56 protein-coding genes (2 of these 56 cut by a window edge) are annotated in these 56590 nt (G+C 59.6%); 31 read left to right on the top strand and 25 right to left on the bottom strand.

The genetic code is table 11. The annotated features are described in order from the left end of the window. Both OHL14_RS05705 and kdsB read left to right on the top strand, forming a co-directional pair. A protein-coding gene (locus OHL14_RS05705; RefSeq protein ID WP_263378361.1) for a hypothetical protein crosses the window boundary here: on the top strand, positions 1-82 show its end. The gene continues 167 nt to the left of window position 1, outside the view; the window shows 82 of its 249 coding nt (coding positions 168-249); the start codon falls outside the window, past its left edge; it ends in the stop codon at positions 80-82. Continuing rightward, positions 75-866 (top strand): 3-deoxy-manno-octulosonate cytidylyltransferase, encoded by a 792-nt coding sequence (gene kdsB, locus OHL14_RS05710; protein WP_263378362.1) that lies wholly within the window; start codon positions 75-77, stop codon positions 864-866. The genes OHL14_RS05705 and kdsB overlap by 8 nt, the downstream gene beginning before the upstream one ends. A 74-nt stretch (positions 867-940) precedes the next feature. Here kdsB and OHL14_RS05715 read toward each other — a convergent pair whose 3' ends face one another. The 7 genes from OHL14_RS05715 to rfaD all read right to left on the bottom strand — a co-directional run bounded on the left by OHL14_RS05715 (position 941) and on the right by rfaD (position 7697). Continuing rightward, positions 941-1606 carry an HAD family hydrolase gene (locus OHL14_RS05715; protein WP_263378363.1) on the bottom strand — a complete coding sequence of 222 codons (666 nt, stop codon included), beginning with the start codon at positions 1604-1606 and terminating at the stop codon, positions 941-943. Beyond that, entirely contained in the window at positions 1606-3042 is a 1437-nt protein-coding gene (locus OHL14_RS05720; RefSeq protein WP_263378364.1) for a phosphoglucomutase/phosphomannomutase family protein, read from the bottom strand. The genes OHL14_RS05715 and OHL14_RS05720 overlap by 1 nt, the downstream gene beginning before the upstream one ends. 20 nt (positions 3043-3062) lie before the next feature. Further along, entirely contained in the window at positions 3063-4196 is a 1134-nt protein-coding gene (locus OHL14_RS05725; protein ID WP_263378365.1) for a mannose-1-phosphate guanylyltransferase, read from the bottom strand. Positions 4197-4241: 45 nt separating this feature from the next. Continuing rightward, positions 4242-5438, bottom strand: a complete 1197-nt coding sequence (locus OHL14_RS05730; RefSeq protein ID WP_263378366.1) for a pyridoxal phosphate-dependent aminotransferase — start codon at positions 5436-5438, stop codon at positions 4242-4244. A 137-nt stretch (positions 5439-5575) separates the two neighbouring features. Next, the gene (locus tag OHL14_RS05735; protein ID WP_263378367.1) at positions 5576-6181 is read right to left on the bottom strand and encodes a class I SAM-dependent methyltransferase; all 606 of its coding nucleotides are present in this window, start codon (positions 6179-6181) and stop codon (positions 5576-5578) included. An 8-nt stretch (positions 6182-6189) separates the two neighbouring features. After that, the gene (coaD, locus tag OHL14_RS05740) at positions 6190-6699 is read right to left on the bottom strand and encodes a pantetheine-phosphate adenylyltransferase (protein WP_263378368.1); all 510 of its coding nucleotides are present in this window, start codon (positions 6697-6699) and stop codon (positions 6190-6192) included. 26 nt (positions 6700-6725) lie between these two features. Beyond that, the gene (gene rfaD, locus OHL14_RS05745; protein ID WP_263378369.1) at positions 6726-7697 is read right to left on the bottom strand and encodes an ADP-glyceromanno-heptose 6-epimerase; all 972 of its coding nucleotides are present in this window, start codon (positions 7695-7697) and stop codon (positions 6726-6728) included. 135 nt (positions 7698-7832) lie between these two features. Between rfaD and OHL14_RS05750 the strand changes: the two genes are divergently transcribed. Continuing rightward, complete coding sequence (locus OHL14_RS05750; protein ID WP_263378370.1) at positions 7833-10022, top strand: hypothetical protein; 2190 nt, start codon at positions 7833-7835, stop codon at positions 10020-10022. Between the two features lie 201 nt (positions 10023-10223). Here the strand turns inward: OHL14_RS05750 and OHL14_RS05755 are convergent, their stop codons facing one another. Further along, positions 10224-14846, bottom strand: coding sequence for a glutamate synthase-related protein (locus OHL14_RS05755; protein ID WP_263378371.1), 4623 nt, complete (start codon positions 14844-14846; stop codon positions 10224-10226). A 273-nt stretch (positions 14847-15119) separates the two neighbouring features. On the opposite strand from OHL14_RS05755, the gene OHL14_RS05760 reads away from it, so the two are divergent. The 10 genes from OHL14_RS05760 to OHL14_RS05805 all read left to right on the top strand — a co-directional run bounded on the left by OHL14_RS05760 (position 15120) and on the right by OHL14_RS05805 (position 24794). Then, positions 15120-15557, top strand: coding sequence for an arginine repressor (locus OHL14_RS05760; RefSeq protein WP_263378372.1), 438 nt, complete (start codon positions 15120-15122; stop codon positions 15555-15557). A 1-nt stretch (position 15558) separates the two neighbouring features. Next, complete coding sequence (gene argC / locus OHL14_RS05765; protein ID WP_263378373.1) at positions 15559-16617, top strand: N-acetyl-gamma-glutamyl-phosphate reductase; 1059 nt, start codon at positions 15559-15561, stop codon at positions 16615-16617. Between the two features lie 121 nt (positions 16618-16738). After that, the gene (argB, locus tag OHL14_RS05770; protein ID WP_263378374.1) at positions 16739-17521 is read left to right on the top strand and encodes an acetylglutamate kinase; all 783 of its coding nucleotides are present in this window, start codon (positions 16739-16741) and stop codon (positions 17519-17521) included. A gap of 138 nt (positions 17522-17659) precedes the next feature. Beyond that, positions 17660-18925 (top strand): aspartate aminotransferase family protein, encoded by a 1266-nt coding sequence (locus OHL14_RS05775; RefSeq protein WP_263378375.1) that lies wholly within the window; start codon positions 17660-17662, stop codon positions 18923-18925. 67 nt (positions 18926-18992) lie between these two features. Beyond that, positions 18993-20048 (top strand): ornithine carbamoyltransferase, encoded by a 1056-nt coding sequence (gene argF, locus OHL14_RS05780; RefSeq protein WP_263378376.1) that lies wholly within the window; start codon positions 18993-18995, stop codon positions 20046-20048. Between the two features lie 74 nt (positions 20049-20122). Continuing rightward, a complete protein-coding gene (locus tag OHL14_RS05785; RefSeq protein WP_263378377.1) occupies positions 20123-20614 on the top strand; it encodes a hypothetical protein in 492 nt (163 codons plus the stop codon). Between the two features lie 36 nt (positions 20615-20650). Further along, positions 20651-21994, top strand: coding sequence for an argininosuccinate synthase (argG, locus tag OHL14_RS05790; RefSeq protein WP_263378378.1), 1344 nt, complete (start codon positions 20651-20653; stop codon positions 21992-21994). 57 nt (positions 21995-22051) lie between these two features. Beyond that, positions 22052-22516: a hypothetical protein gene (locus OHL14_RS05795; protein ID WP_263378379.1), complete on the top strand. Its 465-nt coding sequence runs from the start codon at positions 22052-22054 to the stop codon at positions 22514-22516. 39 nt (positions 22517-22555) lie between these two features. Next, complete coding sequence (gene argH / locus OHL14_RS05800; protein ID WP_263378380.1) at positions 22556-24028, top strand: argininosuccinate lyase; 1473 nt, start codon at positions 22556-22558, stop codon at positions 24026-24028. Positions 24029-24221: 193 nt separating this feature from the next. After that, the gene (locus tag OHL14_RS05805; protein ID WP_263378444.1) at positions 24222-24794 is read left to right on the top strand and encodes a GNAT family N-acetyltransferase; all 573 of its coding nucleotides are present in this window, start codon (positions 24222-24224) and stop codon (positions 24792-24794) included. A 94-nt stretch (positions 24795-24888) separates the two neighbouring features. Here the strand turns inward: OHL14_RS05805 and OHL14_RS05810 are convergent, their stop codons facing one another. The 3 genes from OHL14_RS05810 to OHL14_RS05820 all read right to left on the bottom strand — a co-directional run bounded on the left by OHL14_RS05810 (position 24889) and on the right by OHL14_RS05820 (position 27616). Continuing rightward, entirely contained in the window at positions 24889-25878 is a 990-nt protein-coding gene (locus tag OHL14_RS05810; RefSeq protein ID WP_263378381.1) for an OmpA family protein, read from the bottom strand. Positions 25879-26113: 235 nt separating this feature from the next. Beyond that, on the bottom strand, positions 26114-26917 hold the full coding sequence (locus OHL14_RS05815; protein WP_317890396.1) for an ABC transporter ATP-binding protein: 804 nt from the start codon (positions 26915-26917) through the stop codon (positions 26114-26116). Positions 26918-27022: 105 nt separating this feature from the next. Then, positions 27023-27616: a histidine phosphatase family protein gene (locus OHL14_RS05820; RefSeq protein WP_263378382.1), complete on the bottom strand. Its 594-nt coding sequence runs from the start codon at positions 27614-27616 to the stop codon at positions 27023-27025. A gap of 118 nt (positions 27617-27734) precedes the next feature. Between OHL14_RS05820 and OHL14_RS05825 the strand changes: the two genes are divergently transcribed. From OHL14_RS05825 to creD, 3 genes are all read left to right on the top strand, one after another. Further along, a complete protein-coding gene (locus OHL14_RS05825; protein WP_263378383.1) occupies positions 27735-28352 on the top strand; it encodes a hypothetical protein in 618 nt (205 codons plus the stop codon). Beyond that, a complete protein-coding gene (locus OHL14_RS05830) occupies positions 28342-28731 on the top strand; it encodes a transcriptional regulator (RefSeq protein ID WP_263378384.1) in 390 nt (129 codons plus the stop codon). Before OHL14_RS05825 ends, OHL14_RS05830 begins: the two co-directional genes overlap by 11 nt. Positions 28732-28794: 63 nt before the next feature. Then, a complete protein-coding gene (gene creD, locus OHL14_RS05835; RefSeq protein WP_263378385.1) occupies positions 28795-30159 on the top strand; it encodes a cell envelope integrity protein CreD in 1365 nt (454 codons plus the stop codon). A gap of 72 nt (positions 30160-30231) precedes the next feature. Here the strand turns inward: creD and OHL14_RS05840 are convergent, their stop codons facing one another. Then, positions 30232-31116, bottom strand: a complete 885-nt coding sequence (locus OHL14_RS05840; RefSeq protein ID WP_263378386.1) for a LysR family transcriptional regulator — start codon at positions 31114-31116, stop codon at positions 30232-30234. 127 nt (positions 31117-31243) lie between these two features. Here OHL14_RS05840 and OHL14_RS05845 point away from each other — a divergent pair, with 127 nt between their 5' ends. The 7 genes from OHL14_RS05845 (at position 31244) to OHL14_RS05875 (ending at position 40573) form a co-directional block, all read left to right on the top strand. Continuing rightward, positions 31244-32239, top strand: a complete 996-nt coding sequence (locus OHL14_RS05845) for an aldo/keto reductase (RefSeq protein WP_263378387.1) — start codon at positions 31244-31246, stop codon at positions 32237-32239. 229 nt (positions 32240-32468) lie between these two features. After that, on the top strand, positions 32469-32864 hold the full coding sequence (locus OHL14_RS05850) for a (R)-mandelonitrile lyase (protein ID WP_263378388.1): 396 nt from the start codon (positions 32469-32471) through the stop codon (positions 32862-32864). A 178-nt stretch (positions 32865-33042) separates the two neighbouring features. Further along, on the top strand, positions 33043-33765 hold the full coding sequence (locus OHL14_RS05855; RefSeq protein WP_263378389.1) for a (2Fe-2S)-binding protein: 723 nt from the start codon (positions 33043-33045) through the stop codon (positions 33763-33765). Continuing rightward, positions 33762-34784 carry an FAD binding domain-containing protein gene (locus OHL14_RS05860; RefSeq protein WP_263378390.1) on the top strand — a complete coding sequence of 341 codons (1023 nt, stop codon included), beginning with the start codon at positions 33762-33764 and terminating at the stop codon, positions 34782-34784. Before OHL14_RS05855 ends, OHL14_RS05860 begins: the two co-directional genes overlap by 4 nt. Next, complete coding sequence (locus OHL14_RS05865; protein WP_263378391.1) at positions 34781-37021, top strand: xanthine dehydrogenase family protein molybdopterin-binding subunit; 2241 nt, start codon at positions 34781-34783, stop codon at positions 37019-37021. The genes OHL14_RS05860 and OHL14_RS05865 overlap by 4 nt, the downstream gene beginning before the upstream one ends. An 86-nt stretch (positions 37022-37107) precedes the next feature. Then, on the top strand, positions 37108-39102 hold the full coding sequence (gene uvrB, locus OHL14_RS05870) for an excinuclease ABC subunit UvrB (protein ID WP_263378392.1): 1995 nt from the start codon (positions 37108-37110) through the stop codon (positions 39100-39102). 25 nt (positions 39103-39127) lie between these two features. After that, positions 39128-40573 carry a toll/interleukin-1 receptor domain-containing protein gene (locus OHL14_RS05875; protein WP_263378393.1) on the top strand — a complete coding sequence of 482 codons (1446 nt, stop codon included), beginning with the start codon at positions 39128-39130 and terminating at the stop codon, positions 40571-40573. A 142-nt stretch (positions 40574-40715) separates the two neighbouring features. Here OHL14_RS05875 and OHL14_RS05880 read toward each other — a convergent pair whose 3' ends face one another. Together OHL14_RS05880 and OHL14_RS05885 are read right to left on the bottom strand one after the other, a co-directional pair. Continuing rightward, entirely contained in the window at positions 40716-41051 is a 336-nt protein-coding gene (locus OHL14_RS05880) for a DUF5615 family PIN-like protein (protein WP_263378394.1), read from the bottom strand. After that, a complete protein-coding gene (locus OHL14_RS05885) occupies positions 41048-41272 on the bottom strand; it encodes a DUF433 domain-containing protein (protein WP_263378395.1) in 225 nt (74 codons plus the stop codon). Before OHL14_RS05885 ends, OHL14_RS05880 begins: the two co-directional genes overlap by 4 nt. Positions 41273-41381: 109 nt before the next feature. On the opposite strand from OHL14_RS05885, the gene OHL14_RS05890 reads away from it, so the two are divergent. Then, positions 41382-42020, top strand: coding sequence for a rhomboid family intramembrane serine protease (locus tag OHL14_RS05890; RefSeq protein ID WP_263378396.1), 639 nt, complete (start codon positions 41382-41384; stop codon positions 42018-42020). A gap of 42 nt (positions 42021-42062) precedes the next feature. Here OHL14_RS05890 and OHL14_RS05895 read toward each other — a convergent pair whose 3' ends face one another. Both OHL14_RS05895 and OHL14_RS05900 read right to left on the bottom strand, forming a co-directional pair. Beyond that, the gene (locus tag OHL14_RS05895; protein WP_263378397.1) at positions 42063-42464 is read right to left on the bottom strand and encodes a DNA-binding transcriptional response regulator; all 402 of its coding nucleotides are present in this window, start codon (positions 42462-42464) and stop codon (positions 42063-42065) included. 81 nt (positions 42465-42545) lie between these two features. Further along, the gene (locus tag OHL14_RS05900; RefSeq protein ID WP_263378398.1) at positions 42546-43268 is read right to left on the bottom strand and encodes a TIGR03435 family protein; all 723 of its coding nucleotides are present in this window, start codon (positions 43266-43268) and stop codon (positions 42546-42548) included. Positions 43269-43452: 184 nt separating this feature from the next. Between OHL14_RS05900 and OHL14_RS05905 the strand changes: the two genes are divergently transcribed. Both OHL14_RS05905 and OHL14_RS05910 read left to right on the top strand, forming a co-directional pair. Beyond that, positions 43453-43806 (top strand): hypothetical protein, encoded by a 354-nt coding sequence (locus OHL14_RS05905; protein WP_263378399.1) that lies wholly within the window; start codon positions 43453-43455, stop codon positions 43804-43806. A gap of 477 nt (positions 43807-44283) precedes the next feature. Further along, positions 44284-45006 carry a hypothetical protein gene (locus tag OHL14_RS05910; protein WP_263378400.1) on the top strand — a complete coding sequence of 241 codons (723 nt, stop codon included), beginning with the start codon at positions 44284-44286 and terminating at the stop codon, positions 45004-45006. Here the strand turns inward: OHL14_RS05910 and OHL14_RS05915 are convergent. The 3 genes from OHL14_RS05915 to OHL14_RS05925 all read right to left on the bottom strand — a co-directional run bounded on the left by OHL14_RS05915 (position 45003) and on the right by OHL14_RS05925 (position 45738). Continuing rightward, a complete protein-coding gene (locus tag OHL14_RS05915; protein ID WP_263378401.1) occupies positions 45003-45248 on the bottom strand; it encodes a hypothetical protein in 246 nt (81 codons plus the stop codon). The genes OHL14_RS05910 and OHL14_RS05915 overlap by 4 nt on opposite strands. A 161-nt stretch (positions 45249-45409) precedes the next feature. Next, the gene (locus tag OHL14_RS05920; RefSeq protein WP_263378402.1) at positions 45410-45553 is read right to left on the bottom strand and encodes a hypothetical protein; all 144 of its coding nucleotides are present in this window, start codon (positions 45551-45553) and stop codon (positions 45410-45412) included. Positions 45554-45564: 11 nt separating this feature from the next. Beyond that, the gene (locus OHL14_RS05925; protein ID WP_263378403.1) at positions 45565-45738 is read right to left on the bottom strand and encodes a hypothetical protein; all 174 of its coding nucleotides are present in this window, start codon (positions 45736-45738) and stop codon (positions 45565-45567) included. A gap of 36 nt (positions 45739-45774) precedes the next feature. Between OHL14_RS05925 and OHL14_RS05930 the strand changes: the two genes are divergently transcribed. Next, a complete protein-coding gene (locus OHL14_RS05930) occupies positions 45775-46821 on the top strand; it encodes an alpha/beta hydrolase family protein (RefSeq protein WP_263378404.1) in 1047 nt (348 codons plus the stop codon). Between the two features lie 3 nt (positions 46822-46824). Here the strand turns inward: OHL14_RS05930 and OHL14_RS05935 are convergent, their stop codons facing one another. Then, positions 46825-47445 carry an NAD(P)-dependent oxidoreductase gene (locus tag OHL14_RS05935; RefSeq protein ID WP_263378405.1) on the bottom strand — a complete coding sequence of 207 codons (621 nt, stop codon included), beginning with the start codon at positions 47443-47445 and terminating at the stop codon, positions 46825-46827. Between the two features lie 24 nt (positions 47446-47469). Further along, positions 47470-47991, bottom strand: a complete 522-nt coding sequence (locus tag OHL14_RS05940; protein ID WP_263378406.1) for a cupin domain-containing protein — start codon at positions 47989-47991, stop codon at positions 47470-47472. A gap of 116 nt (positions 47992-48107) precedes the next feature. On the opposite strand from OHL14_RS05940, the gene OHL14_RS05945 reads away from it, so the two are divergent. Further along, the gene (locus OHL14_RS05945) at positions 48108-48311 is read left to right on the top strand and encodes a hypothetical protein (RefSeq protein ID WP_263378407.1); all 204 of its coding nucleotides are present in this window, start codon (positions 48108-48110) and stop codon (positions 48309-48311) included. 109 nt (positions 48312-48420) lie between these two features. Further along, complete coding sequence (locus OHL14_RS05950; protein ID WP_263378408.1) at positions 48421-49026, top strand: DinB family protein; 606 nt, start codon at positions 48421-48423, stop codon at positions 49024-49026. A 50-nt stretch (positions 49027-49076) separates the two neighbouring features. Here the strand turns inward: OHL14_RS05950 and OHL14_RS05955 are convergent, their stop codons facing one another. The 4 genes from OHL14_RS05955 to OHL14_RS05970 all read right to left on the bottom strand — a co-directional run bounded on the left by OHL14_RS05955 (position 49077) and on the right by OHL14_RS05970 (position 52037). Beyond that, positions 49077-49250, bottom strand: coding sequence for a hypothetical protein (locus OHL14_RS05955; RefSeq protein ID WP_263378409.1), 174 nt, complete (start codon positions 49248-49250; stop codon positions 49077-49079). Positions 49251-49290: 40 nt separating this feature from the next. Beyond that, a complete protein-coding gene (locus tag OHL14_RS05960; protein ID WP_263378410.1) occupies positions 49291-49650 on the bottom strand; it encodes a hypothetical protein in 360 nt (119 codons plus the stop codon). A 12-nt stretch (positions 49651-49662) separates the two neighbouring features. Next, positions 49663-50229, bottom strand: a complete 567-nt coding sequence (locus tag OHL14_RS05965) for an RNA polymerase sigma factor (RefSeq protein WP_263378411.1) — start codon at positions 50227-50229, stop codon at positions 49663-49665. Positions 50230-50387: 158 nt separating this feature from the next. Beyond that, a complete protein-coding gene (locus tag OHL14_RS05970; protein ID WP_263378412.1) occupies positions 50388-52037 on the bottom strand; it encodes an FAD-dependent oxidoreductase in 1650 nt (549 codons plus the stop codon). A 179-nt stretch (positions 52038-52216) separates the two neighbouring features. Between OHL14_RS05970 and treS the strand changes: the two genes are divergently transcribed. Beyond that, positions 52217-55507, top strand: a complete 3291-nt coding sequence (gene treS / locus OHL14_RS05975; protein ID WP_263378413.1) for a maltose alpha-D-glucosyltransferase — start codon at positions 52217-52219, stop codon at positions 55505-55507. A 20-nt stretch (positions 55508-55527) separates the two neighbouring features. After that, a protein-coding gene (locus OHL14_RS05980) for a hypothetical protein (protein ID WP_263378414.1) crosses the window boundary here: on the top strand, positions 55528-56590 show its 5' portion. Its footprint extends 161 nt past the window's final position; the window shows 1063 of its 1224 coding nt (coding positions 1-1063); its start codon is at positions 55528-55530; the stop codon falls past the right edge of the window.

The following is a 56590-nucleotide window of genomic DNA, read 5'->3' on the forward strand; positions in this document are numbered from 1 at the left end:
CGCGTTCGCCATCCGTGCCTGGCAGGCAGGTCGCGACAACGAGGACATCCCGCCGGCCAAGTCAGAGCGTCGCCATGATTGATCCTCACCACCAGAGCACTGCCAACCCTGCGCTCGGCAGAGTCCTCGGCGTCATCCCCGCTCGTCTCGCCTCCACACGCCTTCCGCGCAAGGTCTTACGCCCACTCAACGGAGAGCCGCTGCTTGGCTGGGTCTACAAAGCTGCCCTCGCCTGCCCCGCGCTCGACGAACTCATCATCGCCACCGATTCCGACGAAGTGCAACAGCTTTGCCTCGAACGCAGCTGGCCGTCCATCCTCACCTCTCCCGAACTCCCCAGCGGCACCGACCGTCTCTACGAGGTCTCACGCTCCGTCCGCGCTGATATCTACGTCAACATCCAGGGAGACGAGCCGCTGCTGCATCCCGGACACATCACGGCGATCCTTGAACCCTTCTCCAAGCCCCACGTAGACGTCAGCACCCTCAAGGTTCGCTGTACCCCGGCAAACATCTCCAATCCGAACGCGGTCAAAGTTGTCACCGCCGTCGACGGTCGAGCGCTCTATTTCTCACGCGCCACCATCCCTTACGACCGCGACGCCAGCTTCTCCACCAAGCCAGGCGCAGCGAATTATTGGAAGCATCTGGGCCTCTACGCCTATCGCCATACCGCGCTGCAACGCTTCGCGGCCTTCCCGCCCAGCGAACTCGAACAGACCGAACGACTGGAACAGCTCCGCCTGCTCGAAAACGGCCTGAGCCTCTACGTCGCCGAAACGCCCTACGACACCATCGGCGTCGACACAGAAGAAGATCTACTCCGTGTCGAACAGATTCTCAAAGAAGAAACGCGCTACAAGTAAGCGCGCTGCGTTCTCTTTAAATTGTCATCCTGAGCGTAGCGAAGGACCTGCTTCCCGCTGGATTCACCCTCACCCTAAATCGCGTCGATCGAAACCTTCAGCCCATCCTCGACCGCAACCGCAGTCACAGCCGCAAGCGAAGGCACAATCCAGCCCGCGCCCAGCGCGCGAAGCTCTTCTTCGGGCGTGGTCCCCAGCACGCCCACAACACGAGCTCCAGCCGCTACTCCAGCCTTCACACCACTCGGAGCATCCTCGAACACCAGACAGTCTTTTGGCGAAATCCCCAGCCGCGCAGCGCCCATCAGGTATGGCAACGGATCAGGCTTCCCGCGCTCCACCTTGTCGGCACTGATCAGGCGTTCTGGCTTCGGAAGCCCCGCAGCCCGCAGCCTCGCCTCCAGCAGCACATGCGTCGCCGAAGTCACGATCGCCCACCGCTCCAGCGGCAGCGACTCCAGCAGCGCCTTCGCGCCGGGCAGCGTCACAATGTCATGGACATCGTTGATCTCCATCTCTTCGATCAACCGAAGTCCCTCGACCGGGTCCACCTGCGGCGCAAGCGAGCGCATCACATCGACAGCTCGGACGCCATGCGGAATCTCGTAATCATCCGGGACATCCACACCATAGTGCTTCGCCCACAGACGCCAGCAGCGGTTCACGCTGGCAATCGAGCTCACCAACACCCCGTCCATGTCGAACAACATTCCCGAAGCGATCATAGTCGTGACAGCCACTACTTCGCACCCGCCATCACAAAGGCCTGCGCGGCCTTCAACACCATCTCTACGCTCTCCTGCGAACAGCTCTCGCAGTACACGCGCAACAGAGGTTCGGTACCGCTCGCACGCAGCAACAGCCACGTCTCCGCCGCATTCGGCTTGCCCGCACACGCAGGGTTTTCAAGATAGAACTTGATCCCGTCAAGCGTCTCGATGCGCAGCACCTTCAGCCCGGCAATATCGCTTACACCCGCCCGCGCCCGCTCAATCGCCGAGTTTTTCAACTCGTCATTGATATGCATATCCACGCGACCATACTGGTGCTCGCCATACTCCGCCTGCAACGCCGCGACCAGCTCGCCGAGCGTCTTCTTCTCGTCGGCCATCACATTCGCCAGCAGCAGACTGTTAAGCAGACCATCGCGCTCCGGCAGATGCTTGCTGATACCCACACCACCCGATTCCTCGCCGCCGATCAGGATCTCATGCTCCAGCATCAGGTCGCAGACGTACTTGAAGCCGATGCCATGCTCATGCAGCTTGCGGCCGTACTTCGCCGCAATGCGGTCCAGCATCTTTGTCGTGTTGAACGCGCGCGTCACATCGCCGGGCCAGTCCTTGCGCGTCAGCAGCCACTGCAGCAGCACCGCAAAGATCTTGTGCGCGTCCACCACATTGCCATGCTCATCGACCGAGCCGATGCGGTCAGCATCGCCATCGGTAATCAAACCAGCAGCGCACTTCTCCTTCACCACCGCCTCGCGCGTTGCCGCGATGTGCGGCATGATCGGCTCAGGATTGATCCCCGGAAACGCCGGGTTCAGCTCGCTGCGAAACTCGACATATGGAATCCCCGCACGCTCGAAGATACCAGCCACATAGCCTTTGCCCGCGCCATACATCGTATCGATCAGAAAGCGGTAGCCCGAGGCCTTGATCGCCTTCAGATCAACAAACGCCTCGAGAGCTGCAATATACGGCGCCGAGAAATCGACCTCTTCAATCTCCGCAGGCGTAGCCGCTTTCGGCAGTTCCTTGCCGAGATACGTTTCTATCGACGCGATGATCGAAGGCTTGCCCGACCCACCATAGCTCGCCTTGTACTTCACGCCATTCCACTCGGCAGGGTTATGACTCGATGTGATCATCACGCCGCCCGCAGCCTTGCGCCCGCGCACCGCGAAGCTTAACTCTGGAGTCGGAGTAATCTTGCTCGCCAGCGCAACCGGAATCCCCGCCTCCGCCATTACTTCTGCCACCACGCGCGCAAACGACTTCGAGCCGAATCGCGTGTCGTACCCGATGCACACGCCCGCTTTCGCGTCCTCATGCGCCAGCACATAATGCGCAATCGCCCGCGCTGCTACCCGCACATTCGCATACGTAAAGTCGTCAGCGATAATACCGCGCCAACCGTCCGTTCCAAACTTTACCGCCGTCACTTCGTTCATAAATCTATCCCGTACCCAACCTAAATAAGATCTTCGCGTCCACTCTCATGGATCGCACGCACCAGTTTGGAGACATCCTGCGAACGTGCGCTCGTCGTAATTAGCAGCGCATCCGGCGTCTCTACTACAACCAACCCATCGACGCCGAGCAGCGCCACTGTCTTGCCAGGCGCGTAGACGTAGTTGCCCTTCGACTGAATCGCAAACAGCCCTGTCGTCTCGCCATCCATCACATTGTCCTGCGGCGTCTGCCCCAGGTGCTCATGCAGCGACGACCAAGAACCTAGATCGTTCCAGCCAAAATCAGCTGGCAGACAGAAGATGTTCGAACGTTTCTCGCCCTTCGCCGAGCGCCGCTCCAGAATCGCGTAGTCCACCGATATGTTCTCGCATTCCGCATACTCCTTCGCAAAGACCGCCTCGAACTCTGATGTTCCGTACGCGGCAGCAATCGCTTCGAGCGGCCCTGCCATCTCGGGGATGTGCTCGCGCACCGCATTCGCTAACGTGCGAGCGCTCCATACAAAGATGCCGCCATTCCAGACGAAGTTCCCCGCTGCCAGAAAGCGCTCCGCCGTATGCGCATCCGGCTTCTCGCGGAACCGCTTCACACGGTGAGCAACGATCGGCTCGTCAGCAGCAAGCATGCTGCCCTGCTCGATGTAGCCATAGCCCGTCTCAGGCCGAGTCGGCTGCACACCCAGCACCACGATGTTCTCGCCGGCAGCAGCCAACTTGATCGCCGCCTGCATCACCTCGGCAAAACGCGCGGGATTCGCCACCACATGGTCCGACGGGAAAACTCCAAGCACAGTGTCCGGTTCTGTACGTTCCAGCAGAAACGCAGCCAAAGCACAGGCCGGTGCCGTATTGCGCGCACAAGGCTCAGCCAGAACCTTCTCTACCGAAATCTCCGGCAGTTGCGCCTGGATGACATCGCGAAGCAAGGCATTCGTGATCACCCAGACATCGCTCATCTCGGCCACCGGCTGCAGACGCTCCAGCGTCTGCTGAATCATCGTTCGCTCACCCTGCAAAGCGAGCACCTGTTTGGCGCGCGCTCTGCGACTACGTGGCCAGAACCGCGTGCCGCTTCCTCCGGCCAAAATGACCGGAGAAAAGCGCACACGTGCACCCAGCGTCTCGTTTGACATAAAACCCCATGGATAAGGCAACGCGACCTCTGCCGCGCGCCTGAATTAGCTCAGCTTTGCCAGATACTCACGAATCCGCGCAACGCCCTTATCGATAACGTCAGCCGACACAGCATAGCTCAGACGAATGTGCTCCGTCGTTCCAAATGGCTCCGCCGGAACCACCACCACATGCGCCTCCGTCAAAAGCTTCGATGCCAGATCGCTTGCCGAGGTGATGCCACCCTTGCCGATGAAGGCGCTGATGTTCGGGTACACGTAGAAAGCTCCCTCGGGCACTGTGCAGGTCAGGCCGGGGATCGATTTAAATCCTTCCAGGATGCGGTCACGCAATTTCACGTAATCCTTGCGCATCTCGACCACGCAATCCTGGCTCTCAACCAACGCTGCAATCGACGCGCGCTGCACCATGCTTGCGGTGTTTGACGTGCTCTGCGACTGCAGCTTGCTCATCGCCGCAATGATCGGCTTCGGTCCCAACGCAAAACCAGCACGCCAGCCAGTCATCGCATAGGTCTTCGACAGCGAACCAAGCACGATAATGTGCTCCTTGCATTCGGTGCAGCTTGCACCGGAGACGATCTCGCCGCTGAAGCTCAGATACACGTAGCACTCGTCCAGCAGCACATAGACGCCATGCTTGTGCGCCATGCGGACGATCTCATACAGATCAGCCGTCGGCAATACGGCGCCTGAAGGATTCGACGGCGTGTTCAGAATGATCGCCTTCGTCTTCGGCGTGATCGCGGCTTCAATCATCGCGGCAGTCACGCGGAAATTCTCCGCTTCGCTCGTCTGCACAAATACCGGGGTACCTCCGGCAAACTCGATGATGTCCTTGTACGAAACCCAGTAGGGCACCGGCACGATGACTTCATCGCCGTGGTTGATCAGCACCTCAACCGCATTGAAAATCGCCAGCTTGCCGCCGGCCGAAAACACGCACTCATCCACTGCGTAGTTCGTGCCAAAGTCAGCAGCATGGCGGTCGACGATCGCCTTCCGCACCTCGGGAATACCAGCCACAGCCGTATAGCGCGTAAAGTTCTTCTCAATGGCCTCAATCGCTGCGGCCTTGATGTGCTGCGGGGTGGAGAAGTGCGGCTCGCCTGCGCCGAAGTCGGCCAGATCGATGCCAGCGGCCTTCATCTTCAGCGCCTCGGCGGTAATGGCCATCGTGGCCGAAACTTCGATACGATTAATGCGGTCCGTCAGGACCTGGGTAGCTGTCGCGGAACTCATAGCTTCTAGTTTACAGATTTGCCCCGTGCCAGGCATCGTCTTTCGCCCGAAGCTTTCCACCGGCCGCGTAGGCCTTCCCCTTGCCCTCAGTCACCCCCCCAGCCGCCGGCAACTCCGGGCAAAACCTCCCCGCCAGGTCAGTCCTTGCGCTTCCGCAGCACCCACGTCGTCATACACCGATGATTTTGCACAATTGTCGTTTTCAGTGGATCCACTAGCAGGGCATCCATCTGCGCCGTCATATCCATCAGCGCATCTTCGTCCACCAGGAACCACTCACTGCCGTCACCGATCCGATACACATTCGGTCGCACCTGCTCAAAATCCATCCCGATCCGCGACCCGAGTCGACAAAGCAGCAATCCGCCCGGCCGGAGCACACGCCAGAGCTCTTCGACCATCGCCAAAAAGTGCTTCTCGTCCCGAGCAAAATGCAGCACCGAGTTGCAAATCACCACATCGGCAAGCTCATCGGCCCACGGCATCGCCTCGACAGCCGCCACACGAAAATTCTCCATAGGCAGCTTCGGCGCAAGCTCGGCCGCCAGCGCTCGCACATGAGCAACGCCTTCAGCATTCCCATCGACGGCAAAGATCTCGCAGCCCATCCGCATCAGGTACACAAGGTTGCGCCCATAGCCGCAACCTGCATCGACCACTTTTGCGCCCGGCTCGATGTTCCCCCGCAGAATCTGATCGAACACATAAATGTCGATCTGTCCGAACTCCTCCTGCACGCTCATCGCATAACTCAAGCGTTCTTACCCGGAACCTTCGCCTTCAACCTCGCCTCTACGTTCGATGGCACCAGGCTCGACACATCTCCACCCAGTTCGAACACACCTTTGATTAGCCGAGAGCTCACATAGGTGTACTTCTCCGCCGGCATCATGAACAGCGTCTCCAGTTCAGGAGCCAGCTTGCGGTTCATCATCGCCATCTGAAACTCATACTCATAGTCCGAGATCGCGCGAATCCCGCGCAATACTGCCCTCGCGCCCTGCGTCCGCGCAAAATCGACCAGCAGGCCGTCAAAGGTTGCGATCGACACATGAGCCATGCCCTGGGTCGCTTCCTGGAGCATCTCCACACGCTCCGGCACGGTGAACAGCGGCGTGCCCTTCTGTGTGTTCCGCAACACCGCTACCACCAACTCATCCACGATCTTCGCGCCACGCGCAATCAGATCGAGATGCCCGTTCGTCAGCGGATCGAACGTGCCCGGATAAATCGCCTTCGTACCTCTGTTCTCAGTCGTCATCGCAACCAGCATACCCGTCTTTCTACTTAGTCGTTGCTCTTCAGAAACTGCACATACGCAGCAACGCCGTCTTCAAGACTCGTAAACGGCTTGCGATACCCCGCCGCGCGCAGTCGCTCCACCGCAGCCTGCGTGCGGTACTGATACTTCCCTTTCAGCACCTCCGGCATCTCGATGAACCCTATCCTCTTCTCCACGCCCATCGCGCTAAAAACTGCGGAGACCAGGTCGATCCACGTCCTCGCCTCACCCGTACCACAGTTCAGCAGACCGCCAGGAGCGCCATACTCCTGCTCTGCAAAATGCAGCACCACATCAACAGCATCACCCACCCACACAAAGTCTCGAAGCTGCTCGCCATCGTTGTACTCAGGCTTGTCGCTCTTGAACAGCTTCACTTCATCTGTCGCCTTGATTTGCTCATAGCTCTTCGCCACCATGGATCGCATGTCGCCCTTATGCGCTTCATGCGGCCCATACACATTGAAGAACTTCAGTCCCACAATCGACGACAACAACCCCTGCTTCATTGCCCACAGATCAAAGATCTGCTTCGAGTAGCCATACATATTCAGCGGCTTCAGTGCCCCCAAAAGCTCTTCATCATCGTCATACCCCTCAGCGCCGTCACCATAGGTTGCTGCGCTAGACGCATACACAAGCCGCACCTCATGCGACTCGCACCAGTTCGCCAGCACCCGCGTGTACTGGTAGTTGTTGCGCAACAGAAAGTCCGCGTCCTTCTCCGTCGTCGAGCTGCAAGCGCCCATGTGGATCACCGAGCGGGCATCGGCGAATGCACCCTCTTCCAGCAGTCCCAGGAACTCCTCTGGCGAGACGATGTCCTCAAACCGCAGCCCGACAAGGTTTTTCCATTTGTCGTCTTTGCCCAGCTCATCGACAAGGATGAGCTCTTCCTCACCTCGCCGGTTCAACTCCGCCACCACATTGCGACCGATGAACCCCGCCGCCCCCGTCACCACAATCGGTCTCGCCATCGAAGAGCCTCCAGACACTCTCACCATCTTAGCCGCCCCCTCCGCAAAGAAAAATCCGGCCCCGCCTGAACTATTTTTCAACCTGCGGTGTCTAACGCCTCAGCCGTACCCCGAAGCCGCACCCGAGGACCCATCATGCGCCGCACGCCTCTCGCAGCCCTCCTGCTCTCTGCCTCTCTCGCTTCCGCTCAGCAAGCAAAACACACGCCCACGCCAGCCGAAACCCCACACAACACCTCGCTCCCCGTCACCCACGTCTCTCTCTACAAGAACGGCGTCGGCTTCTTCGAGCACACGGGCCACATCACCGGCAACACCGCCGTCACCATCGACTTCACCAGCGGCCAGCTCAACGATGTGTTGCAGTCCCTCACCGCCATCGACCTCAACGGCGGCCGCATCTCCGGCGCAGGCTACAACTCCACCACACCCCTCGACCAGCAGCTAAAAAATCTTCCACTCCCGCTCGGCGAAACCCCCACCAGCCTCGACTTCTACAACGCCATCCGTGGCTCCCGGGTTGAAGTCACCGGCAACGGCCCCGCCATCACTGGCCGCCTGCTCTCCATCGAAGAGCGCACCGTCCCCACGCGCGCCAATGATGAAAACCAGCCGACCAAGATGTTCCTCACCGTCGTCTCCGAACTCGGCGAAACACGCACCGTTGAACTCACCGGCTCCACCAGCGTCCACCTGCTCGACACCGCCCTGCACACCGACGTCACCCGCTACCTCCAACTCCTCGACGCCAATCGAAGCCAGGGCCTCCGCCACCTCACTCTGCAGGACAACGGCACGGGAACGCGCGAACTCCGCCTTAGCTACATTTCCGAGGTCCCCGTCTGGAAGTCCACCTACCGCATCCTCTTCACTGATCCCAAGTCCTCCGCCGACTCACAGTCCGCCACCCTGCAAGGCTGGTCCGTCGTCGACAACACCACCGGCGCCGACTGGATCAACGTGCAGCTCTCGCTCATCGCCGGAGCACCGCAAAGCTTCATCCAACCGCTCTCGCAACCCATCTACTCCCGCCGCCCCGAAGTCCCCATCGCCCAGGAAGCTCAGCTCACCCCGCAAACCTTCGACAGCAGCATTGAGGCCGATAAGATCGACAGACTCGGCGGAGGAGGACTATCCCCCTCCCCAAAGATGATGGCTAACGGAGGGCCTATGGCAGCCGCAGGCATAGGTTTCGGATCAGGTTCCGGCATCGGCCCCGGCTCCGGCGGAAATATGGGCGGCGGAGTCTATCGAGTTGGCGCTAAGCCCGCCGGTCCAGCCGTGTCCTATGAAGAAGCCGTGTCTGATTCGACACTCGCTAAAGCTTCAGCCGCAGGCTTCGATGATTTCTTCGCCTACAACCTCACCGAACCCGTCACCATCCGCAAAAACGAATCCGCCCTCGTCCCCATCCTCCAGACCAAGGTCACTGCCGATCGCGTCACCCTCGTCAACTACAACGGCTCATTCCTCTCTCAACCTCTCCGTGCTCTCTGGGTCACCAACACCTCGAACCTCACGCTCGACCGCGGCAGCTTCTCCATCGTCGAGAACGGCAACTTCGGCGGCGAGGGCCTGCTCGACCCCATCCACCCCAACGAGAAGCGCCTGCTCAGCTACGCCGCCGACCAAGCCGTCCACGTCACCACCGAGAGCAACAAGACCACCCAGCGCACCGGCAGCATCACCGCCGCGAAAGGCGTCCTCAAGGTCCATCACGACGAGATCCACGAGATCACTTTTGTCATCCACAACGCCGCCACCGAGACCCGCACCGTCGTCCTCGAAGAGCCCGTCGTCAACGGCTTCGTGCTCGACAGCGAGAAGAACCTCAACGACGATCCGAAACCCACCGAGACCACACCCACCGTCTACCGCTTCCGCGTTACCGTCGCCCCCGGCGCAACCGAACGCCTCCACTCCGGCGCCACCCGCAAAGGCACCACCACCTACGCCCTCGCCAACACGAACGACAGCCAGATCGCCTTTATCCTGCACGAATCGAACGACAATCCTACCCTCACCGCTGCGCTGCAACCCATTCTCGATGCCCGCCGCAAAGTCGCCGACGCTCAGACCGCCGTCGACCAGACCAACAAGCACCTCACCGACCTCCGCGCCGACGAAGACCGCCAGCGCGCCAACATCACCGCCCTCGCCAATGCCGACAAAGGCTCCCGCGACCGCTTTGTCCGCGACCTCAACACCACCGAAGACAACATCACCGCCGCACAGAAGGAGCTCACCACCCGCACCGCAGCGCTCGACACCGCCAAAGCCGACTTGTCCGCCCGCATCGAAGCGTTCCAGATCGACACCCACTAGTCCCAACCTGAAATGTGGTCTATCGACGACACGCTTTTCTCACGCTGCCAGCTGCAAGCGGCGTTACTCTTAAGCCACTACAGCGATACAAGAAACCCTCCCCAAGCTGTACCCCGCTCCTCCCAGGGAGTAGACAAAAGCGGCAGCCCTCTTCAGGCTGCCGCTTTTGTATTCCGTATTCATGCTTCTTCCTCGCTGCCCTTACGCCTGCGGCTTCGGAGTAAACAGCACAAACTTCGCCGACTCCGACTCCCAGTTCGCCAGCAACTGCTTGCCCAGCGAGCTGTGCGCCAGCTCGACATGCTCCGCGATCAGCGCCTTCAACGACGCCTGCTTCTCCGCCGCAACCTCGGCAAACGGCTGAGCCTCAAGGAACTCCGTGTGATACAGCGTCTCTGAGATCATCGTCTGCTTCGTGTCATAGATCCACGCCAGACCACCGGTCATACCCGCGCCGAAGTTGATGCCCACTTCGCCGAGGATCGTCACCACGCCGCCGGTCATGTACTCGCAGGCATGGTCCCCCACACCTTCAATTACTGCCGTCACGCCCGAGTTCCGCACCGCGAACCGCTCGCCCGCGCGTCCCGCCGCGAACAACCGCCCCGCCGTCGCACCATACAGCGCCACGTTGCCCAGCAGCACATGCTCCCAGCTGTTATGAGCCGCACGGCCTTCCGCACGCAGGATCAAATCAGCGCCCGACAGTCCCTTACCGACGAAGTCGTTCGCCTGCCCGGTCAGGATCAGCTTCATCCCCGTGCCGGCGAATGCGCCGAAGCTCTGTCCGGCGATGCCATGCAGATCGAACGTCACATCCGCATCGCCGATCTCGCCCTTCATCCTCAGCACCGAAAGCTCACCGCTCAGCCGCGCACCAACCGCACGATGCTCGTTCGTGATCTCGCTCTTCACCACGTAGGGCTCTTGCTTCTTTGCAGCCTCAATTGCAGGTGCCGTCCACGGCTCATCCAGCGGGCTATCGACACCCGGTCGAACGTTCTTCACGCCCGTCCAGTGCAGCGGGCCTTCGCCAATCTGCGACAGCACCGGAGTCAGGTCGAGGTTCCCATCGAAGCGTACCTGCTCCAGCAGATCGACGCGGCCAATCGCCGCCTCGAGGCTCGGCAGACCGAACTTCGCCAGCAGCTTCTGCAGATCAGCAGCCAGCTCATGGAAGAACGTCACCACGTGCTCCGGCTTGCCGCGGAACTTCGCGCGCAGATCTTCGCGCTGCGTCGCAATCCCCGTCGGGCAGGTATTCAGATGGCACTGACGCGCCATATCGCAGCCCAGCGCCACCAGCACAGCCGTTCCGAACGCATACTCGTCGGCACCCAGCAACGCAGCCACCAGCACATCCCGCGCCGTCGAGATGCCGCCATCCGTCCGCAGACGCACACGGTCGCGCATCCCATTCGCACGCAGACATTGCTGCGCCTCGCTCAATCCAAGCTCCCACGGGTTGCCCGCGTACTTGATGCTCGAAAGCGCCGCCGCACCCGTGCCGCCATTATTGCCCGCGACCACGATAAAATCCGCATACGCCTTCGCGACACCTGCAGCGACCGTGCCCACACCGCACCCCGAAACCAGCTTCACACCGACAGACGCCTTCGGATTCACGCGCTTCAGGTCATAGATCAGCTGCGCGAGATCTTCAATCGAGTAGATGTCATGATGCGGCGGCGGCGAGATCAAACTCACTCCCGGCTGCGCATGACGCAACCGCGCAATCAGCCCCGAAACCTTGTGCCCCGGCAGCTGTCCACCTTCACCAGGCTTGGCTCCCTGCGCCACCTTGATCTCGATCTCCTCCGCGTGCGCCAGATACTCCGCCGTCACACCGAAGCGACCTGAAGCAATCTGCTTGATCTTGTTATTCAGGTTGTAGTGGATCGCAGGCGCACTCACGAGTTCCGCGACGGCAGCACCGCCGCCAGTCTCCAGGTGCCCCATCTTCGCGACGGCCTTATCGTCGCTAAGGTGGGAAGGCATACCGCCCGGCCCAGAACCTTGCGGCTTGTAAACGTCACGATCCTCGCCACCCTCACCCGTATTCGACCGAGCGCCGAGCTGATTCATCGCAGCCGTAATCGTCTGGTGCGCCTCCGGGCTTAGCGAACCAAGGCTCATCGCACTCGCAATGAACTTCGTGCACAGGCTCTCCGGCTTCTCCACCTCATCCAGCGACAACTCCTCACCCGCCGGTCGAATCTCCAGCAGATCACGCAGCGTCACCGTCTCGCGTGCATCCATGTTGCGACTGAAGATCTGGAACGCGCTTGCCGGATCTGTCGAGGCAGCCACGCCACGCGCGCTGCCTACCACCGTCTGCAACGCCTTCACCGTCGGCGGCTGCCACGAATGCGGCTCAGCGCCTTCGGTCTTTCGGAAGCGGACCCAGCCAAAGTCCGGCAGCGCGGCGACCTCTTCCGCAGACAACCAGCTCAAGCGCAGGCGCCGATCCAGCTCTGAAAATCCAATGCCCGAAAGCGGCGCAGGCGTATTCGGGAAGCACCGCTCCACCACACTCTTATGCAGACCCAGAATGTCGAACTGGTGCGCGCCACGGTAGCTGTCCAGCACCGAGATACCCATCTTCGACATCACCTTCGCCAGCCCGGCATCAAGTGCCTTCAGCATCAGCGTTTCGCCGTCGACACCCTCAGGCTGCAGCGACTTCGCCGTCTCCAGCGCCAGCCACGGACAAACCGCTCCGACGCCATAGCCAACGAGTACCGCGGCATGATGAATATCGCGACAGTCTCCAGCCTCCACGGCAATGCCCGTCAGCGTGCGCAGACCGGCATCCACCAGCGCCTGATGCACCGCACCGGCCGCCATCGCCATCGGTATCGGCAGCAGCGTCGCACTCGCAGAACGGTCCGTCATCAGCAGCAGTCGAGCACCATTGCGCACCAACTCGACCGACTGACGGCAGAGATTATCGAGCGCCTGCACCAGCGTAAAGTTCGGAGCGAACACACACGGCAGCTCTTCCAGTCGCAGCGAATCCGCATGCGGATACGTCTTCGCACGCAGCGCAGCCATCTGCCCCAATGAAAGAAACACAGACTTCAGCGCGATACCCGGCAGCGGAGCGTTCTTATCCAGCAGATGCGCCCACGGACCAAAGCGCGTGCTCATCTTCACCACCACAGCTTCGCGCAGCGGATCGATCGCAGGGTTCGTCACCTGCGCAAATCGCTGCCGGAAGTACGCATACAGCGGTCGCGGGCTCTTCGCCAGGAACGCCAGCGGTGTGTCATCCCCCATGGACCACACCGCGTCCTTACCCGTTGCAGCCATCGGCTGCAGAATCATCTTCAGATCTTCCTGCGAGTAGCCAAAACCCTTATGCAGGTGGCTCAGATCGCCTGCAGGCTCGACTTCGAGCGGCAGCAGCGGAGTGTCCTCCACCAGCTTCGCGTACGTTGCCTTCGCGTCGAACGCATGCAGCATCTCTTCATTGTGATAGATCGCGTGCTCGTCCATATCGAGCGCAATCATCTGTCCCGGACCAAGCCGTCCGCTCTCCAGCACGGTGCCCGGATCGAGATCGACCAGGCCAGCCTCGCTGCCTGCCACCACAATGCCATCGGTCGTGATTGCATATCGACAAGGCCGCAGACCATTGCGATCCAACGCAGCTCCCACAGCCACACCATCCGAGTACGCAATCGCCGCAGGTCCATCCCACGGCTCCGTGCAACCGGAGTGATATTGCAGGAACGGGCTCTCGTAATGCACCGTCGCACGAGCAGGCGGCAGCAGCATACGTACACTCTCGGAGATCGTGCGGCCATTCTGACTGATCATCTCGATCGTCTCGTCAAGGCTCGTCGAATCCGTTCCGTCCTTCGTCAACACCGGCTTGCACTCCACCGGAAGCGTGAAGTCGCGCGCCGCCATGCGGCTGCGGTTTCCCCACACGGTGTTGATCTCGCCGTTATGCCCCAGCTTGCGGCCCGGCTGCGCTCGATGCCACGCGGGCGTCGTGTTCGTCGCATAGCGCTGATGGAACAGCGCGAACCGCGTCACATAGCTCGGATCAGCCAGATCCGGATAGAACTGCGGCAGCAGCGTGCCCATGCACATCGACTTATAGACCAGCGTCGTCGTCGACATCGAACAGACGTAGCCCGTCACCTCGCCCAGCTCTACCGCACGCTCGAACTGCTTGCGTGCCATGTACAGCCGACGTTCCATGCACTCTTCGTACTCCGGCGACTGCGGATCAGGCATCGTCACCTTCGGATACTGATTGCCAGCCTTCGGCTCCCGCGCATCCGCCACCAGCACCTGCCGAATCTTCGGCATGGTGCTCAACGCAATCTCACCCAGCACCTCGGGCCGCACCGGCACATCGCGCCAGGCTAGCACCGTCAACCCCTGCGATCGCAGCGAGCTCTCGATCACCGCCTCGGCCCGCATCTCTTCCTTGGGCAGAAAGATCATGCCCACGCCCAGCGGCGCATCGTCGGCGAGCGTTACACCGGTAGACTTCAACAGCAGTGCCCTCGGCACGCTCGTCATCACACCGATGCCGTCCGAGCTGGCTCCGTCCGCAGCCACAGCTCCGCGATGCGCCAGGCGCACCAGCGCCGTCAGCGCGTCTTCCAGAATTTTATGGCTGTATTTGCCAAGCACCGACGCCACAAACCCTACGCCGCACGAGTCATGGTCAAACCGGGCGTCCACCAGCGTCGGTTCGTCCGAATGAAGCAGGTCAACGGGAAGCCCCGTCGAGTCGGTCCTGTACTGCTTCTCCACAACACGCTTGGTCGCAGCGTGTCCGTTCTTGGCAAAATTATGGGACATAGCTAACTATACTTCCGTTTCTCGGGAGATTCAGGGCGTCGCGGCCCCTCTCCCCGTGAAATATTGCTAATCCGCGGACCCATAAGACCGGTCCGCCCAACATAGGCTGCTGATCCAGCCTTGACAAGGTGCTTTTGCATATTTATACATGAGAAGTGGATTTTTATGCAGCCTAGCCAACTCGGCAGGTTGAGGAAATCCACCCGTGGCGCTCTTTCGAGGCGTCACGTTTTTGTTTTCTTAATGCTTCCCGTGTCTCACTAAGAGTAATGCATGAAAAGCCAACGACACAACGCGATCAAAGACCTGCTGGTGAAGACGACCATCACCAACCAGGACGAGCTGCGTAAGCACCTCGTGACCCGCGGCATTCAGGCCACGCAGGCCACGCTCTCGCGCGACATCCGCGAGCTCAAACTCGTCAAAGGCCCCAGCGGCTACGCTCTCCCCTCCAACGCCGACGGCGAAGACGACATGCCCGAAACCGCCTCCGTCCTGCGCGACTTCGGCATTGAAATCCGCCAGGCCCAGAATCTACTTGTCCTGCATACCACCATGGGCGGAGCTCAGCCCGTCGCTGCCTCGCTCGACTCCGAAGAGTGGGAGGAGATCGTCGGCACCATCGCCGGCGATAACGATGTCCTCATTATCTGCCCGGATAACCCGACCGCCGCCATCCTCAAGGCCAGAATCGAGTCCTACCTTGTCTAGTGTGAACAAAAATTCGATAAAAGTTGCCGTCCTCGGAGTCAGTGGCTACTCCGGTGGCGAACTCGTACGCCTGCTCCTCGATCATCCCAAATTCGCAGACAATCCCCCGCTGCTGCTGGGCCGTTCCGGATCTGAAGCCGTCGCCCTCACCAGCCTGCAGCCGCAGCTCTCCGGCCTGCCCCACGCCGATGAACTCTCCGTCGTTCCCTTCGACTGGAAGCTCCTGAAAGAAGAAGGCGTCGATATACTCTTCCTCGCGACACCGCACGAGCAGTCGCGTGAAGACGTCCCCGCTGCCATCGCCGCAGGCATCCGCGTCATCGACCTCAGCGGAGCCTGGCGCCTGCAGCATGAGTCCAACCGCGCCGTCTATAAGCTCACCGACGCCGATCCAGCAGCCGCCGCCCAGCTCCAAACGGAAGCGGTCTACGGCTCACCCGAGCTGCACGCAGAGCAGATCAAGACCGCTCGCCTCGTCGCCAACCCCGGCTGCTATGCGACCTCCATCATCCTCGCGCTCGCGCCGCTCCTTCGCGCCAATCTCGTCGACCTCGACCACGGCATCATCTGCGACGCCAAGTCCGGCGTCTCCGGCGCTGGCAAGGCACCCACACCCGGCACGCACTTCATGTACGCGGCCGATAATCTCTCCGCCTATGCGGTCTTCGGCCATCGCCACACCGGCGAGCTGCTCGAACAACTCCATCTCAATGGCTCGCAGATCCAGTTCACGCCCCACCTGCTCCCCATTCCGCGCGGTATTTTATCGACGATTTACGTGCGTCTCGCCTCCCCCGGGAGCATCATAAGTATGCAGTCGTGTTTCGAAGACTTCTACGCCGATGCCCCCATGGTTCGCGTTCGTCGCTCCCCCGCCCTCCCGCAGATCCAGCACGTCGTCCGCACCAGCTTCTGTGATCTCGGCTTCCAGCTCGCGCCGAACGGCCACAGGCTCGTCATCATCTCCTGCCTCGACAACCTCCTGAAAGGCGCAGCCTCCCAGGCCATCCAGAACATGAACCTCATGGCAGGCTTCCCCCAATCCGAAGGCCTCCGATGACCTCCACAAATCTCCGTCATTCTGAGCGAAGGGCATAGCCCGCAGTCGAAGAACCCCGATCGCGCTCGCCTCAACCAAACCGCTCGAACCTTTTCACCCCGCTTTTGCTTTTGGAGTACCCATGAAATACGTAGTCAAACTCGGCGGCGCCACCCTCCAGGATGCAGAGCTCCTGCACACCTGCGCCAAGGCCATCACCCAGCTCGCCCAGGACGGCCACAAGGTCGCCATCGTTCACGGCGGCGGCGTCCAGCTCACCAAGCTCCTCGACCAGATGGGCAAGAAGTCCGAGTTCGTCGCCGGTCTCCGCATCACCGACGCCGAAACCCGCGACGCCGCCCTCATGGTGCTCGGCGGTCGAGTCAACAAGACGCTCGTAGCTGCTCTCACGCAATGCGGTCAGGAAGCCATGGGCCTTACCGGCGGCGATGGCCACGTCTTCCGCGCACGCAAGAAGAAGACCAACCCGGACCTCGGCTTCGTCGGCGAGATCGCCGCGACCGACCCCAAGTGGCTCGACGCCATCTGGACCATGGGCGCAGTTCCCGTCATCAGCTCCATCGCCCTCGGTTTCGACGGCGAGTACTACAACATCAACGCCGATGAGATGGCCTCCGCCACTGCCGTCGCCACCAACGCCGACGCCCTCGTCTTCCTCACCGACGTACCCGGTGTCAAAGGCGCGGACGGCAACGTCATGCGCTGGCTCTCCCTCAAAGAAATCCCCGCACTCGAAGCTTCAGCCGTCGTCACCGGCGGCATGCTGCCCAAGCTCAAGGCCTGCAAAGACGCTCTCACTGCAGGCGTCCGCAGAGTCCGCATTCTGCCCGCACAGTCCGCGGCACTTTTACCCGACCTGATCAGCTCCCGCGTTAATGATGGAACGGAGGTAATCGCAGCATGACCCGACGATATCTTTCACAACTCTGTCATTCTGAGCGGACCCTGAGAGCATCGAAGGGGTAGCCGAAGAACCCCGACGCTCCCCATCCCATCTCAGCTGTTCGAACCATTTTCACCGCGACTCACGAGGACCACGAACATGTCCGTCACGAACGAAACCACCCTCGCCGAACTCCAGGCGGCCGAATCCCGTCTTCTCCTCCAGACCTACGAGCGCTATCCGCTGCTCTTCGTCTCCGGCAACGGCGTCCATCTGCGCGACGAGCACGGCACCGACTACCTCGACCTGCTCTCCGGCATCGGCGTCTGCGCCCTCGGCTACAACCATCCGGCGATCAACTCCGCGATCACCACGCAGGCGCACCAGCTTATCCACACCAGCAACCTCTTCTACCATCGCGGGACTACAGAGCTTGCTTTGCGTTTGACTGAGCTGACAGGCCTCGACCGCGTCTTCTTCTGCAACTCCGGCACCGAAGCCTGGGAGGCCGCACTGAAGCTCGCCCGCGCCAACGCAGAGATGCTTCGCTCCGAAGGCAAACACATCGGCACCCGCTTCATCGCGCTCGAAAACAGCTTCCACGGCCGCACCATCGGCTCCGTCGCCACCACACACAAGGCCAAGTACCGCGAGCCCTTTATGCCCGTGATGCCCGACGTCGTCTTCGTCCCCGCCAACGACGTCGCCGCCCTGCGCGCTGCCTTCTCCAACGAAGTCTGCGGCATCGCCCTTGAAGTCCTTCAGGGCGAAGGCGGCATCAACCCCGTCACCGACGAGTTCCTCACCGTCGCCCGCGAACTCTGTGACTCCACCGGCGCGCTCCTCCTCTGCGACGAGATCCAGTCCGGCATGGGCCGCACCGGCAAGTGGTGCGCCTACCAGCACTACAGCGTCCTGCCCGACGTCACCACCCTCGCTAAGCCCATGGCTGGCGGCGTTCCCATCGGCGCGATGCTCTGCACCGACGCCGCTGCTCGCTCGATCACCCCCGGCATGCACGGGACCACTTTCGGTGGAAACCCCTTGGCAGTGGGAGTCGCCATCGCCGTCATCGACGAGATCAAGCGCGCGCATCTGCTCGACCACGTCAACTCCGTCGGCAACTACTTCCTCGCGCAGCTTCGCTCTCTACAGTCGAAGCACGACGCCATCAAGGAAGTGCGCGGCAAGGGCCTCATGATCGGCCTCGAACTGCACTCCGCCGACCTCGCAAAGTCCGTCCTCGGCGAGATGCTCAAGCGCCACATCATCCTCAACCGCACGCACGAAACCGTTCTGCGCTTCCTGCCGCCCTACCTCATCACCACACATCACGTCGACCAGACGATCGCCGCACTCGACGAACTTCTCACGCAACACATCGGTTCTCAGTTCTCCGTCGTAAGTTCACAAGAACGAAAATAGAGACCGGCCCCAAGAAGTGTCATCGACATACAACTGAGAACAAACAACTGAGAACTGAGAACCCCCTATGGATAACAAGACCATCGTCATGAACGCACCCAAATCCGAAAAGTCCAAAGCCACCCTCGGCATCCAGTCCGACACCGCCTTCACCGAGACCGCCAAAGGCATCTCAGGCCGTGACCTCGTCTCCATCGCCGATCTCTCCGTGCAGGAGATGGCCGCCATCATGGAACTCGCTCACGCCGTCAAGGCCGCGCCCGAAGACTTCCGCCACGCCCTCGATGCCAAGCAGATGGTGCTCATCTTCGAGAAGGCATCGCTCCGCACCCGCCTCACCTTCGAAACGGCTATGAACACCTCCGGCGGCAACGCCATGTTCTACGACCAGACCAAGGAGCCCCTCGGCGAACGCGAGTCCATCCCCGACGTCGCCCGCAACCTTGAGCGCTGGATGCACGTCATCGTCCTCCGCACCTACTCGCACGAGACCATCCTCGAACTCGCCGCGAACTCCCGCGTGCCCGTCATCAATGCACTCTCCGACCTCGAGCACCCCTGCCAGGCCATCGCCGACTTCCTCACCCTCGAAGAGCGCTTCGGCTCCGTCGAAGGCCTCAAGTTCACCTACGTCGGCGACGGCAATAACGTCTGCCACTCCCTCATGCTCGCTGGCGCGCTCCTCGGCGTCCACGTGACGGTTGCTACCCCTAAGAATTTCGCTCCGAAGCTGGAGATCGTCCACAAGGCCATCGAGATCGCCGAACAGACCGGCGCGACCCTCACCCTCACCAACGACCCCGTCAAGGCCGCCACCGGCGCCGACGCCATCTACACCGACGTCTGCACAAGCATGGGTCAGGAGCACGAAGCCGCCCGCCGCGCCCCCATCTTCAAGCCCTTCCAGGTCAACGAACAGTTAATGGCGCTCGCACAGGAGTCAGCAGTCTTTATGCACTGCCTCCCCGCCCACCGCGGAGCCGAGGTCACCGACGCAGTCCTCGACGGCCCCCAGTCCGTAGTCTTCGACCAGGCCGAAAACCGTATGCACGCCCAGAAGGCCATCACCCTCATGCTCCTCGGCGGCGCAAAGCGTCTCCCAAAACCCACTCGCCGCAAGTAGCATTTTGTTTGTCATTTCCGAAGGGAATCTGCGTTTCGCTCGGATTAGCAACGATGCATAAAGGTCTCTCAACTATGGCGAAAGAACAAATTAGGAAGCAGATCTACGATCTTTCCGCCCAAGACTTCTTGGAGCATCTGATCTGGGAGTTCTGCTCTGACGAAGAGGACGTCGAAGACCAAGACGAAGCAACTGTAAAGCCGTCTGAAGATCTCGAAGTTCCGGGTTACTCTCCGGGAGTTTACGTTGTCGCTGCAGACGTCACCTTTGGCAATGGAGCTCGCGGCGAAGGCTATCTCTACTCTGGCCCACCTGATGACATCAGTTGTGTGCAGCCGAACATCTTGCTGCCAACCGGCCAGGTGAACTTATGGCTTGGTCGCATGCAATACACAATCGAGTGGGATGCTCGGGTGAGCAGCAGCATGAATCTTTTAGGACGCGATGAGGAATTGTTCCCCATGACGTTCGATACCAAAACTAACGTGAACGGCGCTCCACTCAAGGTGAAGGCTGAAGGCTTCCTAGCGTTGACCCCCGAGGGTCTCATAATCCGGATCTATTGATTCGGCCCAAAGCATAATTCAAAAGGTCTATAGATCATGTCCGTCATTCTCGAATCCCTCCCCACCGGCCAAAAGGTCGGTATCGCCTTCTCCGGCGGCCTCGACACCTCCGCCGCCCTCCACTGGATGAAGCAGAAGGGCGCGCTGCCCTACGCCTACACCGCCAACCTCGGCCAGCCCGACGAGACCGACTACGAGGCCATCCCGCGCAAGGCGCTCGAATACGGCGCCGAGAAGGCCCGCCTCATCGACGCACGCGGTCCGCTCGTCCGCGAAGGCATCGCCGCTCTGCAGGCTGGAGCCTTCCACATCTCCACCGCGGGCATCACCTACTTCAACACCACGCCCATTGGCCGCGCCGTCACCGGCACCATGCTCGTCACCGCCATGAAGGAAGACGGCGTCAACATCTGGGGTGACGGCTCCACCTTCAAGGGCAACGACATCGAACGCTTCTACCGCTACGGCTTGCTCGTCAACCCCGACCTTAAGGTCTACAAGCCCTGGCTCGACACGCAGTTCATCGACGAGCTCGGCGGCCGCAAGGAGATGTCCGAGTTCCTCATCGCCTCCGGCTTCGACTACAAAATGTCGACCGAGAAGGCCTACTCCACCGACTCCAACCTCCTCGGCGCAACGCACGAAGCCAAGGACCTTGAACACCTCACCACCAGCATGAAGATCGTCGCTCCCATCATGGGCGGCGTCTCGTTCTGGAAGGGCGACGTCGACGTCAAGCCCGAAGAGGTAACCATCACCTTCGAAGAAGGCACCCCCGTCGCTCTCAACGGCAAGCACTTCGACGACCTCGTCGCACTCATGTACGAGGCCAACACCGTCGGCGGTCGCCACGGCCTCGGCATGTCCGACCAGATCGAGAACCGCATCATCGAAGCCAAGTCGCGCGGCATCTACGAAGCCCCCGGCCTCGCTCTGCTCTTCATCGCCTACGAGCGCCTCATCACCGGCATCCACAATGAGGACACCATCGAGCAGTACCGCGAGAACGGCCGCAAACTCGGTCGGCTTCTTTACCAGGGTCGGTGGTTCGACCCCCAAGCCCTCATGCTGCGCGAAGCCGCCCAGCGCTGGATCGCAAAGCCGATCACCGGCAGCGTCACCCTCGAACTGCGCCGCGGCAACGACTACACCATCCTCAGCACCGACAGCCCGAACCTCACCTTTGCCCCCGAACGCCTCAGCATGGAGAAGACCGAATCGAGCTTCAGCCCCAAGGACCGCATCGGCCAACTCACCATGCGCAACCTCGACATCACCGACACCCGCGCCAAGCTCCAGACCTACGCCAAGTCAGGCCTCATCAACCTGAGCCAAGGCACCGAGATGCCACAGCTCACCACCACCATCGACAAGGATTAGCATTCGCCTTAAAGTGCCAACGGCGCAATATAGATTCGACATTAGCGAAAGGAGCCCATGGAGATCACGACCGAACAGCAAATGGAAACGGACTTTGATTGGTTCTGCGTTGATGATGAGGCCCAAATCGCACATTTCACAACTGCTGGATTCAAGCGCCTGCCCAATTCAGTTGTCGAAAGCATAGGAAATCAAGCAACGCTCCTCAACTACTTTGAACAAGAGCTTGTTCTTAGCTCTGAATACAAGGTTGACCCCGAACTCACAAGAGAGGTCAGCGATCCGACTGAGTGCTACTTAAAATCATTCGCCAGGATGGCGTGTCGCGGCTTGTACTCATTCGATATCGAGACCTATGCCAGCGAAAGGACAAATTACTTTCGCGTTGCGATACCGATAGCTCCCCTAAGTGCGGATGAATTGCCAAAGCCGATTCGTCAGATTCTCGAAAAAACGCGCTGGCGCGGAATACCATTCAATTTGCTCTCTCGTATTCCATACAAGAGCACTTTGGCTTTATAAACTGCCGCATCACAATCGATTAGAGATCGAGAACCAAATATGTCATCGCAACCAACCAAAATGTGGTCCGGCCGCTTCCGCGAGCCCCTCGACCGAACCTTCGAGCAGTGGCAGCGCAGTTTCCCCTTTGACTGGCGCCTGATCCCGCAGGAGGTCGCCGCCAGCAAGGCACACGCGCAGACCATCGCCGCCGCCGGCATCCTCACCCCCGACGAACTCGAGAAGATGCTCACCGGCCTAGACGCCGTAGCGCAGCGCCCCCTCAACTGGGCGCACCGCATCAGCGCCACCAGCGGCCAGGTAGACTACGAGACCTCCAACTCACAGGTCGCCTCCGCCATCGTCGCCTCCGCGCCGCAGGCCGAAGACATCCACCACTACGTCGAGCTCGAACTCACACGCGAGGTCGGCACCCTCGCCCTCAAGCTCCACACCGGCCGCAGCCGCAACGAGCAGATCGCCACCGACATGCGCCTCTTCGTGCGCGATGCCATCGACGCCACCCTCTCCGGCCTCCGCGAATGGATGCTCGCCCTCATCGCGTTGGCAGAAGCAAACAGCGACGCCGTTATGCCAGGCTACACGCACCTCCAGCGCGCCGAGCCGGTGCTCATCCCGCACTGGCTCCTCGCCTACGTCTCCATGCTCGAACGCGATTTCTCCCGCTTCGTCGACGCGCGCAACCGCATGAACTTCTGCCCCCTTGGCAGCGGAGCCATCGCAGGCGCCACGCTCGCACTCGATCGCTCGATCGCCGCGAAGGCCCTAGGCTTCACCGCGCCTACACCCAACTCCATGGACGCTACCTCCGACCGCGACTTTATGCTCGACTTCGCGCAGGCAGCCTCCACCCTCGGCATCCACATCTCGCGCTTCAGCGAAGAACTCACCCTCTACGCCACCGCCGAGTTCGGCTTCGTCGATCTTCCTGAGGCCTTCTCCACTGGCTCCTCCGCGATGCCGCAGAAGAAGAACCCCGATCTCACCGAGCTCACCCGAGGCAAGTCCGCTCGCCTGCTCGGGTCCGCCACCGCCCTCGCAACCCTCGTCAAAGGCCTGCCTCTCGCCTACAACAAGGACCTGCAGGAAGGCCAGGAGCAGATCTTCGACATCGCCGACACCCTCGCGGGCCTCTTCAGCGTGCTGCCCAACTTCACGCACAAGCTCACCTTCCGCACCGCCCGCATGCAGCAGGCAGCCGAGTCCGGCTACCTCAACGCGATGGCCGCCGCCACCTACCTCAGCAACAAGGGCCTACCCTTCCGCAAGGCGCATGAGGTCATCGGCAACGCCGTCCGCCTCGGCCTAGACAAGGGGTTGGAACTCAATGCTCTCCCCATCGCCGACCTTCGCGAACTCAGCGATTACTTCGCCGCAGACTTCTTCGACGCCATCACGCTCAAGGCCACACTCGATTGCCACGACGTCACCGGCGGCACCGCAACCCACCGCGTCGCCGAAGCCCTCACCACAGCAAAGACCCGCGTTCAATCTTTACAACCGTCATCCTGAGCTAAATCGCTGCCCTCACATTTAACATTGTCATCCTGAGCGCAGCGAAGGATCTGCTTTTGAACCACCACCAACCCCGAGGAACCCGTAGTTGCCTGACACCACCACCCAGTCCGACGCCACCAACGATCTGCAGAACGCAGACCTGGGCACGCCCACGCGAAGCCTCTCGCCCTCCACGCCAGAGTTCCGCATGATCACGGTCCACAAAGCCCACCTGCAGGACGCGCGCAACGTCTTCGACCTCGTGAACTCCCTCTCGCACGACGGCACACTCCTGCGCCGCTCGTATGCCGAGATCTGCGAGAACATCCGCGACTTCACCGTAGCCTGCATCGCGAAAGAAGATGGTGAGCATGAATTCATCGGCTGTGGCGCGCTCCACCTCTACGGCCCACATCTCGCCGAGGTCCGCTCCATCGTCGTCAAGCCCGAAGCCCGCGGGCTCGGCGCAGGCGACGCCATCCTCGAAGCTCTCATGGCAGAAGCCGAAGAGCATCAGATCATGTCCGTCTGCCTCTTCACCCGTATCCCCGCCTACTTCGAGCATCTTGGTTTTCGCGTCGCTGAACGCGATGCCATGCCCGACAAGATCTACAAGGACTGCCAGACCTGCCCGCGCCTCTACGCCTGCGATGAAGTCGCCATGGTCAAAGGTCCGCTACCCAAGGTCACGGTCCTCGGCCCCAGCGACATCCAAAAGCCCGAGATGGCCGAAACCCATCTGGTGCAGTTGCAGCTCACCCCCACTGGCACGAGCCGCTAAAGCTCCCTCATTCCTATCCTCAAAAAACAGTGGCCGCGCGATCTCTCGCGGCCACTGCACTTTCATTCAAAGCCAACATAGTTGGCTCTTCGTTTTACTGCTCGCTACCAGTCGGAGCCGGAGCCGCCGAAGCACTCTGGTCCGCGCCACCGGTGATGCCTTGGTTTACAAGGATCGTCACAACTACGCGACGATTCTCCTTCTGTCCCGAACGCGAGTGGTTATCGGCCACCTGGTTTGTGGTGCCCATCGCAGCGGGCGCCAGAATGCGCGTAAGCGGGATCGCGCCGCTCTGCTGGATGATCGTAAGAACCGCATCAGCACGCTCTGCACTCAGACGCTGATTCACTGAGGGCGAACCTACCTTCGAAGCGAAGCCCTGCACCTGCACCATGAAGCCCTGCGTATTGGCAGCCGTCTTCAGGAAGTCCTCGAGCTGGTCCTTATCGGCCTTGCTCACCGCTGCACTTCCATTGCGGAAGTTTACGGTCATCGAGCCTTTCTCTACATACTGATCAAGCTGACCAATGCGACCATTCGTCTTGCCAATACCCGATTGAGCCGCCTGCGCGTCTTGAGCCTCCTGCGCCTGATTAGCAGCAATCGTCTGCTTGCTTGTCTCGATGTCCGCCTGTGCCGACTCGATATCGCGACGTGCGCTGCGGATAGCATCCTCGTGTGCAGCAACCTTCGCGTTCACCGGCGTCAGACCTGCGTCGATCTGCTTAGCCGTCTTCATCGATCCGCTCGTATACTCAACCTTCTTCGCGACGAGCTTGTGGTCCGCATCGAATGCACCATCGACCTTCACCTGCAGGCCGGGTACCAGCGCCGCAACGCCTAGATCCTTGTGGCTCCATCCGAACATGCCACCCTTCTGCGTAGCGGGGGTGTTGTCACTCAGCACGACAATCTGTCTCTGGCTGTCGCCTGTCTTCACATACATGGTTGAGCCATCGCGACCAACGATCATGCCCTGTACAGTCGCCTCTTGAGCTGCTGCTACCGATACACCTGCAAATGCGAGTACAGCGAGTGCCGTTCCGAACCCATGAACCTTTTTGAAACCAATCTTGTTATTCATGCAATCTTCCCTTCTTTCTGTCGGGTCCGCAGCGATGACTTGCTGCAACTACTGACCGTATGAATTCGCCGTGGAACCTCCGGGGAAGTTCCACAATGGAGATGACAGTAAGACGGTCTACCCCTAATGGGGGATGCCCGATTTTGGAAGAAACATTAAAACAAAAATCCAGATTCCCATAGAAGCTTGCAAGTCCCATTGATTCAACACAGCGCCGAGACGCGAAGAATTCTGATTACCAGGCATTCCAGTATCCATCTCGTTCGCTCATCGCGATCTTCCGCCCAAACAACTCGCTTAGTTGCTCCGCAGTCAGCAGTTCACTCTTCGATCCATCCGCAATCACGCGCCCCTCACGCATCATCACGATCCGCTGCATCTCCGGCAGGATGTCCGCGATGTGATGGGTAATCAGCATGATTGCCGTCCCCTTCCCTGCAAGCCCGCGTAGCAGCTCGCGTAGGTCATGCTGAGCTCCGAGGTCCAGCGCGTTGCTAGGCTCATCCAGCAGCAGCATCTGCACCTCGCCCTGCTTTGCATCGAGCGAAGTCCCTGCCAGCGCACGCCCAATCATCGTCCTTCGCTGCTGTCCTGCCGACATCTGACCCACCAGCTTGTCGCGCATCTTCTCCGCTCCCACCAGCACCAGAATCTCCTCGGCACGCTCACGCATCTCCGCCGTCACCGTAAGGTTCGGCCACAGAGTCGAGCTCGAAAAAAATCCCGTCACGATCGCATCGAAGCATGTAGTCGTCAGCGTCTGCCGCCCCGGCAACTCCGCACTCACCACACCCATGCGCCGCTTCAACTCCGTAAGGTCCCACCTCTCTCGCCCCATGATCCGCACCTGCGTCTCTGGCTTCGCTAACGGGTAACACTCACACGTCATCGTCTTCAGCAGCGTCGACTTCCCACACCCATTCGGTCCCAGGATTGCGAGATGCTCCCCAGCTTCAATCTTCAGGCTCAAATCCTGCAACACCACGTTCTCACCGCGAGCCACATACACATGCTGCAAATCCACCAAGGCATCGATCAAAACTCTTCCTCCACCCTTTGAGTCTACGAGTTCAAAATGAAAAAGCGGCCTTCGCGGCCGCCTTATGCATTGTTCTAATCTCGCGATGCTCAATCCTTATCGCAGCTACTCGCCTTCTTCAAAGCCGCGATTCCACTTCGAAATCACACGCGTCTCACGCTCGAAGCCAAGCACGCTCACACTTCCGGTGCCCAGCCCAAACAACTTCCCGCCAGTAGCTGGTAGCCCAATCCAACGTGCCGCAAGAATGCGCAGAATATGAGCATGAGCAAACAGCGCCACCTGACCCGCATCCCCCGCAGCCGCTAACGCCCGAGCAATCACCTTGTCCGCACGCTCGCCCACATGCTCCACGGCCTCACCATCAACGATCGGGTCCGTCCACACGCTCCATGTCGGCCCATACTTCTCGCGCATCTGCTTGGTCGTCTTGCCTTCACTCTCGCCGTAGTTCCACTCCATCAGGTTCTCGTCCACCTGCGCCACATCGCCATACCCCGCAATCGCGCACGTCTCCTTCGCCCGAGACATCGGGCTCGTCAATACCGCAGCAAACATCCTGCCGTTCAGATATTCCTTCAACTCCACCGCCCGCTGACGCCCATGTTCGGTCAGCGCAATATCGCTCGTACTCGTATGTTGCCCACTCAGACTCCACTCCGTCTCACCATGCCGAATTAACCAAAGCTCCACACCCATGCCACTATCTCCTTCCGCGATCCCGCGTTCTCTCTGAACCTATCACTTTGAACCTGCAAGATTCATTTGACATGAATCCAGCGCTCTGATCTACTTTGCAATGTAAAGTGAAACTCCCATGAGCGACCTTCACAAAGCGTTAGGCGACATCAGCACCATCCGCAGAGAGCTTGCCCGCTCCACGCAGTTCCGCGGCTACGGCCCAGCAACCCTCGCGACCACCGGCGTTCTCGCAGTGGTCGCCGCTTTCATCCAGGCGCACTTTGTCCCGGAACCCGCACAGCATCCACTCGCCTACCTTCGCGTCTGGGCGTCGCTGGCGCTCCTCTGCGCCTCACTCACCGCAGCGCAGATGATCACCCGCTCGCGCCGCATGCACTCTGGCCTCTCGAACGAGATGCTGCGGCAGGCGGCCGAGCAGTTCCTGCCCGCCCTCGCAGCTGGCGTGCTCCTTACCCTCGTCATGCTCCGCCACTACAACCCTGCCAGTTTCTGGTTGCTCCCGGGCCTCTGGCAGATCGTCTTCAGCCTCGGCGTCTTCGCCTCCTGCCGATTCCTGCCGCGCCCCATGCTCGCCGCCGGCGTTTGGTATCTCGCCAGCGGTCTTATCTGCCTTGGCTTCGGCAACGCCCGCACGCTCAGTCCCTGGACCATGGGCCTCGCCTTCGGCTGCGGGCAGCTGCTCGTCGCCACTATCCTCTACCTCTGCGCACCGGAGCTCGACCATGACGCCTGAAATTCCAGCCAGCAAGGGCCGCTTCGCCTACGAAGGTCTGGACCGCGTCATCCATGAGCGCGCCCGCCTCAGCGTCCTCACCTCCCTCATCACCAATCCAAAAGGTCTTCTCTTCAACGAACTCAAGCAGCTCTGTTCACTCACCGACGGCAATCTCAGTCGCCACCTCAGCGTCCTCGAAGCAGAAAAGATGGTTGAGCTCCTCAAGGAAGACGATCGCTCCCGCCCCCAAACCATCTGCCGCATTACCTCCACCGGCCGCAAACGGTATCTCGAATACCTCACCACGCTTGAGCAGGTCGTCAAAGACGCAGCAAAGATCGCCAGCGAATCCCCTGCTCCCAAGTCGCTGCGCAACCTCAAGCCGACCCGCGCCTGACCCTTTTTTGCCCAATCACTTTGCAATACAAAGTGAAACCACAAGCTTCACCAGGAGAGAACCATGAAACGGACCATCACCCTCAAGCTGTTCATCATCGGCATCCTCACACTCGTCATCTGCCTCGCTCTCTTCATGGTCAACGGCACCATCAGCGAGCGCCAGGCCTACAGAGACGAGGCCATCAAGAGCATCGAATCCAGCTACGCCGGTCCGCAGACCCTTATCGGTCCCATCCTCGTCCGTCCTTACACCGAAGCCACCACCACCGTCGAGCGCGACGACAAAGGTACCCTGCGTTCCGTTCCGCACGTCGCCAGCCTCAACGCCATCTCGTTCCCGCAGACCTTTGACCTGCGCGGCAAACTCATCCCCAGCGAACGCCACCATGGCCTCTACAACGTCACCGTCTACGAGTTCAACGGTCATCTGCGCAGCGGAATCACCATCGTCGATCCGCACACTACAGGCACCATCACCTGGGGCGAACCCTACCTTGCTCTCTCCGTACAGGATGTCCGAGGCATCGTCGGCACGCCCGCTGTCACCATCAATGGAGCCCCTGCCGCCATACTGCAAGGCGGAGAAAACCTCAGCGGCTGGCAGCCGAATCTGCACATCCCTCTGTCCGACCTCAACGCTGCGAACGGGCACCTCGATATCGCCATCGACATGGCACTAGCGGGCACTCAGCAACTCAGCATCGCTCCCATCGGCAACTCCAACCACGTCGAACTCGCCTCCACGTGGCGCTCACCCCTCTTCGACGGCCAGTTCCTTCCCCGCTCTCGCGACGTCGGCCCGCAAGGCTTCAACGCATCCTGGGATCTCTCGTCACTCGCAGCCGGAACGCAACTCCAGCTACAGGCCTCCAAACCCATCGACCTCCTCAGCGTAAGCCTGCTTACCCCCATCGACCCCTACAAACTCTCCGACCGCGCCACCAAGTACGGCATCCTCTTCGTCCTCCTCACCTTTGGCGGCTTCTTCCTCTTCGAGATGATCAAGCAGCTTCCCATCCACCCCATCCAGTACCTTCTCGTCGGCTTCGGCCTCGCCATCTTCTTCCTTCTGCTCATCAGCTTCTCGGAACACATGCCCTTTGCCCTGGCCTATCTTGCCTCCAGCACCGCCTGCATCGGTCTCCTCACCTTCTACCTCGTCTACGTCCTGCAAAGCTTCCTCAGAGGCCTCGGGTTCGGCGCCATGCTCACCACGCTCTACGCTGCTGTGTACGGTCTGCTCATCAGCGAAGACAACTCCCTCATCCTTGGCTCTCTGCTACTCTTCGCCGTGCTCGCCATCGTCATGGTTGTCACGCGCAGAATCGACTGGTACAAGACCGCAGTCACAGCCGACACCTCCTCCACGCCTCCACCGCCGCCTCCACCCGACCTCGATTACCGCGGAATTCGCCTATCGCATTAAACAAGTGAGAGGCGGCTAACCAAGCCGCCTCCTCACTGCCCTTCTTTGAAACGAGCGACGTTCGCACGAGCGTTATTCCTTAAGCCGCAGACTCTCGATCAAAGCCGCCAGCGCGGCAGGCTGATTCCGCCGACTTGGATAGTAAAGAAAGTACCCGGGAAACGTTGGACACCAGTCCTGCAGCACCTGCACCAGCTTTTTCTTGGCAATCAATTCCGCTAGCATCGCCTCCATCGCTGTCCCGATCCCCACTCCATCCAGAACCGCCTGAGTTACCAGCTCTGGATCATCGAACGACACCGGTCCCAGAGGATTCACCGTCAATACTTTCCTGCCTTTTTCAAACTCCCAGCGGTACACACTATTGCTGAAACGGAACCCAATGCACGCATGGTCCTTCAGGTCCTGCGGGTGGCGCGGAATCGCATTCGATTCGAAGTACTTCGGTGACCCCACCACCGCCAGACGCATCTCCTTCGTTACCCGCACCGCGATCATGTCCCGCTGAATGAACTCCCCCAGCTGTACACCCGCGTCATACTCCCCCGCCACCAGGTCCACCGGATCATTCGAAGACGTCACCTCCAGCACAATCTCCGGATACATCCGTGCAAACCTCGCCAGCTTCGGCAGCAGCACCATCTTCGTTGCCGTTCGCGGAATGATTAGCCGAATCCGTCCCGCCGGACGCTCTCGCTGCTTCATCGTCTCCGCCACCGCCGTCCCAATCCGCTCCAGCGCCGGCGCAAGCTCCTGCAACAACGCCGCACCAGCCGCCGTGGGAGACACACTCCGCGTCGTTCGCGCCAGCAACTGCACCCCCAGCCGCTTCTCCAAACCGCGCATTGAATGGCTCAACGCAGACTGCGATATCCCTAGCCTCACTGCCGCCCTCGTAAAGCTTCTCTCCTCCGCCACCGCAGCAAACACCGAAAGATCACTCAAATCGTTTCTCATGATTCATGAATGCTACTCATAACTCTTTGCCGTCGCAATCGTCTTGTATCATGAGCAACCGCATCCTAACCTATATCAGTACGCGTGGCTCTTCAGGCATCTCAGCCCTGGCCACAGAGGAGAAACAATGCAAAAGCGCACACTCGGGAAAAGCGGCCTCGAAGTCTCAGCACTCGGCCTCGGCTGCATGGGCCTGAGCTTCGGTCTCGGCCCCGCCACAGAAAAGTCGGAAGCCATCAAGCTCATCCGCGCCGCCGTCGAACGCGGCGTCACCTTCTTCGATACCGCAGAGGTCTACGGCCCGTTCGTCAACGAAGAAGTCGTCGGCGAAGCCCTCGCCCCGTTCCGCAAAGATGTCGTCATCGCCACCAAATTCGGTTTCCAGGCCGACCCCAACAACGATGGCAAGTGGACCTCCACCAACAGCAAGCCCGAACACATCAAGCAGGTCGTCGATGCCTCTCTCAAGCGCCTGCAGACAGACACCATCGATCTCCTTTACCAGCATCGCGTCGATCCCAACACGCCCATCGAAGAGACCGCAGGAGCCGTCAAGGACCTCATCGCCGCCGGCAAAGTCAGACACTTCGGCCTCTCGGAAGCCGGCGCAAAAACCATCCGCCGCGCCCACGCCGTTCAGCCCGTTACAGCCCTCCAAAGTGAGTACTCGCTCTTCTGGCGAGAGCCCGAGGAGTCGGTCATGCCGACACTCGAAGAGCTCGGCATCGGCTTCGTTCCCTTCAGCCCCCTAGGAAAGGGCTTCCTCACCGGCAAGATCGACGCCTCCACCAAGTTCGACAGCTCGGACTTCCGCGCCATCGTTCCTCGCTTCACCGAAGAGAATCGCAAAGCCAATCAGTCCATCGTCGACCTCGTAACCAGGTTCGCCGAGCAAAAGAACGCCACCCCCGCACAGGTCGCCCTCGCCTGGCTCCTCGCACAGAAGCCCTGGATCGCTCCCATCCCTGGCACAACCAAAATCTCGCGCCTCGAAGAAAACCTCGGCAGTGCCACGCTCGAGCTCACCCCGGACGACCTCCGCTCGCTCGACGAAGCCTCGTCTGCCATCAAGATCGCAGGCGAACGCTATCCCGAAACCCATCGCAAGCTGATCGACCGCTAGGGATACTCCGATTAGGTCCGATTCACCTTACCAGCTATTTTCATTGTCCTTCCCTCAGGGAATCTGCGTTTTGTCGGGGCAGGCGCGGCAACTTCAGGACCGAATCAGACCTTCCCAAGCCCATCCATCAACGGAAGCACCATCTACCTGCACACCTCCCATTCAGGATGTGTGCAGGTAAGCTTGCTTGGTAGGCAGACGTATTCCCACCAGTTCCTGAAAGGACACTATGAAAATCACCCGAGTAGGTACCATCCCCTCCATGGTCGGCCCCGCCGACTGGTTCACCGGCAGTGTCCGCGTCGACTCCCTCTTTCCACCCGACGGCGGTCGCCACTCCAACGGTGGCCTCGTCACCTTCGAACCCGGTGCCCGCACTCGCTGGCACACCCATCCCGCCGGCCAGACCATCCTCATCACCCAGGGCCTCGGCTGGGTTCAGCGCGAAGGCAGCCCCGTTGAAGAAGTCACACCCGGCGACATCGTCTTCTTCGAGGTCGGCGAACGCCATTGGCATGGTGCCTCGCCGCTCATGGGCATGTCGCACATCGCCATCACCGAAGTCCTCGACGGCAAAGCCGTCGACTGGCTCGAACCCGTCACCGACGAACAATACAAGAAGTAGTCGCCTCGCAAACCGCAGACCTCACCGCCTCCGTAAGAGAATCTTCGCCACAGCACCGCTGCATCCCGTAACTCGCGCCACATCAAAACACACCCTCCAACTCAGGACATCTCCCTCATCCTCATCCGCGTCTACACCTTTATCTGCTGTAAGTCAGGCTTAGGAGCGCGGAAAGCGTATGTCACATCCATTCGACCTCGGGCCTGAACCCGATGAATTTGCTGAAGAAGAGCACCAGCTCGCAAAGTCTGGCCTCAACCTCGAACTCAGCCGCCGCCGCTTCGTTCAGGCAGCTGGAGTTCTCTCAGCCGTCGCCACCGTCGGCCTGCCCGGGCCTCTCTTCGGCGAAAAACCAGCCACCTCCGGCCAGGCTGTCACCCTCAAGGTAAACGGTCAGACGCAGGCGCTCAACGTCGATCCGCGCACGTCCCTTCTTGACGCTTTGCGCGAAAAGTTGGACATGACCGGCACCAAGAAAGGTTGCGACCACGGCCAGTGCGGTGCCTGCACTGTGCTCATCGACGGCCGCCGCGTCAACTCCTGCCTCACTCTCGCTGTAGCTGCGGAAGGTGCAGAGATCACCACCATCGAAGGGCTCGCGAAGTCGGCCGATCCCAAAGACATCAGCGAACTCCATCCCGTGCAGGCGGCCTTCCTTCAGCATGACGGCTACCAGTGCGGCTACTGTACTCCCGGCCAGATCTGCTCAGCCGTCGCCGCCATCGAAGAGCAGAAGCAGGGCGCGCTCTCCATCGTCAGCTTCCACACCGGCAACACCGATCATCCCGACCTCTCCGACGACGAGATCCGCGAGCGCATGAGCGGCAACATCTGTCGCTGCGGTGCCTACCCCAACATCGTTGCTGCGGTTCGCGCGGCTTCCAAAGGAGCGACCGTATGAAAGACTTCGCCTATCAACGAGCCGCCTCCTCAGAAGCTGCCATCCACGCAGGCAATGCCCGTGGCGCCAAGTTCCTCGCAGGTGGCACCAACCTCGTCGATCTCATGAAGTATCGCGTCGAGTCTCCCGCGGCGCTTGTAGACATCAACCATCTCGATCTCACCCAGATCACACCTGATCAGGACGGCGTGCGCATCGGAGCAATGGTCCGCAACTCCGACCTCGCCAATCATGCACTCATTCGCCAGTCGTACCCTCTGCTCTCGCAGGCCCTTCTTAGCGGTGCCTCGCCTCAACTCCGCAACATGGCCTCCACCGGCGGCAATCTTCTCCAGCGCACGCGTTGCTATTACTTCACGGACGTCAGCTTCCCTGCCTGCAACAAGCGCGAGCCCGGCTCCGGTTGTGCTGCGGTCAAAGGTTATAACCGCATCCATGCCATCCTCGGTCAAACGGACAAAGGCTCCACCAGCGGCGAAACCTGCATCGCGACCCACCCCTCCGATATGTGCGTCGCCATGGCCGCGCTTGACGCCAAGGTGGAAGTCGAAGGGGCAAAGGGAAAACGCACGATCTCCTTTGCCGACTTCCACAAACTTCCTGGCTCAACGCCTTGGATCGAAACCGCCCTTCATCCGGGAGAGCTCATCGTAGGCGTCACTCTTCCCGCCGCGAAGTACGCAAAGAACTCCTACTACCTCAAGGCGCGTGACCGCAATAGCTATGCCTTCGCGTTGATCTCTGTCGCAGCAGGCCTTGAACTTGAAGGCGGCAATATCAAGTCTGCGGGGCTCGCTCTCGGTGGCGTCGCTCTCAAGCCCTGGCGCATGCCTGAAGCCGAGCACGTACTCGTCGGCAAGCCCGCCACTCCCGAGAACTTCGCTCGCGCCGCCGACATTCTGCTCAAGGATGCGAAGACATATGAGCACAACGCCTTCAAAGTCGAGATGGCCAGGCGCGGCGTAGTCCGCGCCCTCACCCTTGCCACGCAGGGCGCACCCGAAGGAGCAAACGCATGATGCAGGCTGCAGAGAAAGCACCCAAGCCCGTGAAGCAGTTAGACCATCGTTACGAAGGCATCTCCAAGGTCACCGGAAAGATCAAGTACGCTGGCGAATTCTCCGAGCCCTTCGCGAAAAGCGATCTGCTTTATGCCTACCTCGTGCAGTCCACCATCCCCAGCGGCGATATCGTCTCCATTGATCGCGCGGCTGCCGATAACTCAGCTGGCGTCGTCACCATCCTTACTCCCTTCAACGCTCCAAAGCTCAGCCAGGCACCACCGCAGCCCCCCGCGCGACGCAACCTCAGCCTCTTGCAGGACACCAGCGTCTCGTACAACGGCCAGCCCATCGCGGTTGTTGTCGCTCGCTCGCTTGATGAAGCCAAGTCAGCCGCTGCTTTGCTCAAGGTAAAGTACGCGCCAAAGCCCGCAAAGATCGGCCTCAAGAACCGCCTCGCCGAAGCCCGCTGGCCCAAAGACCCCGGCAAGGAGCCCGCAGGAAACCACCGCGGCGATGCGCAGGCCGGCTTCTCCAAAGCGACAGTCATCATTGAGAACACCTACATCACTCCCATCCAGCACCACAATCCGATGGAACCGCACGGCACCATCGCCTGGTGGGATGGCCCTAAACTCAACGTCTACGACTCCACGCAGTACATCACTGGCGTTCGCCAGTCGCTCGCCAAGACCCTCAACATTCCCGTCGACTTCGTCCATGTCGTCGATCCCGTCGTCGGTGGGGGCTTTGGCTCGAAAGGCTCCATGTGGTCGCACGTCCCGCTCTGCGCCATGGCCGCGCGCATTACCGGCAAGCCCGTCAAGCTCATACTCGAGCGCGAGCAGATGTTCGGCCCCGTAGGCGGTCGCCCCTCCACCGTCAACAAGATCAAACTCGGTGCCAGCGCAGACGGCAAACTCCTGGCCATGCAGCAGGACGTCGTCATGAACGCCTCCGTCATGGAGGATTTCGTCGAGCACGCAGAAGGTCCCACCAAAAACCTCTACATGAGTTCGGCAAACTCGGTCTCCGCAAAAATTGTTGAGGCAAACCTCGGCGTCTCCACCTTTATGCGCGCGCCGGGTGAAGCTCCCGGAACCGCCGTCCTCGAAATCGCGATGGACGAACTCGCCGAAAAGCTCAACATGGATCCTGTCCAACTGCGCCTCGTGAACTACGCAGAGACAGACCCAAGCCACGATCGCCCTTGGACCAGCAAGAATCTGAAGGACTGTTACCAGCAGGCTGCCGACCGCTTTGGCTGGTCCAAACGCAATGCGACTCCCAGGTCCATGAGCGACGGCAATGCCTGGATTGGTTACGGCATGGCAACCGCTACCTACCCCGCCAACCGCAGCGCGGCGATGGCCATCGTCCGTCTTCTTCCCGGTGGTCGTATGTTCGTCGGCTCCGGCACGCAGGACCTCGGTACCGGCACCTACACCATCATGGCGCAGCAGGCCGCCGCTGGCCTCGGCATCGACCCCACTCTTGTCGAGGTCAAACTCGGCGATTCCACGCTGCCAAAGGCCCCCGTCTCAGGCGGATCGCAGTCCTCCGCCTCGGTGCTTCCTGCCATTCAGGATGCAACCAGCCAGCTCAAGCTCAAGCTCGCCGATCTCGCCATCGCAGACGCCGCCTCTCCACTCCACGGTCTCAAGACCCTCGACATCGACGCGAAGGATGGCAAGCTCTTCAATCGCAATAACCCGACTCAGTCCGACACCCTGACCGACCTCATCGCCCGCAACGGCAACAAGCCCGTCGAAGCCACCGGTTCCGCTGAGCCCGCTGAATCCAAAGACGCCATGTCCTCGCAATCCTGGGGTGCCGTCTTCGCAGAAGTCGCTGTCGACAAGGACACGCACATGGTCAAGGTCCGCCGCATCGTCGCCACCTACGACATCGGCACCCTGCTCAATCAGAAGACCGGCCACAACCAGCTTATGGGCGGCATCGTCTGGGGCATCTCCTTCGCTCTCCATGAGGAAGCCCACATCGATTCCGTCTACGGCCGCGTCGTCAACGAGTCGCTCGCCGAATACCACGTCCCGGTCAACGCCGACATCGGCACCATCGACGTCAGCACCCTCAACATCCCCGACCTCAAGTTCAATCCCATCGGCTCACGCGGCATCGGCGAAATCGGCATCACCGGCACCGCCGCCGCCGTCGCCAACGCCATCTACAACGCCACCGGCAAGCGTATCCGCGAGTACCCCATCACTCCCGACAAAATCATGCTCGCCTAAATCCTCCTTCCCTCCAAAAGGCTACTGACACACTCCTGTCAGTAGCCTCTCTATTCCCGACTCCCTCTTCCCTATACCCTGTACATATGGACTTTCAGCTCGTCTCCGACTACACCCCCCAGGGCGATCAACCCCGCGCCATCTCCGAGCTCGTCAGCGGCCTCGCCGCGTCTGAAAAAGATCAGGTCCTCCTCGGCGTCACCGGCTCCGGCAAGACCTTCACCATGGCCAAGATCATCGAGCAGGTTCAGCGCCCCGCTCTGATCCTCGCGCACAATAAAACCCTCGCCGCCCAGCTCTATCACGAGTTCAAACAGTTCTTCCCCAACAACGCCGTCGAATACTTCGTCTCCTACTACGACTACTACCAGCCCGAAGCCTACATCCCCGCCGGCGACCTCTACATCGAAAAAGAGTCCACCATCAACGATGAGCTGGACAAGTTGCGCCTCTCCGCCACGCGCTCCCTCTTCGAACGCCGCGACTGCATCATCGTCTCCTCCGTCAGCTGCATCTACGGCCTCGGCTCGCCCGAAGCCTACTACGGCATGTTGCTGCTCCTCGAAAAAGGTCAGAAGATCAAGCGCGAAGACATCACCCGCCGCCTCGTCGAAATTCTCTACGAGCGCAACGACGTCGACTTCCGCCGCGGTACGTTTCGCGTAAGAGGAGATATCATCGAGGTCTACCCCACCTACGACGAGAACGCCTTCCGCATCGAGCTCTTCGGCGACGAAATAGACTCGCTAAGCCAGATAGATCCGCTCTTCGGCTCCGTCAAGCAGAAGTACTCACGACTCCCCATCTACCCCAAGTCCCACTACGTCGTGCAGCCCGAACGCAAGATGACTGCCGTCAACTCCATCGTCTCCGAACTAACCGAGTGGGAGGCCCAGCTCGAAAAAGAAGGCCGCTTAGTCGAGTCCCAGCGCATCCACCAGCGCACCCGTTACGACCTCGAGATGATCAAGTCCGTCGGCTTCTGCCACGGCATCGAAAACTACTCGCGCCACTTCTCCGGCCGTCTCCCCGGCGAACCCCCACCCACGCTTCTCGATTACTTCCCCCGCGACTTCCTCTGCTTTTTAGATGAGTCCCACGTCACCGTCCCGCAGCTCCACGGCATGTGGCACGGCGATCGCTCCCGCAAGCAGAACCTCGTCGACTACGGCTTCCGCCTTCCGTCAGCGATGGACAACCGCCCCCTCCGCTTCGAAGAATGGGAAGGCCGCATCGGCCAGACCATCTACGTCTCCGCCACCCCCGGCCCTTACGAGCTCACCAAGTCTGCGGGTGTGGTTGTAGAACAGATCATCCGCCCCACCGGCCTCATCGACCCCGAGGTCGAAATCCGCCCCGTCAAGGGCCAGATCGACGACCTCCTCGCCGAGATCCGCGACCGCGCCGCCAACAACCAGCGCGTCCTCGTCACCACCCTCACCAAGCGCATGGCCGAAGACCTCGCCAACTACTACACCGAGGTCGGCGTCCGCTGCCGCTACATGCACTCCGAAATCGACACCCTCGAACGCATCCGCTTGCTCCGCTCCCTCCGCAAAGGCGAATACGACGTCCTCATCGGCATCAACCTCCTCCGCGAAGGCCTCGACCTCCCCGAGGTCTCACTAGTCGCCATCCTCGACGCCGACAAGGAAGGCTTCCTCCGGTCCCAGGGCTCCTTGATCCAGACCATCGGCCGCGCCGCCCGCCACCTCGAAGGCCGCGCCATTCTCTACGCCGACAAGATGACCGACTCCATGCGCCGCGCCATCGACGAGACCGACCGCCGCCGCGAAAAGCAGGTCGCCTACAACACCGAACACGGCATCACCCCCCGCACCGTCATCCGCAGCATCGACGACTCCCTCGCCACCATCACCGCCGCCGACTACGCCGACCTCACCAGCGACGACATAGCCCTCGAAGCCCTCGAATTCCCCACCCAGGCCGCCCTCGACACCTACATCAACAACCTGGAATCCGACATGCGCGAAGCCGCCAAAAAATTCGAATTCGAAAAAGCCGCCAAACTCCGAGACACCATCAAAGACCTCCGCACAAAAGAGTTCTTGTTCAGCTAATATCTACGACTGCATAGAAACCAAGATGACACTAGATAAAGACTTTCACACTCACCTACACGAACTGATAGTCGAAGCCAGCTTAAACCTGAGGGAGGAATCAGCTGCCTATGAACGGAAACTAGTCTGGGAAGCCCAACAGACAAGAAATCAAGCAGCCATACCACTCGCTTACAGTCGAGCAGCAATCCATAAGTTCAGAACTAGAGTGGAATTAGTGACGGAGAAATACATAGCGGCCCTTACCGAATGCGGGATAGAAATCAGCGACAGTGTAGAGAGGGAGATACTTTCGCTGATTGGTGCACTGACAAGCGCATGCCATCCCCTCCACTTTCCGCCAGCTCTCAAAAGTTTAGAAACCTCTGCCATCCAGCGGTCATACGCCATGGAGCATGCACGAACCGGGAGTCTCCTTTACAAACAAGCTGCCAATCGCCTGCGTGGGCTAAAGTTACGGGACAGACAAAAGAGTATTGTTGAGACTTCGGAGAAGACCACGATGAGCGTACAAGACTCAAGCAGCACCACACGCTGCCCCAAAGCATTTCTCTCTTACTCATGGGAAAGCGATGCTCACAACGAATGGGTCAAATCGTTAGCAACTCGGTTACGTGCCGATGGGATAGATGTTTCCATTGACCGATGGAGCGCGATCCCTGGAGACCAGCTACCAGCCTTTATGGAACGAGCGATACGAGAAAACGAGTTCGTGGTAATTGTCTGCACCCCACGGTACAAGAGCAAATCCGAAGCCAGGCAAGGGGGAGTTGGTTATGAGGGCGACATCATGACAGCAGAGGTCATGGCATCTGGGAACCACCGGAAGTTCATACCCATATTGCGTAGCGGAACATGGGCGCAAGCCGCGCCATCTTGGCTGGCTGGCAAGTACCACATCAATCTGTCGAGTGACCCGTACTTGGAAACGGCCTATGGAGATCTTGCGCGAACTCTATTGGGAGTGAGAGAACAGGCTCCTCCGATAGGAACACCTTTATCAACTGTAGGGAATACAGAAACACCGATTAGAACCCCTCAGCCCACAGCTAATTACGACTTTGATGATATTAAGATCACAAGAGTCATCATTGAAGAAGTGACAGAGCCAAGAAACGATGGAACCCCCGGCTGCGCCCTATACGCGATACCGTTTGCTCTCTCCCGTAGACCCCCGGCCGAGTGGGGAGCAGCCTTCATCGAGAATTGGAATCATCCCCCACGATTCACATCAATGCATCGGCCCGGGATTGCAAGCCTTCGTGGTGCCGTGGTGACACTAAATGGAACCACCATTGAAGAAGTCGAAAAATATCATCGCGAGACCCTCCAGTTAGCGGTTTCAGAATCGAACAAACAATATCGAGACTGGAAGACAGCCCGAGACAAGAAACTTGCACGCGAGAATGCCGAGCGCGCGGAACACCTCGCAAAAATTGCCGATGCTGGCTCTCGAATCAAATTTGATTGATCGGGCGCGAGCGCCCATCCGTAACGGCGGGTGGCCCGATCACCATCTCGGGTGGGGCGGGTGACCCACCCATCTTGGGTGCCCCATCCGTGACGCGCACTTGGTCACGGGTGGGTTCGCCCATACTGCCCATACTTCAGCCTCAACGTCGCCCAAGTATTAGACAAGCCGCTTGCCCATCACCAAACCGACGGACGGCCTCCACACCATTGCGCAACACCATCTCAATCGCAGCGGTCCTGCAGTTCCCAAGCCGTATCCAGATCACCTTCGGCGGCCAGCCCTTCAGCGCGCTCCTGTCCGCAAAATCGGAATCCCTTGAGACGATCGCAAACCCATGGGTTTCGGCATACGCCCAAACCTCGGCATCATCCGTCGAACCCAGCCCAACATCCGCAACATGCTGGGAACCGGGATACACATCGGACAACAATTCAACTAATCTAGGCGAAAGATTTTCGTCCAGAAGCAGCTTCACGCAAGGACCAGTTCCACTTTGCGCTCACGGTCAGCCGCGAAGGAAAGGCATGCCAGAATGTCCTGCTCCGTCAAATTCGGAAAGTCGTGCAGGACTTCTGCGTGCGTCATACCGGAAGCAAGATATTCCAGCACATCTCCAACAGTCATCCGAGTGCCACGAATGCACGGCTTCCCGCTCCGCTTCCCCGGCTCCATCGTGATGATCTGCGAGTAATCCATACCTGCAAGATAAGCCAAACCCAAAACCCTGTAAATAGTGACGTAAGCAACAGCGCCTAACGCGTGACTAATGCCTCCACCACTGCGCCAATGCTAGAACTATAACCACATGCCAACGACGTTCGATTCCAACCCCACCCGCCCCACCTCTCCCGCAAGCCCCTACCTCATCACCTACGCCCTCATCTCGGCCAACGTCCTCGTCTTCCTCGCCATGGTCGCCACCGGCATCTCCTTCACCCAACCCTCACCCGAGCAGGTCTTCCACTGGGGCGGAGACTTCGCCCCGGCCACCCTCGGAGCCCACCAGTACTGGCGGCTGCTCACCTCCATCTTCCTGCACTTCGGCATCCTCCACATCGGCTTCAACATGTACGTCCTCTACCAGATCGGGCCGTTCATCGAAACCACCTTCGGCCGCCTGCGCTATCTGCTCATCTACTTCCTCGCAGGCCTCTTCGGCAGCATCGTCAGCGTCTTCGTCCACCCGCACGCCGTCGGCGCAGGCGCATCCGGCGCCATCTTCGGCCTCTACGGAGCCGTCTTCGGCTTCCTGCTCATCCACCGCCGCACGCTCAACCCAGCCGTCACCAAAAGCATCGGCAAATCCGCCGGCATCTTCGTCCTCTACAACGTCGTCTTCGGAGCCATGCAGGGCACCACAGACCTCTCCGCCCACTTCGGAGGTCTCCTCATGGGCTTCCTCGTCGGAATGGCCTTAGTCCGCCCGCGAAGCACGATCCAGTAAACAAGGTGGCGCCCACCTCAAACGCTTTGGGCGCCAACCCCTTCAGCCCTTCCCGCTCGCCAGGTCCTCTTCCCGCTTCTCAATCGCCTTCGTCGCCTGCGGCACAAACTTCTGCAGCACACCCAGCAGCTTCTTCGGGTCGAACGACTCCAGCTCCTCGTCCGCACCATCGCAGTTCGGCGAACCCACCGGACAGATCGAGACGATCTTCAACTCCGGCGTAATCTTCCGCAGCTCCGCAACCAGCTCAGCACACGGCATGTCCTTCAGCCCGGCATCGATCACCACACCATCCACCCGCGGATACCGCGCCAGTGTCTCAATCGCTTCGGCAGAAGAATAAGCAGTGAGCACATTGAACTTCGCCGTCTCAATCACCAGCTTGCGCGTAGAAATGGAGCCGGAGTACTCACGATCAACAACAAGAAAACAGGGTCTAATCATCTCCAAAGTATCGCCTCTCCACCCGCAGCCTGTCACACGACCCCACGCAAACCCCTACCGCATCATCAAAACAATCTTCCACTAGTTCGCACTCGCCCTCGACACCTTATCCACCACCATCACCTCCACCACATCCTTCTCCGGCACCAGCCTCAATCCCACCTCACCCTGCAGCGTCTCGTTCAACACCAGCAGATAATCATCCAGCCCCTTCGGCTGGTCCACCAGGTACTTCGTAAAGTCGAACGCAAAATCCCACCGCCCCGGCAGCCCTGTTTTATCGATCACCGGCTTCTCCACCGGCCCTCCCAGAAAGTCCGCGAACTCCTGCATCGTCGTCGCCCGCGCCACCGTCCCCATCGCCGAGTTCCTTCGGTCCGGCACCTCCTCCGGCATCGCCTCCCGCATCTTCGGCCCCGTCTTCGCCACCATCAGCGCATACGACTTCAGCTCCCGCTCCTCCCGATGGAACGCCAGCCCGAACCGCTCCGTCAGCAGCCCCTGCATCATCACCTTCATCTGCGCCTCGGTCGCAGGTTCATCGGTCTTCGCCGTGATGTCGTATTTCTCTGACGTCAGCAATCCAGGTCCAATCACCTGCGCCCGCTGCACCCCATACGCCCACTTGATGCACGTCTGAATCGACACATCCCGCATCCGCAGCGTCCCCGGCAACACCTTCGTCTCGCCATCGCTCTCGAACTGCACCTGCGCCGCACTCGGCCGAATCGTCGCCACCGCAAACGTCGCCTGCCCTACCGACACACCACTCCACAACATCGCCACCAGCATCGCAAACTTCATCGCACTCACCTCAGGATGGAACGCCACACCCTAGACCTTGCGATGCTCTGAAAGTTTCATCTCAACAACCTTCTTCACAAACATCCGCGCAACCTCTTCTCTGCACCTGTGTTCGAACCCACTGTACGAGGATGAAGCCTCACCACTGAGCTTCGATCCAACCGGTTTCGAAGAAAGGAACATCATGAATCTCAGAACTCTTCTACTGGTAGCCTCCGTCGCGGCGCTCACCGCTACCGCAGCCTCCGCGCAGACCACCTACAATCAGCGCCACTCCATCAACGCTCGCGAAAGCAATCAGCAGGCCCGCATCGCCCACGGCGTCAAAGACGGCCAGATCACACCCAAAGGCGCAGCCGCAGCCGAACACAACCAGGCCCGCATCTCGGCTGAAGACCACAGCATGCGTCAGGCCGATAACGGCCATCTCACCGCCGCCGACCGCCATACCCTCGCCCGCCAGCAGAACCGCGCGTCGAAGGGCATCTACGACCGCAACCACAACCAGTACACCGACCCCGGTGTTGCACCCAAGTAGTTTGCATGGGTGCCCCGTTCATGACAGTCTCATCGTCATGAGCGGGAGAGGGGCTCCACACCGCCTACACCCTCGCCCCTCCAAACCCGCTCACGGACAAACAACGTCCGTGTACGGGGCGCTCAGGATTTATCCCTCTCCACACCGAGCCAGCTGAAGCGTCACCGCTTCGTTTGTCTGGCTCCATAGTGATGATCTGTGACTAATCCATACCCATGCGCTCACGAAAGCGGCACGCCCCACCCACGCAAACCCCGCATGGATGGCCCACATTCGCCGCCCAAAAATAAATAATCGCGAATTTCCCAGCAAAAGAGCCTTGTCAAGCCCCAAATCCTGTAACCTGCACATTCGAAATGAAATAGAAATGCCTATTCACTAGTTCCAACTAGCTATAATTAAAACAGAGGGAAAGAAAAGGCCACCCGGCACCGGGTGGCCTTTTCTATTTCGGCCTCAAAAGGAGGAAACGGAACCATGAAAAACACTGAGCTGGCCCTTCCGGAAGGCCTCATCGAGATCAACCCGCCTCAGCCGAACCAGGTGGCCATCACCAAAACCCAACCCGCGCTTGAGCGGCGCAAACCCTTTCTTTGCCGTCATATCTTCGCCGATGGCCGGCGCTGCGGCTCCCCCGCGCTTCGCGCCCAGAACTTCTGCTATTACCACTACGCTCACCGCACCCCGACCCTGGCTCACACCCGCAACCGAAGTTCGCGCAACGGAGGCTTCGATCTCAGGCGTCTCGACGGTCTGGATAACCCGACCTCCATCCAGTTAGCTCTGTCCGAGGTCTTGGGGCAGATAGCAACCAACGAAATCGACACCAAGCGCGCAGGCCTGCTCCTCTACGGCCTGCAGATCGCCGGCAACAACATTCGCCGCTCCCGGCCTGAGCAGAACCCCATCGCAGAAGCCATCGTCGAAGAGGCCAACCTTGGGGCCTTGGCCGAAGCAGAAACCGGACGCCCTCTGCCTCTGGGTGAACAGGAACGTATGATCTACCTGCTTACGCACCCCGACGCCGAAGTCCCCGAAGACCTGGAAGATCAGTTCCCCGAGCGCGCAGCCGAGCAGAAGGCCGCTAGACTTAGCAACCAGAAACTCCAGGGAGAAGAGCTTCTCCGTCAATACTTTGCAGACCCAGGTATGGGGGGGAGGGGGGCTCCGATAGACACTAACGACCCACCAGAGACCTAGTGCATGCGGACAGCGACAGCCGATGGCTCCGGTGCTCCAAGCTCCCGAATCCGTGCCTGGTCTTCGATCTCCAGCGCCATCGCAAGCTGCCCCACAAGGTCACGCACGTCTTCCATCGCCCGCGTGTACGCGCTCGAATCTGTATAGAAGACATCGCCAGCCTTCGATGAACTGTGCTTGAGCTGCTCTTCCAGGGCCTTCACGGTGAATGCCTGAGGAAGCTGAACCAGAGAATCGGACATCGTGCTATTTCTCCTGCGCATGGGATCTAACCTAAAGCTACCGGCAGCAATACTTGGTGCATATGCCTCGATGGGGTCAGATTAGCAGACACAAGACTCCAGCTAACCCTCGTCCTTCGTACTCTTTTCAAATCTCCCGTTTCGGGAAGCAACGCCATCACTCATCGCCGCGCCTGCAAACCCGCAGCTCCCAGCAGACACACCGCACCTACAGGAAGCATCACCAGCTTCGCAGCCATCAACCCTGTCTCCAGCGGTTCGCCAACATGCACAAACGCCAGAATCGGAAACACGGATACGAACAACAGAGCGCTTCCTAGAACGACCAGCACCATCCGAAAACAGCGGCAGCACATCGCAGCACCTCCACATCGCCAAGCATGGCCCCATCGAGACCGCGCAAAAGCGACGGCAGCAAAGCTACGCCTTCGTATCGACATCCGGCAAGCGTAGGTTTCGCCCGCAGCCCGCGCTTGCGATACAGTGACATCACCGCCTCTATCAGCCGCACCCAGGAGTTTCGCCCTTGCGTTCCTTAGCCGCACTCGCCCTCGTAGCTCTGTCTCTCACCACCGCCCGTGCCTTCGAGCAGGCCGCTCCTGCCCGCGCCGCCGCTCCTCCAGCAGCCGCACCTGTCGGCGGTGGAAGCTCCGGCAACGACGACGTCCTGCTCAAGCGCATGGACGATCTGCTTTGGTATCAGAAGCTCGGCGACATCGCCGAGATCGACAATTCCGAGTTCGGCGGCGCGCCCAACGCTCACGTCAAGAACAAGAAGGCCCCAGGCGCGACGAACCCGCTCATCATCCACGTCTACACCTTTATCCCGAAAAACCTGGACCGCAACAAGAAGCAGCCGCTTATCGTATACGTCCATCAGGGCGTTCATCAGTCGCTCGATACCACCATCGACGCGCACCAGATCCGCGAACTCCTGCAGCAGGGTTACACCATCGTCGCCACCGACTACCGTGGTTCCACCGGCTACGGTCGCAGTTACTACGAAGAGATCGACTACGGCGGCCTGGAGGTCGACGACGTCTACCGCGGCATGCAGTGGATGCTTCAGCGCTACAGCTTCCTCGACCCCAAGCGCGTCGGCATCGTCGGCTGGAGCCACGGCGGACTCATCACATTGATGAACATCTTTGCCCACCCGCATGACTACGCTGTCGCCTACGCTGGCGTTCCCGTCTCCGACCTCGTCGCCCGCATGGGTTACGAAACCGAGGGTTACCGCGAGATCTACTCTGCGCCCTATCACCTCGGCGAATCAGTCCACGACGACATCGAGGAGTACCGCAAACGCTCACCCGTCAATCACGCCAAGGAGCTTGACACTCCGCTCCTCATCCACACCAACACCAACGACGAAGACGTGAACTTCCTCGAGGTCGAGCACCTCATTCAGGCGCTCACCTTCGAGAAGAAGAAGTTCGAGTACAAGATCTACGACAACGCTCCCGGCGGCCACTACTTCAACCGCATCGACACCCCGCTCGCGCTGCAGTCACGCCACGACATCTACGTCTTCCTTGCCGGCTATCTGCATCCCGACAATCCGGTGAAGTAGCTCTTAGCTGTTGGCCACGACGACTGCCTGATGAAGATAGGCATCGCTTCCCAACTGATCCACCAGCCAGCTCGCGAGGTCAGCCCGAGTGATCGCGTGTCCGACATCTTTTGTTCCCAGAACACGCACCGCGCCGGTAGCCGCGTTGTCCTTCAGAATTGGCGGCCGTGCTATCGTCCATTCCAAGTGACTTGAACGCACGATGGCCTCCATCGCGACTTTGTCAGCGGTTGATCCGCGCAGAAACGTGGGCACCATCAAGTGCCGATACCACCACGGCGACTGCTCAGCACTCTCTCCCACACCCATCGCAGAAACTACCAACAGCCGTCGCGCGCCAGCGTCTTCCATCGCGGCAACAATATTCCGCATCGCCGTCCGCTCCAGAGTCTGCTCCTTCCAGGGCTTCGTTCCGCCGATACATTCCACCACCGCATCCTGCAGATCCATTGCTCGCAGCACGTCGTCAGCCTTCAATGCGTCGCCCTGGATCACATGCACGCCCAGGCATTGAAACTTGCTGGCATCGCGCACCAGGACACTCACCTCATGCCCCTTTGCTATCGCCGCATCCACCACCAGCCCGCCGGTCTTACCATTTGCTCCCAATACCAGAACCTTCATCGCAGACCTCCTTTTCAGATCGAGTTAAGCGTGCGCAAGCAACTCTGTTTTGTACTTAGGAGCCAGTGACTCGGCCTTCGCACGGAACGCCTTCTGTTCATCTGCCGTCAATTTCGGCGGCGGAGTCGTTCTCGTAGCCACTGGCACTCCCACCAAAGCAAAGAACTCCTCCTGCCCCGCAGGCGAGCACAGACAGAGCAGCCGGGCTGGCTTGTCGCTCACGTTGTGAAACTGGTGCGGCGCGTTCGCCGGAACGAACAATGTCTCGCCTGCATGGACCGTCTTTTTCTCGCCGCGGAACGTCGCCTCCATCTCACCCTCAAGCAGCGTGAACGACTCTTCGAAGTCATGCCGATGTGGCGGCGGACCACCACCCGGCGGAATGTGCATGTCGATCAGCGTGTACTTCCCTGCGGTCTCTTTGCCGCTGAGCAGCACCGTGTACGTATCGCCTACCAGACCAATGTGCGGACGTCCTACCTCGTCCGCTGTTGCCACTACCATCGACCGCGTCAGATCGTCATTCGGAATCGTTGTCCCACTCATATCAACTCATAACCTCACCTGACTAGGATGCGTCTCACGAGTCCAGTCTTGCACGGTATTGTTGTGGACTGCGTCAAAACCCACCTCGGGTCTTCGTGCCGTGAGAAAATCCACTTATGAGTGATTCGACCCCGAAACCAGCTGCCCCCGTCCGCAAGACCGGCCTCAGCCCCAAAGAGCAGAAGCTTCAGGCCCTGCTCGCTAAGACCGCCCACAAGAACAGCGGTGCCAAGCCCGCACCGGGAGCCTCCGCGCAGTCCTTTAGCGCCAAGACCTCCTTCGCCGGCAAGAAGACAAGCTTTCAGCGTAAAGCCGTCTAACAAGGATCAACCAGAGCAGATGCCCATCCTAGCGACGTTAACAGCGTCACGAAGATGGGCATCGCGCGTTTATGATCGAAGCCATCACAGCAACTTACAGGAGCTCCGTATGCACCTTCGTCGCACCCTTCTCGTCGCAACGCTCTCGCTCGGCACCCTCGCAGCCTCTGCCCAGATGGGCGCGCCCGCCAGTGCAGCCGCACCCTCTGGTCCGGTCGATCCGGTCAAGTCTCTCGACTCCGCCGTCACCAGCCTCGAGAAGCTCTGGACCGGCGCAGCCTCCGCGATGCCTGCTGACAAGTACAGCTTCGCTCCCAGCGCAGCGATCTTCGTTCCCGCGCAGGCGACAAAGTACGAAGGCGTCCGTACCTACGCGCAGATTGTGACGCACACCATCCAGGCGAACTACCGCTACTTCTCTCTCGTCGGCGGTATCAAGCCCGACGTCGATGTAGCCGCGATCGGCAAACTGACTACCAAGGACGACATCCTCAAGGCCCTCGCCGACACCTTCACCTTCGCGCATAAAGCCGTCGCGAACGTTACGGTCGCCAACGCCTTCGATGCAGTGCAGGGACGCCCCGGCAGCAACCAGACGCGCGTCACCGCCTTTGCCGGAGCCATCGCCCACGGCGAAGACGAGTACGGTCAGGCCGTCGAGTACCTCCGCATGAATGCCATCATCCCGCCGGCCAGCGCCCCCCGCGAGCCGTAGCCAACCCGTCTCCTCGCGACGCCCACCGTCGCGAGGGACATGCCTTCGCTCTAGACCCCTTGCATTGCGCCCGCGCGCAGGATGCCGCGGTCATCGCCCGACTCTACCAGCGCGTAATAGAGCAGCTCATTCAACTTCATCTGCTTCAACTTTGCGTGGGGCATCGCAGTTTTCACAAAGATGCTCTCCAGCTTGTCTACCAATCGAATATTCATCGGTTCCATCGTGCAGTTCTCCTCAACTCGTCTGAGTGGTTGTACGCAATTACTGCGCGCTTTGTTCTGTCGGCCGTTCTTTGCGGCCGAAGTCTCCGCAGTTCCAACGCGAGCCCATCCCTGAGCGGAACCGCTCTCGCTCCTCGGGCGTCATCGCCGCCCAGCGGGCTTTCATCTGCCGCTTCCATGCGCGCTTGCCGCCATAGCCGCCACCGTGGCCATGCTTGTGGAATCCGCCGAAAAGTATTTTCCCCAGCAGGCAGAGACCGATCGCCTCAGCAAACGTAATTGAACGCAGCCCAAAGATCGATGGCATCAGCCAATTCCAGAGTTCCTTGGTAGCCCAGCCAAACACCACAATAGCCAGAGCAACACACACGATAATCTTCAACACCTTCAAAGCTCTCATCTCGATCTCACCTCACTTCCCATCGAACTCATCTTTCATCTGTTGCAGCCGCTTGCGCAGGTGCAATACCGCATACCTTTTTTGCGAGAGCAATGTATTCACGCTTACACCTGTCTCTTCGCTCAGATCCTTGAAGCTCCGACCCTCAAACTCATGCGCGATAAAGACTTCGCGCTGCCTTGCGGGTAGCTCTTCCAACGCAACATCGACAGCATCAAACAGCAACTCTCGCGCATACATAGCCTCTGGCCCCGCGTCCGCGGAAGGCAGCAGATCTTCAAGAGACGGCGCATCTATATCCGCACTCGCTGGCGCATTCAACGACGTTGTCTTGCGACGGCGAAACAGGTCGATAATGCGGTTCCGTGCCACGCGATATAGCCAAGCGGTCACCTGCTCCGCGGGCTTCATCATGCGGTACGCCTGGATCAATTCATAGAAGACGTCCTGTAAGACATCTTCCGCGTCCGCAGTATCGAGCACGCGCCGACGGATGAAGCTTCGCAGCTTCGGTTCGTCGCGCTCGATCGCCTCGGCGAGAAACCTGTCCTGATCGTCCATCGTTAGCTGCTCGGCCATGCCGTCCTCGTACTACTGCTCCATCGTCTGGATACTGAGGTTAACGCTGATGCGACGCTGATATTGCATCGACCTGAGATTTTTTCGAACTTTGCGGCAACCAAGAGAAAGGGCCGTCTCTCTAAGGAGACGGCCGTAGTGGGATATGGATCTATACCCTAAACCGCTAAATATTGATGGATGAATGCAATCGCCATGCTGCCTTCGCCCACTCCACTGGAGACGCGCTTGATGGACTCCGCGCGCACGTCCCCGGCACAAAACACTCCCGGCAGGCTCGTCTCTAGGGGGAATGCAGGCCGCTCCTGTTCTTTCCAGGTTGTGATGTCACGGCCCGTGCAGATATAGCCGCCGCTATCGCGCTGTAGCTCCGCTGGCATCCACGAGGTATTTGCAGTGGCACCGATCATTACGAAGAGCGCGTCCACATCCTTGGTGATGATGACCTCAGGCTCGCCCGGCGTGCGCTTGCGGAAGGTCACTCGCTCCAGCCTCTCATCGCCCTCGGCACGTATGACTTCGGTATAGGGCACTATCTTGATGTTCTTCTGCTTCGCGATCTGATCGATCAGATACTGCGACATCGTCAGCTTCAGGCCCTCGCCGCGAACCAGCACAATAACATCGGAGGCATAATGCGAGAAGTACATCGCCGACTGCCCAGCTGAATTGCCTCCCCCTACGATGAAGATCTTCTTGCCCATGATGTTCGCGGTTTCGTCTCGAGAGGCTCCGTAAAACACGCCCCGTCCACGAAACTGATCGACACCTTCAGCATCCAGCATTCTCCATTCGACACCGGTCGCAATCACCACCACACGCGAGGTGACACGGTCGCCGCCATCCAGTTCCACACAGTACAGGCCGCTCGGCAGCTTGAACAGCGAATTCACGGTGCGGGTCATCGTGATCTCAGCACCAAACCGCTGTGCCTGCTTCAGCGCTTTGTCTGCCAGCTCTTCGCCTGAGACTCCGTTCGGGAAACCAAGGTAATTTTCGATGCGCGAACTCGTGCCTGCCTGACCGCCGCAGGCCGATTTCTCAACCACCAACATATTCAGACCTTCGGATGCGCCATAGACGCCTGCGGCCAACCCCGCCGGTCCGGCGCCGATCACCACCACGTCATACTGCTCCTGCTTCGGCTTGACGTTGATGCCCAGGGCTTCAGCTACGCTTCGCACACTCGGCGACTCGATGCATCTCTCATGGTCGATCACCACTGAAGGCCCGTCGATCTCACCGGCCATGCACACCGGAACGCGGTCCGGCTCGCGATCGTAGTCTACCCATTCGTATGCGATACGGTTAGCTGCAAGAAACGCTCGAATCTCGCGACAGTCTTCGTCGTACTGCTTGCCCACAATCAGCACACGCGCAACGGGTGTCTCACGGGCAAACTGCTGCACGTTACCCAGGCGGTCCGTCATTGTCTGCAGGATGATCGCGCTGCACTTCTCCGAGGTATGGATCAGTTCGAACAGCTGCTGCGCATCGAAACGCGCCAGCCGGGCGGCGGTCTTCGCCTTTACCGACGCGAAGGATGGAGCCAGCAAGAGAATCGGAATCTCACCAAAGAAAACACCCGGCTTGTACTCGAGCAGCAGTTGCTGGCGATTCAAGATTTCCTTGACGACCTTCATCTCTCCCTCCAGCAGAAGGAAAAAATGCGGCGTCTCGCCCTCACGCACCAACCATTCGCCAGCGGCCAACTTCACGTCGGCAGCGCGGTCAGCAAACCGCTGCCGGTCGCTCTCTTCCAGACAAGAAAAAATCGCAAAGCTCTCGAGTTCCTGCGCGGTAACCATATCTCTATTCTTTCACCCTTCTGTATCCTTATCCAAGTCCCCAGCACAGGAGTCGGTTTCTGCAGCGTTCCTGGCAGACAAGTGTCGCTTTCATCGCGTCACATCCATCCACAGCGAATCTGCATCTCACCAACAGGTTCCGCCGTACCCAACCGGTCGGGAATGAAAGGCGTTCGAGAGTGAAGAAGCCCTGCAGTGCTACCGATCCGCTTTGGTACAAAGACGCGATCATCTACGAACTGCACGTTCGTGCGTTTGCTGACTCCAACGATGACGGCATTGGCGACTTCCAGGGGCTAATCTCAAAGCTCGATTACTTGCAGGATCTCGGCGTCACCTGCCTATGGCTCCTGCCATTCTTCCCTTCGCCCGGCAAAGACGACGGTTATGATATCGCCGACTACAACAGCGTCAACCCGCAGTATGGCACGATCGAAGACTTCCAGCAGTTTCTCGACGCGGCTCACGCTCGAAACATGCAAGTCATGATCGAACTTGTTATCAACCATACGAGCGATCAGCATCCTTGGTTCCAGAAAGCACGCCACGCCCCCAAGGGCTCTCCAGAGCGCAACATGTATGTCTGGTCCGACACGGACAAGCTGTACGACGGCGTCCGCATCATCTTCACGGACACGGAGAAGTCGAACTGGACCTGGGATGAGGTGGCTCAACAGTACTACTGGCACCGCTTCTTCGCCCATCAGCCTGACCTAAACTTCGATAACCCTCAGGTGTTGGACGAAGTGCTAAATGCCATGCGCTTCTGGATGGACATGGGAGTTGATGGTCTGCGCCTCGACGCAATTCCCTACCTCGTGGAGCGTGATGGCACCAGTTGCGAAAATGTGCCCGAGACTCACGTCATCATCAAGAAGATTCGCGCTGTCATCGATGCCGAGTATGAAAATCGGCTGGTGCTTGCCGAGGCCAACATGTGGCCCGACGACGTGCGCCCCTATTTCGGTGATGGCGACGAATGTCACATGGCGTTCCATTTTCCTCTGATGCCGCGCATTTATATGGCACTGCGCCAAGAAGACCGTCTGCCAATCACAGACATCATGGCGCGTACACCGGACATTCCGCCAAGCTGCCAGTGGGGTTTATTCCTGCGCAACCATGACGAACTCACGCTTGAGATGGTCACCGACGACGAGCGCGATTATATGAACCTCGCCTACGCGTCTGATAAACGGATGCGCATCAACGTCGGCATTCGTCGCAGGCTTGCACCGCTTGTAGATAACAACCGTCGCCGCATCGAGTTACTGAACTCGCTGTTACTGTCGTTCCCCGGAACACCCATCATGTACTACGGCGATGAGATTGGCATGGGCGACAACATCTATCTTGGCGACCGCAACGGTGTGCGGACCCCCATGCAGTGGAACTCCGATCGCAATGCCGGTTTCAGTCGCGCCGTACCTGCGATGCTCTACTTCCCTGTCATCATGGACCCCATCTGGGGCTATCAGGCGATTAACGTCGAAGCGCAGGAAAGCGATCCTTCCTCACTGCTGCAGTGGACGCGCAACATGATCGCGCTGCGCAAACTTTTCCAGGTCTTCGGTCGAGGCACGCTCGAGTTCCTGCTGCCCGACAATCGCAAAGTCCTCGCGTACATTCGCGATGCGAAGTTCGAAGATGGCCACGTGGAGACTGTTCTCTGCGTTGCGAATCTCTCGCGTTTTGCGCAGCCCGTCGCGCTTGACCTTGCAAAGTTTGCAGGTCGACAGCCGATGGAGATGCTCGGCTACGTACCTTTTCCGCCAATTTCGGAATCACCCTATCCTCTCACCCTCGCACCGTACAGCTTTCTGTGGCTTGAACTGCAACAGCTCGCTCCATCAGCGGTGTCAGACCCGATTACTGGCCTGGTCGAAGACTCCGAAGCAAACCGCAATTTACCACCGGCGGAGATAGCTCAGCCTGCCCAGAAAAACGAACTTCTATCAGCGGCGTTGCTTCGCGCACTCGAAGACGCGCTGCCCGCATTCCTGCTGAAGCAGCGATGGTTTGGCGCCAAGTCTCGCACAATTAAATCTGTCCGCATCGCATCCAGGGCCGACATCGCCGGTGCCGATGCAGTCCTGTCAATCCTCGAGGTGCAGTATGAAGAGGGGCTGATTGATCGATATCAGCTGCCTCTAGCAGCCGTCTCTGGAGTCGAAATCCAGAGCGTCGCGACTGAGATCTCCTCGCAGGTCATCCTCCGGTTTGAAGAGAATGGTACTGAGACCATCGTCTATGACGCCTGCCTCAATCCACGCTTCCGCGCAGCACTCATAAAAGCAACGATAGGTGCAGCTTCGAGTGACGAGCTTATCGCTAAGATTTCGCAAAACGCCCTTCCTTCCGACTTGCTGAAGGTTGACTCCCGTATAGGTTCAGCCGAGCAGTCCAATACCAGCATCATCTTCGGTGATAGAGCGATCCTCAAGCTTTACCGGCGTCTGCAGATCGGTGAAAATCCCGATGTGGAGATCGCGCGCTTCCTCACCAACGTCGCTCGCTACAGGAACACGCCCGCACATCTGGGCGACATTGCATGGAAGCAAGATAGCTCCACGTCTGCGTTCTTGCAGAAGTTCGCTCCCAACACCGGCGATGGTTGGGGCTGGATCATGGAGGATCTGGCACGAATCTATGAGCGAGCCGCGTCTCTAAGCGCATCTCCGAACGAAGAGGCACACTTTGCCGACCTTGCAGGCGCCAACATCGAGGCAGTGCGCCTGATCGGGCGACGCACCGCCGAGATGCATCTCGCCCTTGCGACACCAACGGATGACCCAGCGTTCAAAGCCGAGCCACATAGTGCCGGCGACCTTGTTGAGATTCGAACTAGAATCGAGCATCAGCTTTTGACTGCGCTAGATACTCTGCAATCGCGGTTGGCGACCTTTAGCGAGGAAGATGCCAGGAACGCAAAAAAAGTACTGGAACTTCGCGGCACACTGAACAATCTGCTTCAATCACTGAAGGGCGATCCGCAGCAATTCGGAGAGAGAATCCGTATCCACGGCGACTATCATCTTGGTCAACTGCTCCACACTGCAGAGGATTTCCTGATCGTCGATTTTGAAGGAGAGCCCGGTCGATCACTCGCAGAGCGTCGCACCAAGCAGTCACCCTTGAAAGATGTCGCGGGCATGTTGCGCAGCTTCAGCTATGCTGCCAACGCCGCGCTTGCGACCTACGAGCAGACTAGCTCTAAAGAGCAGCCACTTGTGCGCGCATGGTCTGCGGCGTGGGAGTCGGCAGCGACGACCGCCTTCCTCAAGAGCTATCAAAGCGCGGTCAGTTCTCGTCCGGAACTCATGCCTCAGTCCATACAAGGAGAATCACTTCTGCGCGCTCTTCTCATTGAAAAGACCACGTACGAGATGATGTACGAGATGAACAACCGGCCTCTGTGGCTCCATCTTCCGCTGCAGGTACTACTCCAGAATCTGCAAGAGACTGTATAAAGCAGTGAACGTCTAATTCTATGGCTACTTCGATCGGCAATGACATCTCGAATACGGATCCAGAAGGCGAGCGCGAGCTTTCGCAGGCCGCTCTCTCCAGCGACTTGCTGGTGTGCCTCCCTCCCATGGTGCGAGAGACGCGAGAGCACGCTACGGCCGCAGTCCTGGCTGCGTTTCCAACGGCTTCCCTGCGGATCGCCGTCACCGAACTCGATACCCTCAGTGCGGACCCTACGCAGTCGCTGCTGGTTCCTTATGAAGAGGCGCGCAACCAGACAGGCTGGGCGCTCCACGTAACCGACTACCTTGCCGCCGCAACCGTCGCTCGCAAATACGATAAGCAGCATGTTCTCTTGCTCGGAAGCGATGCACCTTCTGAGTTGCTGCTGCAATCGTTAGCGCGAGGCCTCACGCAAAGCCACGCTGATGTCGTCATGCCGCGCCTGCAGACTAGTGCTACCGATGGTCTCGTGAACTCGGCACTGCTCTATCCCATGACACGCGCACTGCTTGGTCAGGACATTCGTTTTCCTCTGCCGCACAACATTGGCCTTTCGCGGCGCGCGCTGGAACGTTTGGCGAGCGAGGCACAGCGCGAAGTATCCGCCGGACGGAGCGATTCTCTACTCTGGCCTGTTTCTGTCGCCACGGCAGCGGGTTACTCCGTCCGTCAGCTGGATTCGAACGAGCATCTACCAGTGCCTGCCGTCACCGACTTCAATCGACTCTTTGCAGAGGTCATCGGCTCCTTGCTTGCAGACACAGAAGCCCGTGCCATCAACTGGCAGCGCAGCCGCTACGTCGCACCCGCGCACTCCGCGGGTGAACCCTTGGCTACCTCCGCACAGGACCCGGATGCCGATGTAGTCTCAATGGTTGAAGGCTTCCGCGTAGCTTATGCGAACCTGCTACCGATCTGGTCACTCGTGCTACCGCCGCAGTCGTTGCTTGCGCTAAAAAAGCTGGCGCCCGTACCGCCGCAAGCGTTCCTGTTTCCACCAGAGTTGTGGGCGCGCGTCGTCTACGACTTCGCGCTTGCCTTCCATCTGCGCACCATCAATCGCAATCACCTTCTCGGCGCGC

It is taken from the genome of Granulicella paludicola (assembly GCF_025685545.1).
Taxonomy (GTDB): Bacteria; Acidobacteriota; Terriglobia; order Terriglobales; family Acidobacteriaceae; genus Granulicella; species Granulicella paludicola.

What these genes read in the sequence shown, in the direction of transcription:
- OHL14_RS05875 (WP_263378393.1), top strand. Translation starts at nt 39,128, where the DNA reads ATGACACTAGATAAAGACTTTCACACTCACCTACACGAACTGATAGTC.
- OHL14_RS05750 (WP_263378370.1), top strand. Translation starts at nt 7,833, where the DNA reads ATGCGCCGCACGCCTCTCGCAGCCCTCCTGCTCTCTGCCTCTCTCGCT.
- OHL14_RS05915 (WP_263378401.1), bottom strand. Translation starts at nt 45,248, where the DNA reads ATGTCCGATTCTCTGGTTCAGCTTCCTCAGGCATTCACCGTGAAGGCC.
- OHL14_RS05760 (WP_263378372.1), top strand. Translation starts at nt 15,120, where the DNA reads ATGAAAAGCCAACGACACAACGCGATCAAAGACCTGCTGGTGAAGACG.
- OHL14_RS05865 (WP_263378391.1), top strand. Translation starts at nt 34,781, where the DNA reads ATGATGCAGGCTGCAGAGAAAGCACCCAAGCCCGTGAAGCAGTTAGAC.
- OHL14_RS05940 (WP_263378406.1), bottom strand. Translation starts at nt 47,991, where the DNA reads ATGAGTGGGACAACGATTCCGAATGACGATCTGACGCGGTCGATGGTA.
- OHL14_RS05840 (WP_263378386.1), bottom strand. Translation starts at nt 31,116, where the DNA reads ATGAGAAACGATTTGAGTGATCTTTCGGTGTTTGCTGCGGTGGCGGAG.
- OHL14_RS05970 (WP_263378412.1), bottom strand. Translation starts at nt 52,037, where the DNA reads ATGGTTACCGCGCAGGAACTCGAGAGCTTTGCGATTTTTTCTTGTCTG.
- OHL14_RS05860 (WP_263378390.1), top strand. Translation starts at nt 33,762, where the DNA reads ATGAAAGACTTCGCCTATCAACGAGCCGCCTCCTCAGAAGCTGCCATC.
- OHL14_RS05725 (WP_263378365.1), bottom strand. Translation starts at nt 4,196, where the DNA reads ATGTCAAACGAGACGCTGGGTGCACGTGTGCGCTTTTCTCCGGTCATT.
- OHL14_RS05805 (WP_263378444.1), top strand. Translation starts at nt 24,222, where the DNA reads ATGATCACGGTCCACAAAGCCCACCTGCAGGACGCGCGCAACGTCTTC.
- OHL14_RS05795 (WP_263378379.1), top strand. Translation starts at nt 22,052, where the DNA reads ATGGAGATCACGACCGAACAGCAAATGGAAACGGACTTTGATTGGTTC.
- OHL14_RS05965 (WP_263378411.1), bottom strand. Translation starts at nt 50,229, where the DNA reads ATGGCCGAGCAGCTAACGATGGACGATCAGGACAGGTTTCTCGCCGAG.
- OHL14_RS05730 (WP_263378366.1), bottom strand. Translation starts at nt 5,438, where the DNA reads ATGAGTTCCGCGACAGCTACCCAGGTCCTGACGGACCGCATTAATCGT.
- kdsB (WP_263378362.1), top strand. Translation starts at nt 75, where the DNA reads ATGATTGATCCTCACCACCAGAGCACTGCCAACCCTGCGCTCGGCAGA.
- OHL14_RS05775 (WP_263378375.1), top strand. Translation starts at nt 17,660, where the DNA reads ATGTCCGTCACGAACGAAACCACCCTCGCCGAACTCCAGGCGGCCGAA.
- OHL14_RS05825 (WP_263378383.1), top strand. Translation starts at nt 27,735, where the DNA reads ATGAGCGACCTTCACAAAGCGTTAGGCGACATCAGCACCATCCGCAGA.
- uvrB (WP_263378392.1), top strand. Translation starts at nt 37,108, where the DNA reads ATGGACTTTCAGCTCGTCTCCGACTACACCCCCCAGGGCGATCAACCC.
- OHL14_RS05960 (WP_263378410.1), bottom strand. Translation starts at nt 49,650, where the DNA reads ATGAGAGCTTTGAAGGTGTTGAAGATTATCGTGTGTGTTGCTCTGGCT.
- argB (WP_263378374.1), top strand. Translation starts at nt 16,739, where the DNA reads ATGAAATACGTAGTCAAACTCGGCGGCGCCACCCTCCAGGATGCAGAG.
- argH (WP_263378380.1), top strand. Translation starts at nt 22,556, where the DNA reads ATGTCATCGCAACCAACCAAAATGTGGTCCGGCCGCTTCCGCGAGCCC.
- OHL14_RS05755 (WP_263378371.1), bottom strand. Translation starts at nt 14,846, where the DNA reads ATGTCCCATAATTTTGCCAAGAACGGACACGCTGCGACCAAGCGTGTT.
- OHL14_RS05890 (WP_263378396.1), top strand. Translation starts at nt 41,382, where the DNA reads ATGCCAACGACGTTCGATTCCAACCCCACCCGCCCCACCTCTCCCGCA.
- OHL14_RS05910 (WP_263378400.1), top strand. Translation starts at nt 44,284, where the DNA reads ATGAAAAACACTGAGCTGGCCCTTCCGGAAGGCCTCATCGAGATCAAC.
- argF (WP_263378376.1), top strand. Translation starts at nt 18,993, where the DNA reads ATGGATAACAAGACCATCGTCATGAACGCACCCAAATCCGAAAAGTCC.
- OHL14_RS05905 (WP_263378399.1), top strand. Translation starts at nt 43,453, where the DNA reads ATGAATCTCAGAACTCTTCTACTGGTAGCCTCCGTCGCGGCGCTCACC.
- OHL14_RS05810 (WP_263378381.1), bottom strand. Translation starts at nt 25,878, where the DNA reads ATGAATAACAAGATTGGTTTCAAAAAGGTTCATGGGTTCGGAACGGCA.
- OHL14_RS05885 (WP_263378395.1), bottom strand. Translation starts at nt 41,272, where the DNA reads ATGGATTACTCGCAGATCATCACGATGGAGCCGGGGAAGCGGAGCGGG.
- creD (WP_263378385.1), top strand. Translation starts at nt 28,795, where the DNA reads ATGAAACGGACCATCACCCTCAAGCTGTTCATCATCGGCATCCTCACA.
- OHL14_RS05950 (WP_263378408.1), top strand. Translation starts at nt 48,421, where the DNA reads ATGCACCTTCGTCGCACCCTTCTCGTCGCAACGCTCTCGCTCGGCACC.
- OHL14_RS05820 (WP_263378382.1), bottom strand. Translation starts at nt 27,616, where the DNA reads ATGGGTGTGGAGCTTTGGTTAATTCGGCATGGTGAGACGGAGTGGAGT.
- argG (WP_263378378.1), top strand. Translation starts at nt 20,651, where the DNA reads ATGTCCGTCATTCTCGAATCCCTCCCCACCGGCCAAAAGGTCGGTATC.
- rfaD (WP_263378369.1), bottom strand. Translation starts at nt 7,697, where the DNA reads ATGGCGAGACCGATTGTGGTGACGGGGGCGGCGGGGTTCATCGGTCGC.
- OHL14_RS05850 (WP_263378388.1), top strand. Translation starts at nt 32,469, where the DNA reads ATGAAAATCACCCGAGTAGGTACCATCCCCTCCATGGTCGGCCCCGCC.
- OHL14_RS05925 (WP_263378403.1), bottom strand. Translation starts at nt 45,738, where the DNA reads ATGTCACTGTATCGCAAGCGCGGGCTGCGGGCGAAACCTACGCTTGCC.
- OHL14_RS05855 (WP_263378389.1), top strand. Translation starts at nt 33,043, where the DNA reads ATGTCACATCCATTCGACCTCGGGCCTGAACCCGATGAATTTGCTGAA.
- OHL14_RS05845 (WP_263378387.1), top strand. Translation starts at nt 31,244, where the DNA reads ATGCAAAAGCGCACACTCGGGAAAAGCGGCCTCGAAGTCTCAGCACTC.
- OHL14_RS05955 (WP_263378409.1), bottom strand. Translation starts at nt 49,250, where the DNA reads ATGGAACCGATGAATATTCGATTGGTAGACAAGCTGGAGAGCATCTTT.
- OHL14_RS05895 (WP_263378397.1), bottom strand. Translation starts at nt 42,464, where the DNA reads ATGATTAGACCCTGTTTTCTTGTTGTTGATCGTGAGTACTCCGGCTCC.
- coaD (WP_263378368.1), bottom strand. Translation starts at nt 6,699, where the DNA reads ATGACGACTGAGAACAGAGGTACGAAGGCGATTTATCCGGGCACGTTC.
- OHL14_RS05720 (WP_263378364.1), bottom strand. Translation starts at nt 3,042, where the DNA reads ATGAACGAAGTGACGGCGGTAAAGTTTGGAACGGACGGTTGGCGCGGT.
- OHL14_RS05935 (WP_263378405.1), bottom strand. Translation starts at nt 47,445, where the DNA reads ATGAAGGTTCTGGTATTGGGAGCAAATGGTAAGACCGGCGGGCTGGTG.
- OHL14_RS05785 (WP_263378377.1), top strand. Translation starts at nt 20,123, where the DNA reads ATGGCGAAAGAACAAATTAGGAAGCAGATCTACGATCTTTCCGCCCAA.
- OHL14_RS05945 (WP_263378407.1), top strand. Translation starts at nt 48,108, where the DNA reads ATGAGTGATTCGACCCCGAAACCAGCTGCCCCCGTCCGCAAGACCGGC.
- OHL14_RS05735 (WP_263378367.1), bottom strand. Translation starts at nt 6,181, where the DNA reads ATGAGCGTGCAGGAGGAGTTCGGACAGATCGACATTTATGTGTTCGAT.
- OHL14_RS05900 (WP_263378398.1), bottom strand. Translation starts at nt 43,268, where the DNA reads ATGAAGTTTGCGATGCTGGTGGCGATGTTGTGGAGTGGTGTGTCGGTA.
- OHL14_RS05830 (WP_263378384.1), top strand. Translation starts at nt 28,342, where the DNA reads ATGACGCCTGAAATTCCAGCCAGCAAGGGCCGCTTCGCCTACGAAGGT.